General features: G+C 71.3%; 49 protein-coding genes, 1 tRNA gene and 4 pseudogenes (1 of these 54 running past the window's edge). 32 read left to right on the top strand and 22 right to left on the bottom strand.

Annotated elements, in window-relative coordinates; translation table 11 throughout:
* Positions 1–1350, bottom strand: the 5' portion of a protein-coding gene (locus ABZ862_RS19130) for a sodium:solute symporter family protein (RefSeq protein WP_360959497.1). It extends 210 nt beyond the left edge of the window; only the first 1350 of its 1560 coding nucleotides appear in the window; it begins with the start codon at positions 1348–1350; its stop codon lies off the left edge, out of view.
* Positions 1351–1591: 241 nt separating this feature from the next.
* Positions 1592–2380, bottom strand: a complete 789-nt coding sequence (locus tag ABZ862_RS19125; protein WP_360959495.1) for an SDR family oxidoreductase — start codon at positions 2378–2380, stop codon at positions 1592–1594.
* A 125-nt stretch (positions 2381–2505) separates the two neighbouring features.
* Between ABZ862_RS19125 and ABZ862_RS19120 the strand changes: the two genes are divergently transcribed.
* Positions 2506–3348 carry a hypothetical protein gene (locus ABZ862_RS19120; protein WP_360959494.1) on the top strand — a complete coding sequence of 281 codons (843 nt, stop codon included), beginning with the start codon at positions 2506–2508 and terminating at the stop codon, positions 3346–3348.
* Positions 3349–3438: 90 nt separating this feature from the next.
* Positions 3439–4785, top strand: coding sequence for an endonuclease domain-containing protein (locus tag ABZ862_RS19115; RefSeq protein WP_360959492.1), 1347 nt, complete (start codon positions 3439–3441; stop codon positions 4783–4785).
* Between the two features lie 79 nt (positions 4786–4864).
* On the opposite strand, the gene ABZ862_RS19110 is transcribed toward ABZ862_RS19115, so the two are convergent.
* Entirely contained in the window at positions 4865–6100 is a 1236-nt protein-coding gene (locus ABZ862_RS19110) for a helix-turn-helix domain-containing protein (RefSeq protein WP_360959490.1), read from the bottom strand.
* Between the two features lie 775 nt (positions 6101–6875).
* Positions 6876–7217: a hypothetical protein gene (locus tag ABZ862_RS19105; RefSeq protein WP_360959488.1), complete on the bottom strand. Its 342-nt coding sequence runs from the start codon at positions 7215–7217 to the stop codon at positions 6876–6878.
* Positions 7218–7374: 157 nt separating this feature from the next.
* Between ABZ862_RS19105 and ABZ862_RS19100 the strand changes: the two genes are divergently transcribed.
* The gene (locus ABZ862_RS19100; protein ID WP_360959486.1) at positions 7375–7614 is read left to right on the top strand and encodes a winged helix-turn-helix domain-containing protein; all 240 of its coding nucleotides are present in this window, start codon (positions 7375–7377) and stop codon (positions 7612–7614) included.
* 117 nt (positions 7615–7731) lie between these two features.
* Here the strand turns inward: ABZ862_RS19100 and ABZ862_RS19095 are convergent, their stop codons facing one another.
* Together ABZ862_RS19095 and ABZ862_RS19090 are read right to left on the bottom strand one after the other, a co-directional pair.
* Positions 7732–9585: an MFS transporter gene (locus tag ABZ862_RS19095; RefSeq protein WP_360959484.1), complete on the bottom strand. Its 1854-nt coding sequence runs from the start codon at positions 9583–9585 to the stop codon at positions 7732–7734.
* 224 nt (positions 9586–9809) lie between these two features.
* On the bottom strand, positions 9810–12530 hold the full coding sequence (locus ABZ862_RS19090; RefSeq protein WP_360959482.1) for a D-alanyl-D-alanine carboxypeptidase: 2721 nt from the start codon (positions 12528–12530) through the stop codon (positions 9810–9812).
* A 229-nt stretch (positions 12531–12759) separates the two neighbouring features.
* Here ABZ862_RS19090 and ABZ862_RS19085 point away from each other — a divergent pair, with 229 nt between their 5' ends.
* From ABZ862_RS19085 to ABZ862_RS19075, 3 genes are all read left to right on the top strand, one after another.
* On the top strand, positions 12760–13563 hold the full coding sequence (locus ABZ862_RS19085) for a GPP34 family phosphoprotein (RefSeq protein ID WP_360959480.1): 804 nt from the start codon (positions 12760–12762) through the stop codon (positions 13561–13563).
* A gap of 366 nt (positions 13564–13929) precedes the next feature.
* A complete protein-coding gene (locus ABZ862_RS19080; protein ID WP_360959478.1) occupies positions 13930–14787 on the top strand; it encodes a helix-turn-helix transcriptional regulator in 858 nt (285 codons plus the stop codon).
* Between the two features lie 232 nt (positions 14788–15019).
* Positions 15020–15208 (top strand): DUF397 domain-containing protein, encoded by a 189-nt coding sequence (locus tag ABZ862_RS19075; RefSeq protein ID WP_360959476.1) that lies wholly within the window; start codon positions 15020–15022, stop codon positions 15206–15208.
* A gap of 203 nt (positions 15209–15411) precedes the next feature.
* Here the strand turns inward: ABZ862_RS19075 and ABZ862_RS19070 are convergent, their stop codons facing one another.
* From ABZ862_RS19070 to ABZ862_RS19055, 4 genes are all read right to left on the bottom strand, one after another.
* The gene (locus ABZ862_RS19070; protein WP_360959474.1) at positions 15412–15918 is read right to left on the bottom strand and encodes a glutathione peroxidase; all 507 of its coding nucleotides are present in this window, start codon (positions 15916–15918) and stop codon (positions 15412–15414) included.
* A gap of 74 nt (positions 15919–15992) precedes the next feature.
* On the bottom strand, positions 15993–16895 hold the full coding sequence (locus ABZ862_RS19065; protein WP_360959472.1) for a slipin family protein: 903 nt from the start codon (positions 16893–16895) through the stop codon (positions 15993–15995).
* A 230-nt stretch (positions 16896–17125) separates the two neighbouring features.
* On the bottom strand, positions 17126–17545 hold the full coding sequence (locus ABZ862_RS19060) for a hypothetical protein (protein WP_360959470.1): 420 nt from the start codon (positions 17543–17545) through the stop codon (positions 17126–17128).
* Between the two features lie 30 nt (positions 17546–17575).
* Positions 17576–18052, bottom strand: a complete 477-nt coding sequence (locus ABZ862_RS19055) for an SHOCT domain-containing protein (protein WP_360959468.1) — start codon at positions 18050–18052, stop codon at positions 17576–17578.
* Between the two features lie 297 nt (positions 18053–18349).
* Between ABZ862_RS19055 and ABZ862_RS19050 the strand changes: the two genes are divergently transcribed.
* From ABZ862_RS19050 to ABZ862_RS19000, 11 genes and pseudogenes are all read left to right on the top strand, one after another.
* On the top strand, positions 18350–18985 hold the full coding sequence (locus ABZ862_RS19050; protein WP_360959449.1) for a potassium channel family protein: 636 nt from the start codon (positions 18350–18352) through the stop codon (positions 18983–18985).
* A 135-nt stretch (positions 18986–19120) separates the two neighbouring features.
* Positions 19121–19618 (top strand): HIT family protein, encoded by a 498-nt coding sequence (locus ABZ862_RS19045; protein WP_360959444.1) that lies wholly within the window; start codon positions 19121–19123, stop codon positions 19616–19618.
* Between the two features lie 59 nt (positions 19619–19677).
* Positions 19678–19863 (top strand): annotated as a pseudogene (locus ABZ862_RS19040) (helix-turn-helix transcriptional regulator); the annotation flags it as partial.
* Positions 19864–19935: 72 nt separating this feature from the next.
* Positions 19936–21003 carry a transcriptional regulator gene (locus ABZ862_RS19035; RefSeq protein WP_360959844.1) on the top strand — a complete coding sequence of 356 codons (1068 nt, stop codon included), beginning with the start codon at positions 19936–19938 and terminating at the stop codon, positions 21001–21003.
* A gap of 442 nt (positions 21004–21445) precedes the next feature.
* A complete protein-coding gene (locus ABZ862_RS19030; protein WP_360959442.1) occupies positions 21446–22084 on the top strand; it encodes a toll/interleukin-1 receptor domain-containing protein in 639 nt (212 codons plus the stop codon).
* Positions 22081–24489 carry a hypothetical protein gene (locus ABZ862_RS19025; RefSeq protein WP_360959440.1) on the top strand — a complete coding sequence of 803 codons (2409 nt, stop codon included), beginning with the start codon at positions 22081–22083 and terminating at the stop codon, positions 24487–24489. Before ABZ862_RS19030 ends, ABZ862_RS19025 begins: the two co-directional genes overlap by 4 nt.
* A 15-nt stretch (positions 24490–24504) precedes the next feature.
* The gene (locus ABZ862_RS19020) at positions 24505–25410 is read left to right on the top strand and encodes a hypothetical protein (protein WP_360959438.1); all 906 of its coding nucleotides are present in this window, start codon (positions 24505–24507) and stop codon (positions 25408–25410) included.
* Positions 25407–26843, top strand: a complete 1437-nt coding sequence (locus ABZ862_RS19015) for an OmpA family protein (protein WP_360959436.1) — start codon at positions 25407–25409, stop codon at positions 26841–26843. Before ABZ862_RS19020 ends, ABZ862_RS19015 begins: the two co-directional genes overlap by 4 nt.
* Positions 26844–26854: 11 nt before the next feature.
* Positions 26855–28411, top strand: a complete 1557-nt coding sequence (locus ABZ862_RS19010) for a hypothetical protein (RefSeq protein WP_360959434.1) — start codon at positions 26855–26857, stop codon at positions 28409–28411.
* The gene (locus ABZ862_RS19005) at positions 28408–28845 is read left to right on the top strand and encodes a hypothetical protein (RefSeq protein ID WP_360959432.1); all 438 of its coding nucleotides are present in this window, start codon (positions 28408–28410) and stop codon (positions 28843–28845) included. The genes ABZ862_RS19010 and ABZ862_RS19005 overlap by 4 nt, the downstream gene beginning before the upstream one ends.
* Before the next feature lie 80 nt (positions 28846–28925).
* Positions 28926–29774, top strand: coding sequence for a hypothetical protein (locus tag ABZ862_RS19000; protein ID WP_360959430.1), 849 nt, complete (start codon positions 28926–28928; stop codon positions 29772–29774).
* 44 nt (positions 29775–29818) lie between these two features.
* On the opposite strand, the gene ABZ862_RS18995 is transcribed toward ABZ862_RS19000, so the two are convergent.
* Both ABZ862_RS18995 and ABZ862_RS18990 read right to left on the bottom strand, forming a co-directional pair.
* Entirely contained in the window at positions 29819–31318 is a 1500-nt protein-coding gene (locus tag ABZ862_RS18995; protein WP_360959428.1) for a HAMP domain-containing sensor histidine kinase, read from the bottom strand.
* A 35-nt stretch (positions 31319–31353) separates the two neighbouring features.
* On the bottom strand, positions 31354–32025 hold the full coding sequence (locus tag ABZ862_RS18990) for a response regulator transcription factor (RefSeq protein ID WP_360959427.1): 672 nt from the start codon (positions 32023–32025) through the stop codon (positions 31354–31356).
* Between the two features lie 278 nt (positions 32026–32303).
* Here ABZ862_RS18990 and ABZ862_RS18985 point away from each other — a divergent pair, with 278 nt between their 5' ends.
* From ABZ862_RS18985 to ABZ862_RS18965, 5 genes are all read left to right on the top strand, one after another.
* Entirely contained in the window at positions 32304–33095 is a 792-nt protein-coding gene (locus ABZ862_RS18985) for a hypothetical protein (RefSeq protein ID WP_360959425.1), read from the top strand.
* 244 nt (positions 33096–33339) lie between these two features.
* A complete protein-coding gene (locus ABZ862_RS18980) occupies positions 33340–33714 on the top strand; it encodes a BlaI/MecI/CopY family transcriptional regulator (protein WP_360959823.1) in 375 nt (124 codons plus the stop codon).
* Positions 33715–33718: 4 nt separating this feature from the next.
* On the top strand, positions 33719–34765 hold the full coding sequence (locus ABZ862_RS18975; RefSeq protein WP_360959423.1) for a M56 family metallopeptidase: 1047 nt from the start codon (positions 33719–33721) through the stop codon (positions 34763–34765).
* A 434-nt stretch (positions 34766–35199) separates the two neighbouring features.
* Entirely contained in the window at positions 35200–36579 is a 1380-nt protein-coding gene (locus ABZ862_RS18970; RefSeq protein WP_360959421.1) for a glycosyltransferase, read from the top strand.
* Entirely contained in the window at positions 36576–37316 is a 741-nt protein-coding gene (locus ABZ862_RS18965; protein WP_360959419.1) for a polysaccharide deacetylase family protein, read from the top strand. Before ABZ862_RS18970 ends, ABZ862_RS18965 begins: the two co-directional genes overlap by 4 nt.
* A gap of 218 nt (positions 37317–37534) precedes the next feature.
* Here the strand turns inward: ABZ862_RS18965 and ABZ862_RS18960 are convergent, their stop codons facing one another.
* The 3 genes from ABZ862_RS18960 to ABZ862_RS18950 form a co-directional block, all read right to left on the bottom strand.
* Positions 37535–38719, bottom strand: coding sequence for an SPFH domain-containing protein (locus ABZ862_RS18960; RefSeq protein WP_360959417.1), 1185 nt, complete (start codon positions 38717–38719; stop codon positions 37535–37537).
* 11 nt (positions 38720–38730) lie between these two features.
* On the bottom strand, positions 38731–38982 hold the full coding sequence (locus tag ABZ862_RS18955; protein ID WP_360959416.1) for a hypothetical protein: 252 nt from the start codon (positions 38980–38982) through the stop codon (positions 38731–38733).
* Positions 38983–39435: 453 nt separating this feature from the next.
* The gene (locus tag ABZ862_RS18950; RefSeq protein WP_360959414.1) at positions 39436–42417 is read right to left on the bottom strand and encodes an FG-GAP-like repeat-containing protein; all 2982 of its coding nucleotides are present in this window, start codon (positions 42415–42417) and stop codon (positions 39436–39438) included.
* Between the two features lie 378 nt (positions 42418–42795).
* On the opposite strand from ABZ862_RS18950, the gene ABZ862_RS18945 reads away from it, so the two are divergent.
* Together ABZ862_RS18945 and ABZ862_RS18940 are read left to right on the top strand one after the other, a co-directional pair.
* Positions 42796–43170, top strand: a complete 375-nt coding sequence (locus ABZ862_RS18945; protein ID WP_360959412.1) for a hypothetical protein — start codon at positions 42796–42798, stop codon at positions 43168–43170.
* Positions 43171–43403: 233 nt separating this feature from the next.
* Positions 43404–45395: a PA14 domain-containing protein gene (locus ABZ862_RS18940; protein WP_360959410.1), complete on the top strand. Its 1992-nt coding sequence runs from the start codon at positions 43404–43406 to the stop codon at positions 45393–45395.
* 110 nt (positions 45396–45505) lie between these two features.
* Here the strand turns inward: ABZ862_RS18940 and ABZ862_RS18935 are convergent, their stop codons facing one another.
* Positions 45506–45967 (bottom strand): ATP-binding protein, encoded by a 462-nt coding sequence (locus ABZ862_RS18935; protein WP_360959822.1) that lies wholly within the window; start codon positions 45965–45967, stop codon positions 45506–45508.
* 209 nt (positions 45968–46176) lie between these two features.
* Here ABZ862_RS18935 and ABZ862_RS18930 point away from each other — a divergent pair, with 209 nt between their 5' ends.
* Positions 46177–47055, top strand: a complete 879-nt coding sequence (locus tag ABZ862_RS18930; RefSeq protein WP_360959408.1) for a helix-turn-helix transcriptional regulator — start codon at positions 46177–46179, stop codon at positions 47053–47055.
* Positions 47052–47264 carry a DUF397 domain-containing protein gene (locus tag ABZ862_RS18925; protein WP_360959406.1) on the top strand — a complete coding sequence of 71 codons (213 nt, stop codon included), beginning with the start codon at positions 47052–47054 and terminating at the stop codon, positions 47262–47264. Before ABZ862_RS18930 ends, ABZ862_RS18925 begins: the two co-directional genes overlap by 4 nt.
* A gap of 92 nt (positions 47265–47356) precedes the next feature.
* On the opposite strand, the pseudogene ABZ862_RS18920 reads toward ABZ862_RS18925, so the two are convergent.
* Positions 47357–47858 (bottom strand): annotated as a pseudogene (locus ABZ862_RS18920) (hypothetical protein); the annotation flags it as partial.
* A 1-nt stretch (position 47859) separates the two neighbouring features.
* Between ABZ862_RS18920 and ABZ862_RS18915 the strand changes: the two are divergent.
* The 4 genes and pseudogenes from ABZ862_RS18915 to ABZ862_RS18900 all read left to right on the top strand — a co-directional run.
* Positions 47860–48036: pseudogene (locus ABZ862_RS18915) on the top strand (type II toxin-antitoxin system RelE/ParE family toxin); the annotation flags it as partial.
* On the top strand, positions 48036–48359 hold the full coding sequence (locus ABZ862_RS18910; protein ID WP_360959404.1) for a helix-turn-helix transcriptional regulator: 324 nt from the start codon (positions 48036–48038) through the stop codon (positions 48357–48359). The pseudogene ABZ862_RS18915 and the gene ABZ862_RS18910, both read left to right, overlap by 1 nt.
* A gap of 533 nt (positions 48360–48892) precedes the next feature.
* Positions 48893–49165 carry a hypothetical protein gene (locus ABZ862_RS18905; protein WP_360959402.1) on the top strand — a complete coding sequence of 91 codons (273 nt, stop codon included), beginning with the start codon at positions 48893–48895 and terminating at the stop codon, positions 49163–49165.
* Complete coding sequence (locus tag ABZ862_RS18900; protein ID WP_360959400.1) at positions 49162–49590, top strand: type II toxin-antitoxin system VapC family toxin; 429 nt, start codon at positions 49162–49164, stop codon at positions 49588–49590. Before ABZ862_RS18905 ends, ABZ862_RS18900 begins: the two co-directional genes overlap by 4 nt.
* Before the next feature lie 92 nt (positions 49591–49682).
* Here ABZ862_RS18900 and ABZ862_RS18895 read toward each other — a convergent pair.
* Both ABZ862_RS18895 and ABZ862_RS18890 read right to left on the bottom strand, forming a co-directional pair.
* Positions 49683–49755, bottom strand: a tRNA-Arg gene (locus ABZ862_RS18895).
* A gap of 401 nt (positions 49756–50156) precedes the next feature.
* A pseudogene (locus ABZ862_RS18890) lies at positions 50157–51003 on the bottom strand (transposase); the annotation flags it as partial.
* A 429-nt stretch (positions 51004–51432) separates the two neighbouring features.
* Here ABZ862_RS18890 and ABZ862_RS18885 point away from each other — a divergent pair.
* Both ABZ862_RS18885 and ABZ862_RS18880 read left to right on the top strand, forming a co-directional pair.
* A complete protein-coding gene (locus tag ABZ862_RS18885; protein ID WP_360959398.1) occupies positions 51433–52023 on the top strand; it encodes a TetR/AcrR family transcriptional regulator in 591 nt (196 codons plus the stop codon).
* Positions 52024–52103: 80 nt separating this feature from the next.
* Positions 52104–53168 carry an aldehyde reductase gene (locus ABZ862_RS18880; RefSeq protein ID WP_360959396.1) on the top strand — a complete coding sequence of 355 codons (1065 nt, stop codon included), beginning with the start codon at positions 52104–52106 and terminating at the stop codon, positions 53166–53168.
* Between the two features lie 105 nt (positions 53169–53273).
* On the opposite strand, the gene ABZ862_RS18875 is transcribed toward ABZ862_RS18880, so the two are convergent.
* The 3 genes from ABZ862_RS18875 to ABZ862_RS18865 form a co-directional block, all read right to left on the bottom strand.
* On the bottom strand, positions 53274–54176 hold the full coding sequence (locus ABZ862_RS18875) for an alcohol dehydrogenase catalytic domain-containing protein (RefSeq protein WP_360959394.1): 903 nt from the start codon (positions 54174–54176) through the stop codon (positions 53274–53276).
* 792 nt (positions 54177–54968) lie between these two features.
* Positions 54969–56093, bottom strand: a complete 1125-nt coding sequence (locus ABZ862_RS18870) for an epoxide hydrolase family protein (RefSeq protein ID WP_360959820.1) — start codon at positions 56091–56093, stop codon at positions 54969–54971.
* A gap of 218 nt (positions 56094–56311) precedes the next feature.
* Positions 56312–56639, bottom strand: a 328-nt coding sequence (locus tag ABZ862_RS18865) for a hypothetical protein (protein WP_360959392.1), incomplete at its 5' end; no start/stop codon positions are given.

The raw sequence follows: 56639 nt of genomic DNA, 5'->3' as shown, positions 1-56639 counted from the left end.
GAAGTCCAGGTGGTAGTTGACGAGGAAGAAGGCCAGCAGGCCGCACGCCCAGCTGGTGAGCGCCGCCGTCGGACCCGAGCGGCGGAACGGGCGCAGCAGGCCCAGGATGAACGGGATCGCGATGGGCCCCATGAGCCCCGCCACCCACTTGATGACGACGGTGATGATGTCCTTGAACGTGGGGGAGTTGACCTGTGTCGCCACCGCCATCGAGAAGCCGAGGAAGGCGACGGTCGTGACGCGTCCGGCGATCAGACCGGCCCGGGTGTCCCAGGCCCGCGCCGCCCGCGACAGCACCGGCGCCACGTCACGGGTGAACACGGCGGCGATGGCGTTGGCGTCGGACGAGCACATCGCCATCGTGTGGGAGAAGAAGCCGACCACCACCAGGCCCAGCAGGCCGTGGGGGAGGAGCTGTTCGGTCATCAGGCCGTAGGCGTCGGAGCCGTCCGGCTTCTGCGCGGTGACCAGCAGCGGCGACAGCCACATGGGGATGAAGAGGATCACCGGCCAGACGAACCACAGGCCGGCGGACAGCATCGCCGAACGGGTGGCCTTCTGCGCGCTGCCCGTCGCCATGTAGCGCTGCGCCTGGTTCCACATGCCGCCGTTGTACTCGAACAGCTTGATGAACAGGTACGCGATGAAGAACACGGTGAGGTACGGGCCCGCGAAACCGTTGCCGTGGCCGTCGAGTTTCGGGGAGTCCAGCGCCTTCGACAGACCGCCCTGCTGGGAGATCTTGTGCAGCGCGATCACCAGCATGGTCAGGCCCGCGAGCAACTGGATCACGAACTGGCCCAGTTCGGTCAGCGCGTCGGCCCACAGACCGCCGATCGTGCAGTAGACCGCCGTGATGCTCCCGGTGATGAGGATGCCCTGGGTGAGGGTCACTCCCGTGAACACGCTCAACAGGGTCGCGATCGCGGCCCACTTGGCGCCCACGTCCACGATCTTCAGCAGGATGCCGGACCAGGCGAGTGCCTGCTGCGTCGGTACGTTGTAGCGGTCCTTCAGATATTCCAGGGGCGAGGCCACGTGCAGCCGTGAGCGCAGCCGGTTCAGGCGGGGCGCGAACGCCCGCGAGCCGATGGCCACGCCGATCGCGATGGGCAGCGCCCAGGTGACGTACGAGGTCACGCCGTACGTGTACGCGATGCCGGCGTACCCGGTGAACATCACCGCGCTGTAGCCCGACATGTGGTGGGAGATGCCCGACAGCCACCACGGCATCTTGCCGCCCGCGGTGAAGAAGTCGCTGACGTCGTCGACGCGCTTGTGGGACCAGACACCGATCGCCGTCATCACGCCGAAGTACGCGACCAGGACGGCCCAGTCGAGACCGTTCATGTGCCCCCTTCCAGGGTCCGCCTTGTGAACTCCACTCAGCTGGCTGGCACTTCGCAGATGAGGGACGAGGGCGCAGATGAGCGCGGCAGGACGCGAAGTGCCCGCTCATCGTGGGTTCGGTCGCGTGGACACGACAAGGAAGCGGAAGGTCAAGAGCAGGCAAATTCGTTCGCCTTGCTGACCTTGATTTATATATATGAACGTCGCCGGGTGGCTGGAACACATCCCCGCCGACGTGGGCTCACCGCATCAGCTCCCCCGCGTTGACGAGCAGCGACTGGCCCGTGATCGCCCGCGCCCGGTCCGAGCAGAGGAACACCGCCGCGTCCGCCACGTCCCCGTCCGTCGCCAGTTCCGGCAGCGCGGCCCGGTCCGTGAGGCGCCGCAGCACCTCCGCTTCCGGTACCCCCTCCGTGTGCGCGGTGAACCGCACGTACGCCTCCACCGGCGGCCCCCACATCCACCCCGGCAGCACGGTGTTGACCCGGATCCGGTGCGGCCCGAGTTCCCGCGCCAGCGAGTACATCACGCTGGTCAGCGCCCCCTTCGACGCCGCGTAGGCCGCCTGCCGCACCTGCGAGGGCGCCGCGACGGCCGACTGCGTCCCGATGAACACCACCGCCCCGCCGCCCGCCTCCCGCAGCGACGGAAGGCACGCCCGCGTCATCCGCAGCGAGCCCAGCAGGTTCACGTCGATGACCGACTGCCACGTCGTGAAGTCGGCGTCCTCCACACCGCCGAAGTACGAGTCCCAGGCCGCCACATGCACCACCGCGTCGATCCGGCCGAACCTCTCCCGGGCCACCGCGGCCAGCGCCTCGCAGCGCGCCTCGTCGGTGATGTCGGTGGCCAGATACGCCGTCCGTGTCCCGTCCGGATCGACGTCCGCCGCGGTCTTCGCCAGGTTCGCCTCCGTCCGCGCCCCGAGCACCGCGCGGCCTCCGTCCCGTACGACGGCCGCAGCCACCCGGTGCCCCAGCCCGGCCCCGACTCCCGACACGACGACGGTCTTCCCGGTGAGCAGTGACATCGCAACCCTCCGCAGGATCCGGCCCCTTGACGCGCCCCGCCTCTGGCGGTCCGCCTGACGGACCGTCAGAGTAGGTGCCCCTGAGGAGGGACGGAAGAGCGAGCGAAGGGAACGGGAGACCGCGCATGAGCGACGACGAGACCCACAGCCGCACCTACGCCGACCTGGCGGCCGTAGGCCCCTACGGGGTACGCCCCGGCCACGCCCTGATCACCATGGTCGAGCCCCATCCCGGCCACGAGTACGCCTACAACCGCTGGTACGAGGACGACCACTACTACGCGGGCGCCATGGCCATGCCCTGGATGTTCGCCGGCCGCCGCTGGGTCGCCACCCGGGACCTCCAGCTCCTGCGCCACCCCGAGAAGTCCGCCGTGGCCCGGCCCGTCACCGCCGGCTGCTACCTCTCCACGTACTGGATCACCGAGGGCCGCTACGACGACCACATGCGCTGGACCGTCGCCATCAACAAGCGCCTCAACCGCGACGCCCGCGTCCACCACGCCCGCACCCACGTCTTCACGGCGTTCCACGACCATGAGGTCACCGTCTACCGCGACGGAGCGGCCGGACCCCGCGACATCCACGCCCTCGACCACCCCTACGCCGGACTCGTCCTGGAAGTGATCGACACCGAGTCGGCGGAGCAGTGCGCCGAACTCGCGGAGTGGCTGCGCGCCCGGCACCTGCCGAGGCGCCTCACCGGGTCACCGGCCGCCCTGGTGACCGTCTTCCGGCCCACCCCGCTGCCCGGTGACCGGATGACGTACGTCAAGCAGGTCGAGGGCGTCGGAACCCGGCTGACCCTGCTGTGGTTCCTGGAGACGGATCCCCGGGACGCCTGGGGCGAGCACTTCGCGGACCTGGACACGGCGGTGGCGGCTTCGGGCCTGGGCGACGTGCAGCTCGTCGCACCGTTCATCCCCACGGTGCCCGGCACGGACCAGTACGTGGACCAGTTGCGATGAGCCCTCCGGCACCGCGTCACGCGTGCCGCGGTCTCCCACCGGAGGGACGCGGACGGTAGCCGAACTCCTAGGCACCGTTAGCCTGTCGGTATGCCAGAGCGTGTCGTACCCGGTCGCCCGGACGGCCTGATCACCCTGGGTGCCGCGGACGCGCTGTGGGTCGATCTGACGGCCGGCAGCGCTGTGCCGACGGCTTTCGGGGCGTTCACCCGCTCTCCCGCCCGCGCCCGGGCGGGATACGTCCTGCTGGGCGGCCGTGCGGTGACGACGGTGAGGGCGAGCGGCGGTCGGTGGAGTGTCTCGGTGGGCGAGGTGCGCCGGGCGGCCGCCGAGCTGAACGCGGTGGGGACGGACCCCCAGGACCTGGTCCGCATCGGTCCGTTTCACGGGGCGCCGTGGCAGGAGGCCGACGAGGAGACGGTGCTGTGCTGGCGCCGTCGTATCGCGGGGGGACTGTGGGAGCCGGGCCGCCCGCAGCGGGCAGCACGACGTGACCTCGACCGGCCGTACCACCTGGCGGGGATCGACTGGCGGCAGATGCTCGTGGAGCGGACCCGCGACGGGACGCAGCGGACGTGGTGGCTGCCGCGCGCCGTGGTCAGGCTGCTCGACGCGGCCGAACACGCCGAAGCGCAGTGGCTGCAAGCCTCGCAGACCCACCAGGCAGGCGCAGCCGTCACCGGGCCGCCCTCCCACCCCCGGCGGGCAGCCCGAGACGCCGGCGGTCGGCAGGCGACGGACCCCGAAGGCCCTGCCGCCTCACTTCGCCCGTACAACGGAGAGCTGAAAGGGCAGCTGTACTCGGTGCTCAGCAGGAAGCCCGGTACCTCCCGCGGCGTGGCCGGGTGGGCGTGCGCCGTCTGCCGCACCGCGCCCGCCGCCGTGCTCGACCACTGCCACGAACACGGCTACGTCCGCGCCCCCGTCTGCCAGTCCTGCAACACACTGGAACGCCCCGACCACCTGTACAGCAACGACATCCGCGTGGCGAACCGCTACACACGCCTCTTCCACACCGACACCGACGACTGGCTCCGTCACTGGCACCGCTGCCCCGGCTGCCGCGCACGCACCACGCTGCCCCTGCCGCACCTCGCCGCATGGACCGCCCACACAGCCTGCCGCTCACTGCGCCCGACCCACCGCGCCCCGCGCGGACGCACGCCCTGCGGTGTCCTGCGGGTGTCCTGGACGGGCAGCCAGAACACACCCCGTTCCTGCCTGCTCACCGTCACCGTCGACTGCTGCCCCTCCGGCGAGCACCGCCTCCTGGCCCAGGTCCCCTACCGCGAAGCCGTCGAGCGGTTCCGCGTCTGGTTGGCCGAGACGGCCCCCGCCGTGGCCGCCGCAGCCGGCCCTGACCGTCTGGACGGCCTTCCCACCGAGCCCCGTCCGGTCGTCGCGGACACCAGCGGCGAGGGCCTGGCACTGTTCTGAGCAGACACCGGGAGGTTCGACGCCCAACGTCACCCGGCAGCCGCCGATCCACGACACGGACATCCCGCACAGGTGTCGCCTACCGCTGCTCCTGTCCGTCCTCGGGCGGCTTCGCGGTCTGGCGGGACTGGTCGCGCCGGGCGATGAGGGCCCGTACGTCGACACGCCCCGACGGCGGGGCCTGGGGCGGCCGGATGCCGGCCTCGTCGAGTTCCCGCTCGGTGGTACGCGGATCGGCGCCGCTCAGGGCCGCGACGGCCCGCACCCCGATGCGGCCGGCCCGATAGGCATCGACGGCGCGCTCCATGATCCGGCGCGGCGGACGCACGCGTGCCGCGGTCTCGCACTCCACGACGTACTGGGGGCCCCAGCCGTAGGTCCACGCCAGCTCCCGGCCGGTCGGTCCCTGCATCCTCCTGGCCTCGGCTTCGGTCAGCAGTCCCAGCTCCTTGCACTGGATGAACATCACGGGGAGGCTCACACCGTAGTGCCGGGCCGCCATGGCGCACTCCCGGAGCCCGGGTTCGGTGACGGAGAGGCAGTCCATCCAGCGGCGCACTCCCTCCGATGGGGCCAGCAGATGCCGGGCGAAGGCGTCGCACCGCTTCTCGGCCGGTGTCCGCCTGCCGTCCAGCCGGTGTGCGGCCACACCGTCCTGGAGCAGCACATGCCCCAGCTCATGTGCCAGCGAGAAGCGCTGCCGCTCGGGCACGTCAGCCGCGTTGACGACGGAGATCGTCACGTCACGCTCGGGGTCGATCGCCGTGAACCCTGACACGCCCTGAGGGAGCGTGAGCGCGGCCGTGTCCAGGCCGATCGCCGACTCCACGAGCTCGGCAAGGTCGGGAACAGGAACGAGCCCGAGTCCGAGGCGTTCACGAAGCTCCGCCGCCAGGTCCCGGCCCTCGCGCTCGGCATCGACTATCTGCACGAGGGTTCGCTTCAGCCAGGCCGCCCGCCGACGACCGGCCTGGTGTCCGTCCGGTACGAACCGATCGAGGCGGTCGTCGAGCGCCAGGATTTCGCCGACCAGTCCCTCGGCCCGCCTCAGCTCCTCCTCACTGCCGTGCGAAGCCCGCGCCGCCACCTGCATGCGCCGCCGCACCGGATCGCCCTTGGTCAGCAGCGTAAGCGGGATGTCCATGGCCGCCGCGATCCGGTCGAGCTCGGCCAGCGTCAGAGCCGCCCGTTCCCCTGTCTCGATCCTCGCCAGTGTCGGCTGGCTCAGCTCCGCACGGACGGCCAGCTCCCGCTGACTCAGGCCCGCCCGGCCCCGCTCCCGCGCGACCCTTTCGCCGATCTCCTTCAGATGCATGCCCCACACCTCCGTCCTGAATCAACGATACCCACTTGATTCAGGAAGTGGGCGCGGCGGGTGGGATTCGTGTCGGAGGTCTGAACGGCTCACGGGGGTGGCGCTCGCAGGGAACACTCCGTGGTCCATGAAGTGACCCTGGTCAGCCGGTGTGACGGTCATGGACCTGCCCTTCGGGGGTGTCGTCGCCGTGCTGTGCGGTGCAACCCGCCCCGGTTGCCCGACCTGTCCGTGGCCGGGGAGTCGGGGCGGGAGTCCGGGAGTGTCACGAGGCGTGATGTGCCTGGCGGGCAGGTGCTGTCCACGGGACGTCCGCAGGAGCCCTTACCGCTCGCGTGGGCCGTGACTGGTCCGGCAGCGCGGGCAGCGGCACGGGGGCCACCCGGGGGACGCCTGCGGGAGCACGGCCGTGCCGGGGGCGTACGCGGTCGGCTCCGCCACGCCGACCCGGCGCCCGTCTCCGTCGAGGCGGTAGGCGCTGATGGTCAGGCGGGAAGCGCCCGGTCGGGGAGGCGTTCCGGCTTTCACCGCTCAGCCCCCGGTGCGTCGCCGCAGCGGGACGCGGGCGGCAGCGACAGCACGTCCGGTACGTGCGGGAAGTGCGGGGCGCAGTCCCGGCATGCGTACACGGTGAAGCCGGGGCCGGAGCCTTGGTGCACCACCGAGACGACGACTGGCGCATCGGTGATTGCACAGCAGCGGACGCACATGCGCACCGGCATACGCGTCCCACCCGGGACGGTCCCAGGGCGCTCGTCCTGCTCACTCGGCCCAGTCATCCGGCCACCACCTCGGCGCCCACCGCACGCGGGTCGAGGTCGATACCGAAGCCCGTCGCGAGAACCATGGCGACACGGCGCCGCCGTTGCCGGGCCCGCTCGCACCCCGGCTCGGCGAGAGGGACATACGGTCGGACCACGGCCGTCGCCTCACCGGGCAACGGTTCTTCGAGACCGTACGGCGACCGCCGCACCGGGGGCCACGGCGCCGCCGCACGGGGCGCCACCGGCACGCGCGCGAGGGTCTGCCCGGCGGGTTGCGTGCCCGTCCTGCGCCTGCCGGTACCGGGCGTGAGCACGCCCAGGACCCACCGCATGAACGCATGGATAATGCTCACTGTCATCAGCTCCTGAGAGGCTGGTGGCCATGCCCCGGGGCCCTGCCAGGTCGCCGGGGTCTTCTGCGCACAGAGTAGACCTAGCTAGCTAGGTTAGCTAGTCGGTATTGGCGAACTCGTCTCGCTCATCTTGATAGGGCCGCCTAGCGTCCAGGGCATGGAATGGGAACCGGACGTACCACGCTGGAAGCAGGTCTACGCGGTCATCGAGGGGCGGATAGAGGACGGGACCTATCCGCCCGGATCACAGCTGCCCGGCGTTCTGGCCATCCAAAGCGAGTTCGGTATCGCTCAGATGACCGCACGACGCGTGTTGACGGAGCTGCGGGCTGCGGGTCTCGCGCAGATGCATCCGGGGGTAGGCACCTTCGTCAGCGAACCCCCCAAGCCCGGGTGACGCGTCTGGACGCCCCCACGGGACAGTCGGCAGGCGAGTTCCTCCACCGCCCGAACGAGGCGAAGAGCGCCGAGGCCGGTGCAGTGATCGAGCCGGCCGACTCGGGTCCGCCGGCTCCTAACCCGCCTTCAGCTCGTCCGGGCACGGGGTGCCGCGGGGCAGTTGGTAGGGGGCCGCCAGTCGGTAGACGCCCGCCTTCGGCGCGAGGAGCATCGTCCACTTGTCGCCCTTGGCGTCCTCCGGGGTCTCCATCAGGCAGCCGTTGACGTTGTCGTACGTCTTCGGTGTGCCCTCCGCCCGGTGCTTGGACGCCTCGGTCTCCTGCGGGGCCTTGAGGCTCTTGCCGTCGGCGTCGACGATGCTCAGCCACGGCGAGTACGGGATCCGGATGAGGATGCGGCCCGCCTTGCTCACCTCGATGGTCATCTCGCCCTGTTCGGCACGGTCCACGACCGCGTCGGGCTCGGCGAGCGGCGCAGGGTCGGTGACCCGGAACAGCTGCCAGTTGGCGTCGCCCCAGACCTGCTTCAGGTACGGCATCCCGCGCTGCACCAGCTCCCGCTCGCGCTCACCCCCGGTGCCGTCCGGCTCGCCCTTCGGCAGCACCACGAAGTGCACCGCCCAGCGCTGCAACCACTCGTGGTAGTTCGCCGAGTTGAGCGTGTCGTCGTAGAAGAGGGGATTGCGTTCCATGTCGGCCTGGCGGTTCCAGCCGCGCGCCAGGTTGACGTACGGGGCGAGCGCGGACGCCTCGCGGTGCGAGCGGGCCGGGACCACCTCGACCCGGCCCTTCTCGGCGCCGGCCTTCTGCAACTCGTTGACCAGCGGTGCCAGCTCCCGCGCCCAGGACGCCGCCGGGGTGGTGTGCACGATGTCGTCGACCGCCTTCACCCCGATCCACGTCGCGAAGCCGAGGAAGGCCACCACGGTCATCCACCAGGCGCGCGAGCGCCGCGGGTGGAACGGCAGGGCGGCGATCAGCACCACGCCCGCGAACAGCATCGCCAGCCGGGTGATGTTCGAGCCGATCTGCGAGCTGACCAGCCACACCCCGACGACCCCGACGCCGTAGACCGCGGACGTCAGCCGGACCGTCTTCCAGTCCCTGGGGACGAGCGCGAAACAGAAGACGGAGTAGGAGAGCGGCAGGATCACCGAGGCGAAGCTCATCGGCTGGGTGCCGGAGAAGGGGAACAGCCAGGCCGACACGGCCACCACCACCACCGGCGCGATGCCCAGCGCCCATGCCCCCGGGCGGCGCTTCTGCAGGAACAGCGCGACGGCGATCAGACCGACGAACAGTCCCGCCACCGGGGACGCCATGGTGGCGAGCGCGGCGAGCGGCGCCGCGCACAGCGCCTTCGCCCACCGCTTGTGGCGCCAGCGGTGCGGCCAGCAGAACACGGCGGCGACCGCGCCCAGCGCGAACACCGTGCCCAGCCCGAACGTCACCCGCCCGGACGCCGCGTTGCACAGGAACGCGAACACCCCGGCCAGCGCCGCCCACAGCGGTTCCCGCACGGCGCGGCTGCGGATCAGGATCAGCGTGAGCAGCCCCGCCGAGACCGTCCCGGCGATCATCATCGTCGTCCGCACACCGAGGACGGACATCAGATACGGGGACACCACGCTGTACGACACCGGGTGCATGCCGCCGTACCAGGCGAGGTTGTACGCCGAGTCCGGGTGCCGCCCGACGAACTCCGCCCACGCGTCCTGCGCCGCCAGATCGCCGCCACTGTTGGCGAACGTGAAGAACCAGACGATGTGCAGGACGCCGGACAGCGCGGTCATGGCGAGTACGGGGTGGCGCAGGACCCGTTCCCGGAGGGGGCGGAGGGCGGCGCGGACACGGGACCGGAGGTCACCGTCCTCAGCGTCGTGAGAGTGCCCCGTGGGCAGCTTTATTCGTGAGCCGGTGCCTGGGCCCGGTCCGGTGTCGTCGGCGCGTGTCGGCTCCGCAGTGGCCACCTGAAGGCACTCCCGTGTCCCGTCTTCTGTACGTTCCCGGCCCCGTTCCGTCCCGTTCACCGACCGGTGGCCCGCCCCGGTTCGTGACGCTAGCACGCACCCCGCCCGGGAGCGTCCCTGCGGGGCGCCCTCGGCGGGGTGCGTATCCGGCGTACGGAGGCACGCCGGTCGGTGTGTCCGGTAGTGCGCCCGACGGTGCGTCGGACGGTGTGCCCGGTGGTGCGTCAGGCGACGCGGGTCAGCTTGGCGCCGAAGCCGGGCTCGGTCAGGTCCTTCTCCAACGCCACCGGCACCTGGACGCCACCGCTGCCGCCGTCCCCGACGGTCAGCGTGCCGACCTTGGTGCCCGCCTTCGCGGTGTGCGGCACGGTCTCCGCGTCGAAGGACAGCTTCACCTTCAGCCCGGCCCAGCCGACCGCCGTGACGTCCTTGGTGACGACGACCGGCGTGTGCCCGCCGAGCCGGTCGTCCACGTAGCCGACGACGTCGCCCTTCTTGAGGATCTTCGCCGACGCCAGCTTCTCCTGCGCGCCCAGCATCGCGGTCTTGCTGACGTTGTTGACCGTGTCGATGATCGGCGCCGTGTGCTGCCCGAGGATCGCGCCGACCAGCGTCACCGTCTCACCGCCGACCTCCTTGGTCGCGGCGAACAGCAGGTTGCCGCCGGCCTTGGTGGTGGTGCCGGTCTTGATGCCGATCGCGCCGTTGTAGGGGACGAGACGGTTGTAGTTCTGCCAGACCTGGCCGGACGGGTCCTTCCAGCTGGGCAGCCTGGTGATGTCGGTGAGCGCCGGGATCCGCACCAGCGCGTTGCCCAGCTTCACCTGGTCCTCGGCGGTGGAGACGGTGGTCTCGATCAGCCCGGACGGATCGGTGTACGTCGTGTTCGTCATCCCGAGTTCCTTGGCGGTGGCGTTCATCTTCTTGACGAACGCCGCCTCGGACCCCGCGTCCCAGCGCGCCAGCAGCCGGGCGATGTTGTTCGCGGACGGGATCATGATGGCGGACAGGGCGTCCTTCTCGGTGAGAGTGTCACCTTCCTTGACGGTGTTGAGCGTGGACTCGCCGTCCTTGTCGTAACCGCCCTCCTTCTCCGCCTTCGCGTCCACCTTGATGCCGGGACCGTCCGCACCCGATTTCATCGGGTGGTCCTTCAGCACGATGTACGCCGTCATCGCCTTGGCGACCGACCCGATGGCGACCGGCGTCTGCTTGCCGAAGCTGCTCATCGTGCCGATGCCGTCGACGTCCATCCAGCCCTGGCCCTCGTTCGGCCACGGCAGCGCGGCACGGGCGCCGTCGAACGTGTACGAGTCGTCGGCGGTGAGGGCGAGGGAGGGGCTGGGCAGCGGGCGTACGGCCTGCACGATCGCAAAGGCGATCACCAGCAGGATGACCAGGGGGGTCCAGATCTTGACCCGCCTCAGCAGCGTGCGCAGCGGGCTCGGCGGGGGCGGGGGAGTGTTCGTCAGCTCCGCCAGCAGGTCCAGCGGGGGCTTCGGCGGAAGCGGCTGCTGGGTGGTGCGCTCGGCGGGGGGCGGAACGGCGATCCTGCCGGGTCCGGCGGGCGCGGCGGGTCCGGCAAGTCCGGCGGGCGCGGCGGGCGCGGCGGGTCCGGTGGGGGTCCCTGCCGTGGGCCTGGCCGCGGGCTCGTCGAGGGGCTTGAGCGCGACGAACCTGCTGGTGCGCTCCGGGTCGGCGGCGGGCGGGGCGGGGGGTGCCGGGGGAGTCGCGGACCCCTTGGGCGTCGGAGGCGCCTTGGGGTCCGTGGGGCGGGGCGCCTTGAGCATGGTGGTCGGCTGGTCGACCGGCGGCTTGGGCGGGCGGGGGGCCTTGAAGACGGTGGTGGGGTGGTCCACGGCGGGAGCGGGCGCCGGGGCGGCGGCCGAGGCGGCCGGGGCGGCGGCCGAGGCGGCCGGGGCGGCGGGCCCGGGGGTGTCCTCGGGCTCCGGCTTGTCCCGGGGGTCGGGCTTGCCGTCCGGAGCCGGCTTGTCCTCCGGGTCGCCCTCGTCCTCGGCGGCGTCCGCGTCCTCGGCCTCGGCCTCGGCGGCATCCTTCGGGGCGTCCTCGGGCTCGGCTACGCCCTCGGTTTCCGCCGCCGGCTTGGCGTCCTCGGGTTTGGCGTCCTCGGGTTCGTCGGACTCGGGCGCGATGTCTTCGGGCACCGCGTCCTGGGGTTCGCCCTCGTCGCTCGCGGGTGCGTCGTCGTCCCCGGCGGCGGCCGCAGGGGCCTCGGCGGTGTCCTCGGGCTCCGTGTCCCTGGGCTTCGCGTCGTCGGGCTTCGCGTCCTCGGGGGCTGTGTCGCCGTCCTCGGAGGCCGCCGGTTCGGCGTCGTCGTCCGCCTTCGGGTCCACGGCCTCTTCTGCGGCCCCGGGCTTCTCCTCGCCCTCGCTCTCACCGCTCGCGGGCGCGTCGTCGTCCCCGCCCGCACCGGCGGCCTTCGCCCCGTTGCGCGCGGCGGCGTCCTCCGCCGTGACGACCCAGGAGTCCACGGCGGCCCGCCGGACGTCGTCGTCGCCCCCGGAGCGGTCCGCGGGCTCGTCGGAGGCGTCGTCGTCCGCCTCCCCGGCCCCGTCGGCCGCTACGGGCTCAGGAGCCTCCTCCGTGCCCTCAGCCTCCGCCGAGGCGGCCTCCGGGGCGGCCCCGGCGCTTCCGTCGGCCTCGGAGTCCTCCTCGTCGCCCGTCACGGGGTTCCGTACGCCCTGCGCGTCCCGCGCATCCCGTACGTCCCGCACATCGCGCACCGAGAACACCTTGGTCGCCGTGTCCACGCCACCACCGCGCTTCGGCGCCGAGACGGTTTCCTGGGCGACGGCCAGCCGAGGGTCACGCACCTCGTTCCTGGCCTCCGGAACCGGACTCGCGCTCCCCGACGTCGGTTCTCCCGACGACTCGCGCTGCTTCGAACTGTCGGGGGACTCGCCCGCCACCGATGCCTCCTCCATGCGTCGCCGCGCGCCCTTCGCGCGCTGGACGAACCAACCGCTTACCACCGCCCGGACGCCGCATCCACACCGTTGTCCGAAGCAAGTACCAGTGTCCTGTGCGCGGGGCCTACCTCTGCGGAAGACGAGAACGACATACCTGCCGGTTCCCTTACGAACCGGTCACGCACCCTCGACAGACCATTGTGAGAGGGGTCACCCTGTCTTTCATCCACGCGGGGAGGCATGGATGGGCAGGAGCCGCAGAACGCTTCCGGAAGAGCTTCTGTTGCTGGCACTGGACCCGGCCACGGGTACCACTGCACAGCCGCAGTCGCTCGACCTTGGTCTGGCCGGAGCACAGCTAGTGGAGCTGGCATTGGCCGGACGGATAGCCCCGGACGGGGATCGTATCGCCGTGGTGGCACCACGGCCGACTGGAGATCCGACTTTGGACTGCGCGTTGGAGTTGCTGCGAAGGCGTGGCGCTCCCGTGCGGGCGGTTCACTGGATCGGCGGACCCCGGCTGGGGTTGCGCCAGACCTATCTCGCGCACCTGGAGCGCTGCGGCATGGTCGCCGCCGTGGCGGGCCAGATGTGCGGGGTGCTGCCGACGACCCGTTACCAGGCGACGGACACCGCCATCAGCCGGGAGATCCGGTCCCGGCTGGATTCCGCGATCCGCACCGGCGTACCGCCGGACCCGCGGACCGCGGCGCTCGCCGCACTGGCGCACGCGGTCGGCCTCGGCAAGCACCTGTATCCGGGCAACGAGGGACGCTCGTCGCGTTCCCGGCTGCGGGATCTGATCAGGCACGACCCCATGGGCGGCCTCGTGGCGCACGCCGTGATGGACGTCCAGAACGGCGCGGGCGCGCAGCCGCGCCGCAACCCGGTCGGTCCCGGAGCCGGACCCGGATCCGGAGTCGGACCCGGAGTCGGGTCGGGACTCGGATCCGGAGTCGGACCCGGAGGAAGGCCCGTGCAGGAACCGGCCCGTGGCGTCCCGATGCAGCCGCGCCGGGGTTCGATGGCACGAGCCGCGGTCCACTGAGCGCCGGGCGGCGCTCGGCAGGCCACCTCCGCGCAACCCGCAATCGTGCGGTCGCGCGGAGCGAGAACAGCCGCACCCGGGTCCCCGGACCCGGTGCGGGAGCCGCTGGTCCGAGCGGGGCGACGCAGCCGTAGGGATACGGTCTCCGTCGCCCCGCTCGACTGCGTGCGCCCGAGCGGTTCATGACGCGCCGTCCGGTGGATGGCGGCTGGCGACTGGTGGCCGGCGACTGGTGGGGGACGGCTCTGAACTGATGTGTGCCCACCGCATATCCACCGTTCGGCAGCGGTAGAAAGCACCTTGGTGGCAATCTGCTCAACAGCAGATACGCAAAGTGGAAGTAAGCAGGCCGGAGGTGCGCGTCCCGTGGCGTCCAATGTCAATCCCACCGTCAGACGACGCCGGTTGGGCCAGGAGTTGCGCAGGCTCCGGGAGCTCAGGGGCATGACGGCCGAAGAGGTCGCGGAGCGGCTGCTGGTGTCGCAGTCGAAGATCAGCCGGCTGGAGAACGGCCGGCGCAGCATCAGCCAGCGCGATGTGCGCGATCTGTGCGGGGTGTACGAGGTCGAGGACCAGCGGGTGGTCGACTCGCTGATGGAGATGGCCCGGGACTCGCGCCAGCAGGGCTGGTGGCACGCGTTCGGCGACATTCCGTACAGCGTGTACATCGGCCTGGAGACCGACGCCGAGTCGCTGCGCGTGTACGAGCCCCAGATCGTCACCGGGCTGCTCCAGACCCGGGCGTACGCGGAGGCGCTGGTGCAGGGCGCGCTTCCCGAGACGTCACCGGCGGACATCGAGAAGCGCGTCCAGGTCCGGATGCGCCGTCAGGAACGCATCGCCGCCGAGCCCAACCCGCTGCGGCTGTGGCTGGTGCTGGACGAGTCGGCGCTGCGCAGGGTGGTGGGCGACCGGACGGTCATGCGGGAGCAGCTCGAGTACCTGCTCGACATGACGCGGCTGCCCCATGTGACCGTGCAGGTGCTGCCGTTCGATGCGGGCGCGCATCCCGGGCTCAACGGCCAGTACGCCATCCTCGAGTTCGCGGACGCGGCCGACTCCAGCGTGGTCTATCTGGAGGGCGTCACGAGCGACCTGTACCTGGAGAAGGCGCACGATGTGCAGAAGTACGCGGTGATGTACGAGCACTTGCGCGCCCAGTCGCTGAGCGTGGACCAGTCCCGCCAGTACATCGCGGACGTGGCCAAGGAATACGCGCGCTGAGGCGTACGCCCGGCGCAACTGGTGTGTGCGGCGCGGATCTTACACTGCTGAAACCTGCAACCGTAAGACGCCGTTGGAATATGCCATCCGTACGAGTGAACGACTGGTCCAGGAGGGGTTGTTGGCGGGTAGCTTCGATCTGGCCAACCGGTCTGTGAGGCTGGCGTGAATCGCACCGCCACCGCATCCGTGCGGTGGCCCGGTGACAGAGCAACTCGTAACAGGAGTGAACATGGCAGTTCGGCAGGGCGCCACGGCGACGTGGACGAAGTCCTCCTACTCCGCAGGAAACGGCGCGTGCGTCGAGGTCAAGTCGCCCACCGCGACCCTCGCCGTCCGTGATTCCAAGGTCCACGCGGGCCCCGTCCTGTCCTTCCCCGCCGAGGCGTGGAGCGCCTTCGTGGCGTCGGTCAAGGCGTAGCGACACCTGGTAACACCCGTGCGCGAGCCCAAGCCTGAGCCCCTGCGTGAGTCCACGCGTGAGTCCATGCCTGAGCCTCTGCGTGAGTACGCGAGTACCTACGTGTGCACACCCCCGTACGACCCCGGAGCCCTCTCGACCAGTCCGCCGTCCTAGCCGAGAGGGCACCTCCCTGTTTCCGCTCCCGGTCGTCCGGTCGTCCGTCAGCCCAGCTGCGCCTCGACGGCGGAGACGATCTCGTCCGCCTCCGGCTCGGTCTGCGGGGAGAACCGTCCTACGACGCTCCCGTCCCGGCCGATGAGGAACTTCTCGAAGTTCCAGCGGATGTCACCGCTGTGCCCCTCGGCGTCGGCGAAGCCGGTCAGACGCTCGTAGAGCGCGTGCCGCCCCGCCCCGTTGACCTCGACCTTCTCGGTGAGCGGGAAGGTCACGCCGTACGTCGCGGAGCAGAACTCGGCGATCTCCTCGGCGCTGCCGGGCTCCTGCCCGAGGAACTGGTTGCAGGGCACCCCGAGCACGGTGAACCCCTGCCCCGCGTACCGCTCGTGGAGCCGCTCGAGCCCCGTGTACTGCGGGGTGAGCCCGCACTTGGAAGCCACGTTCACGATGAGTACGGCCTTGCCGGCGTACTGGGCGAGGTCCGCGGAGCCCCCGCGGAGGGCACCGATCTCGGTGTCGAGGACGGAACCGTGGTCGTCAGCAGTCGTCATGACCCGGATGCTAGCCCCGGTGACCGGCCGGCCCGCTGCAGGGGCGCTGAAGCGGGCCGGCGGCCGTCGCCCGGCTACTCGGCGGTGTCCGTGCCGTTCTTGCCTGCCTCGCCTGCCTCGCCTGCCTCGCCCGCCTCGCCTGCCTCGCCTGCCTCAAGCGTCTCGGCGTTCCGCGCGTCGCCCTCGCTCTTCTCGTTCTTCGCGATCTCCTGGTCCATGCGCTTGGTGGCACGGTCGAAGTAGCGGAGGAGCTCGACCGGGACCGGCATGACGAGCGTCGAGTTCTTCTCGGCCGCCACCTCGACCACGGTCTGGAGGAGCCGCAGCTGGAGGGCCTCGGGGGAGTCGGACATGATCCGGGAGGCGTTGGCGAGCTGCTGCGCGGCCTGGAACTCGCCGTCGGCGGTGATGACGCGGGCCCGCCGCTCCCGCTCGGCCTCGGCCTGCCGCGACATGGACCGCTTCAGCGACTCCGGCAGCTGGACGTCCTTGATCTCGACGCGGTCGATGTGGATGCCCCACTGGGCGGCGGGGCTGTCGATCATCAGGGCGAGCCCCTCGTGCAGCCGCTCCCGGTCGGAGAGGAGGTCGTCGAGATCGCTCTTGCCGATGATCGACCGGAGCGAGGACTGGGCGACCTGGCCGACGGCGAACATGTAGTCCTGCACCTCGATGGCGGCGCGCACGGGGTCGGTCACCCGGAAGTACACGACGGCGTCGACCTTGACGGAGACGTTGTCCCTCGTGATGCCTTCCTGGGTGGGCACCGGCATGGTGATCACCTGGACGTTCACCTTCCGCATGCGGTCGGCGACGGGGATGAGGAAGGTGATGCCGGGCTGGCGGTAGCTGGGCTGGGCCTTGCCCCAGCGGAACACGACGCCACGCTCGATCTGATTGATCACCCGAATCCCACTGCGCAGCACGAGCAGGGCCAGCACGGCCACACCTACGACTGCGATGACAGCGCCTTCCATGGCACTCCACTTCCCGTTCCTGAGAATGTCCTTCGGGGCAAAGGACGCGGTGTGGGGCAGGAACGATGCGCCATGGGTGTCAGGAATGCGTCAAGAAACCGGCGGGGTCCGGGGACGACGGGGCCCGGGGACGACGGGGGCCGGGGACGACGAGGGCCGGACAGGGAGAAGCGGGACCGCGACGTATGCGGTCCCGCTTCTCCCGTTCCGGCCGGGAGGACGACGTGTACTTACGCCCTGAACGCGTCGGGCTTGACCACGCACAGCGCCCAGATGATGAAGCCGGAGAGCGCGATCATCACGACCGACCAGACCGGGTAGTACGGCAGCGACAGGAAGTTGGCGATGATGACGAGCCCGGCGATGGCCACGCCGGCGACCCGCGCCCACATCGAGGCCTGGAACAGCCCGATGCTGACGATCACGGCGACCACACCCAGGGCGAGATGGACCCAGCCCCAGCCGGTGAGGTCGAACCGGAACACGTACGTGGGTGTCGTGACGAAGATGTCGTCCTGGGCGATGGCCATGATGCCCCGGAAGACGTCGAGCACGCCGACGAGGAAGAGCATCACGGCGGAGAAGGCTGTCAGGCCGGTGGCCCATCCCTGTCCCGCGGTGTGGACCGGCCGGGTGTGTGTCGCGGTCATCTTGCGCCTCGTTTCGTGTTCTCCGGATGATCAACGTCCGGACGTGGGGACGGCGGTGGAACCCGAGCGCCCCGCCGGACCCGGTCCGTGCCCGGACAGGACCATTTCCTTCGCCCTGCGGAACTCCTCGTCCGTGATGTCGCCACGGGCGCGGATCTCCGACAGCCGGGCGAGCTCGTCGACACTGCTGGTCGGGCTGCCGGTGGACGCGGTCTCCCTGATGTAGGCGTTGAAGTCCTCCTGCTGCGCCCGCGCCTGTTCGATCTCCCGGTGCCCCATGTCCTTGCCGCGGGCGATCAGGTAGACGAACACGCCCAGGAAGGGCAGGACGATGCAGAACGCGAGCCAGCCGGCCTTGCCCCAGCCGCCCAGCCGGTCGTCACGGAAGATGTCGACGACGACCCGGAAGAGCAGCACGAACCACATGACCCACAGGAAGAACCAGAGCATGGTCAGGAAGGCGCTCGCGAGCGGGAAGTCGTACGCCAGGTAGGTCTGCGAGTTCATGTCACTCCTCCGTCTCGGGCCCACGCCCGGCAGGGGTTCCGTGCCTCTTCAGCGTGCGTGCGCGAGCACCGGGTGACCTCACCCGGAGCGGGTGAGCGTGCGGCGGCGGCCCCGGCATCCCGCCGCCCGATCACCCATGCGGGTTGATCCGCCGTCCACCCGGCGGCGGTCGGCCGCGACCCGGGAAGACGGGGAGACAACGCCTTCTACGGCGCCCCACGGCCCCCAGAGCCCCTACACCTCCTACGAGCCCTGCACCTCGTACGGAGCCCTACGAGCCCGAAAGACACGGACGCCATGAGCGATCCCACGGATGCCCGGCCGGATCCCGCGCGGCCCGACCCGGACGCGTACCCGCCGGGACAGCCGGCCCGACCGAGCCGGCGGGCGACGGTCGCCGGTGCCGCCCGCGCCGTCGGCTTCTCCGCGGGCCTCCTCGTGGCGTACTACCTGCTGCCCCTGGACGACAAGACGTCGGCCGGTGCCTGGATCCTGCTCATCGGCGGCCTGCTGGCGGTGGTGCTGGTGTTCGGGGCGGAGATCAAGGTCGTCGTGGGCTCGCCGTACCCGCGGCTGAGGGCCGTGGAGGCGCTGTCCGTCACGCTCGTCCTGTTCCTGGTGATCTTCGCCGGTGTCTACCACGAACAGGACCGCACCACCCCGGGTTCCTTCAGCGAGCCGCTGACCAGGACGGACGCCCTCTACTTCACCCTGACCACGTTCGCCACCGTCGGCTTCGGCGACATCACCGCCCGCACCGAGGCGGCCCGGGTGATCGTGATGCTGCAGATGACGGGAGGGCTGCTGCTCGTCGGAGTCGCCGCCCGGGTGCTGCTGGCGGCGGTCGACGAGGGCCTGCGCCGCAGAACCGGAAAGCCGGAGGCCCGGACCGGCCCGGAGCCGGAACCGGAACCGGAGCCGGACGACCGGTGACGGAGCCACCGGCGGGCAGGTACACCGGTCCGTGCCGGCTCGCGACTCGCGCGGTTCTCTGTTCGGCCGTACGCGTCCCGGGTATGCCTTGCCGCATTGCCCGTGCGATGCGGAAGCCGAGGAAAGCCGAACGTGATGACAGACGCACCGGATACACATGATGCGCCAGGTGCGCATGAGGCCCCGGATGCTCCAGATGCCCACGGGGACTGCCCGTTCTGCGCCATCGTCGCCGGCCGGGCCCCCGCCACGGTCGTCCGGCGCTGGCCGGACGCCCTGGCCATCGTGCCGCTGTCGGCGGTGACGGCGGGGCACACCCTGGTCATCCCCGTGACCCATGTCGCCGATGTGGGAGTCGATCCGGCGGTGTCCGCGACCACGATGCGGCGCGCGGCCGAACTGGCGGCCGAACTCGGGGACTGCAACATCATCACCTCACGCGGCGAACTGGCCACCCAATCCGTGTTCCACCTGCATCTGCACGTTCTTCCGCGGCGCCGTGAGGACGGGCTCGCCCTGCCCTGGACGATCGGACCAGGTGATATGCGGCGAGGTGCCGTGGAGGAAATCGATGGCCATGGGTTTCGTGCCGACGCATGGTGTTTCGGCCATTCTTCGTTGGATAAGAAGTGAGTATGATTGTGGGGGCGCAGAGGCCTGATCGAGGCTTCTGTTGCTGAAGGGGGGATTGCGTGACACAAGCAATTTCTTTCGGCGTGGAGTTACGCAGGCGGCGCGTCGCCGCGGGCAAGTCGCTCCAGAGTCTTGCCGGGTCGATCAACTATTCGAAATCGCATGTGAGTAAGGTCGAACGCGGGGAAAAGAATCCCAGTTCGGATTTCGCTCGTGCGTGCGATCGCGTCCTGGACGCCGGCGGCGAACTGGAGGATCTGGTTCCGAGGAACGAGCCTCCCGGAACCGCCGCACCTGGTGTGCCGACGGAGTGGTCCATGCCGTGGGTGCTGCGGATGTCGGCCGACCGCGGCAACGACTTCGTGGCCTACGACGAGAAGGCGTTCGCCGACCCGTCGGTCACTCCCGGGATGATGTCCTGGCGGCTCGCCTCCGCACCGGCGTTCGACGGCGAGGCGCGGGAGGCGTTGACGCACCTGTCGTCCCTCTTCTCCGAGTGCCGCAACCTGGGACAGTCCTTCGGCCCCGCGGTCGTCACCCAGATCCTCGTCACCTCGATGAACGCGCTGCGCGGCATGGCCCGCTCCGCCGCGCGCGACGCCGACCGGGAAGCGGTCCTGCGGCTGGCCGCCCGGTACGCCGAGTACACCGGATGGATGACCCAGGAGGCCGGCGACGACACGGCCTCGCTCTGGTGGACCGACCGTGCGGTGGCCCTGGCCAGGGACGGCGGCGACGACGAGTTCGCGGCGTACACCCTGGTGCGGCGGGCCGATGTCGCGCTGTACCGGATGGACGGGCGGGCCACCGTGGAGTACGCGCGGGTCGCCGAGGAACAGTCGCGCGGCACCCGCATACGGGGTCTCGCCGCCCAGCGCCGGGCGCAGGGGCACGCCCTGCTGGGCGAGGACGCCGCGTGCTTCCGCGCCCTGGACCGGGCGGCCGACCTGATGACCCGCGCGGCAGAGGAGGGCGGGAAGGACAGGGAGGGGATGCCGTACGCCGGGGCGGAGCCGGTCATCGGCAGCAGGCATCTGGCCGGGCTCACCGACTTCGTCACCGGATGGTGCCTGCACGACCTCGGGCGTACGAGTGAGGCGGTGGGCCGTCTCGAAGGCGGTCTCGACGCCCTGCCGGCCGGCGCCCGCAGGGCCAGGGCCCGGTACGCCGCCCGCCTCGCCCTGGCCCTCGCCGACGCCGGGGAACTCAGGTCCGCCTGCTCCATCGTGGCGGCGGTGACCTCCTCGGTGTCGGTGGTCGACTCGGCCACCATCCGCGCCGACCTCCAACGGCTGGGCCGCCGGCTCCTCCGCTGGCCCCGCGACCCCGACGCCCGGCTCGCCGCCGCCCGTATCGCCGAGGTCCTGCACAGCGCGGGGCGCTGACCGGAGCGGCTCCGGGCGGCCGGGCGGGTGCTCCCGGGGCGTCGCCCGGCCAAGCCCTCCCCTCCGTCGGCCAGACCTTCCCGTCCGTAGGTCGGGCGGCGTCGGTTCGTCCGCCGAAGTCGGCACCCGTCCCCGTCCGTCCGTCCGTCGGCTTCGGCTGCCGCCTGGCCGGTTCCGGCCGGTTTCAGGCGGTTCCATCGTGCACCGGTCCGGGCGGTGACCGCGGTTTCCCGGTGGCGGCCGCAGCGGGGAAACGCCCCGCTGTCTGCCGTCCTGCTCCCCACCACCCCTGAAAGGGTGTTCCGTTTCCCTGGCAAAAGGGTCAGGGAAACGCGTTGACCTGCACTTCTCGTACTGAAAATCTCGCCAATACGGATACGTTCCCGGACCTCCCGGAAACGGTCCGCAAGCGCTCTGCGCACAACCCGTGAGGAGTCACCCTGTGACCGGAATCTTCATCAACTACAGGACGGGTGACGGGGGACAGGCTCCCGAACTCATTGACGAAAGGCTCGTGAAGGTGTTCGGCAAGGACAGGGTGTTCCGGGACCGCCGGAGCATGTCCGGCGGAACGGATTTCCCCGAGTTCCTGTACCGGGAACTGGTGTCCAGCACGGTTGTTCTCACCCTGATCGGTCCCCACTGGCTCGACATCCGCGACCAGAGGACCGGGGCTCGCCGGATCGACATGCCGCAGGACTACGTCCACAACGAGATCGCGACCGCGATCATGCTGAACAAGGTCGTCATCCCGGTGCTGCTCGACACGGGCCTCCCCCCGGCGGAGCAGCTCCCGCCGGCCATCGTCGGGCTCAACACCCGGCAGGCCCTGCATCTGCGCCTGGGGTACAGCCACCACGACCTCGACATCCTCGTCGGCGAACTCCGCAAGCACGTGCCCGAGAAGCGGAGCGAGAAGAAGACCGGGAAGAACCGCGGCGAGGACGGCGGTGTCGTCATCGGCTCCGGGAACAGCCGCTTCGACCGCTGCGCCGTCGGCTACGAGAACACGACGTACATCGAGCGCGCCGACCCCGCCGACCTCCGTGAGCCCGGCACGGACGTGGAGCGGCCGTCATGAGCGACCAGCCGGGGGAGGCCCCTGCGGCGGCCGCCTCCGAGGAACCGCCGCCGTCCGCCCCCACCGCGCCGGAGGCCCCCGCGTCCGGAGACGGACAGGGAGCCGCCACGCCGGGTGACGGCGCGCCGGTCACCGGCCCGCAGCCCGGACACGTACCGCCGCAGGAGCGGCACGGCGGACAGCCTGCGGCCGACGGCGCCCCCGCCCCCGGGGCCGGAACCCCCCGGACCGCCGCCCCGGGGAGCGCCCCCGCCCCCGAGCCGCAGGTCTCCTTCGAGGAGCAGAGCGCCGCCCGGGAGCGGTACAACCTCCTCAGGACGAGCCGCGGTGCCGTCAACCTCGGTGCCGGCGGACACAGCTACTACGTCGAGAACATGCACAGCGGCGACGGCGGCCCGCAGAAGTCCGAGGTCCAGGCCGTCCCCCTCCCCGAGGACGCCCCCACGGCGACCTACGCGCCGGTGTCCGGGCAGGACGAGATGGAGCGCGCTCTCGCCGAGCACCGCGTGATCGTGCTGAGCGGGGAGGAGGGCACCGGACGGCGCGCCACGGCGACGGCCCTCCTCACCCGGTGCAGCAGGCCCCACTACGCGGTCAGCGCCCTCTACCGCGAGGACGCGGACGTGCTCCAGGGCGTGTGCGAGCAGGCCGGGCGGCTGTTCGAGAGCGGTCACGGCTACCTGGTCGAGGCGGACGCCCGGCCCGTCACCGCGCGCACACTGGACCGGCTGGGGCGGCTGGCGGTCCAGTACGACGTCAACGTGGTGGTCACCGCCCGGCGGTCCGCTCTCGCCGATGTGACGGGTGACATCCATGTCGTCGAACACCCGGGGCCCGACCCCATGCAGGTGCTCGAAGCCCATCTCAGGGAGCAGGCCACCCGTCACCGGCTGTACTGCCGCCGGACCGAGGACGACGGCGGGCTGCCGTGCGACGCGGGCAGTGCGCGGCGGTTCATCGCCCGGGTGACCGGCAACGAACAGTTGCGGACCACCCTGGGGCTGGTCCGGTCGGTGACCGGAGTGGTCCAGCTGGCCCGCGCCCTCGCGGCGAACGTCCACGCCACGGACGAGGCCCTCTCGGACGTCATCGGCCGCTGGCGCGACTGGCTGCATCTGCTCGCCCGGGAGATGCTCGGCCTCGACGACGACGGGCGGGACGAGGACCGGACACCCGACCCGCACCACAAGGCGTTCCGGATCGCGTACGCGCTCTTCAACGGACACCCCCTGTCCGACGTCGTCGAGGCGGGCGAGCTGCTCAGCCGGATCTTCCTGCCGCACTTCGGGATCGCGGAGGACGAGCTCGTCCAGCACATGGCCGAGCAGAACATCGACCGGCTCGTACCGCAGGAGATGCGGGCCTCCGAGGCGACCGCGGCCGACGCCCGCAACACCGCCCGGCGCGCCCTGCTGGTGCACGAGGAACTGCTGCACAGCATGCTGGAGAGCACCTGGGACGCGTACAGCCGGCTGCGGGTGCCGTTCCTGGAATGGCTCGACCTCCTGGTCGGCGGGCGCGGTCCCGGACGGGAGCGGGTCAGGGTCCGGGTCGCCCAGCTCGTCGGCCTCCTGATGGAGCACGACTTCGACTTCATCTACCGGGAGTGCGTCGGTCCCTGGGCCAGATCCGACTCCGGGGTGCGGAGGCAGTGCGCCGCCCTGGCCCTCGAAATGGCCGCGGCCCAGGGCGGTACGGCGACGGCGGACCGGGTCGCCGCCCGGGTGCAGGACTGGGCCCGCAGCCCCGGCGCCGCCCTCCAGGACAGCGCGGCCCGCTCCTACGGCACGTCGCTCGGCCTGCGTGACGTACCGGCCACCCTCGCCGAGCTGGGCCGGCTCGGCCGGAAGCCCGAACTGGTGACGTCCAGCTCCATCGCCTTCTCCACGGCGTGGCTGTTCCTGGCCGGCCGGGTCGAGGAGGTGATGGCCGAACTCGGCCACTGGGCGAGCGCCCAGGACGAGTACCTTCCGCGGCACGCCGTCCGTACCCTCCTCGCGCTCGGCCGGTGCACGATCAGCGCGGACCGGACCGGCCGTCCCGCCCTCGCCGAACTCGCCCTGGACAACGACAAGAACGCCGAACTGCTCGTCACGTTCCTGAACCGTGCCCTGAGCACCACGGAGACGTCCACCCGCGCCTGGAACCTCCTGGCCCGCTGGCTGCCGGACGCGGACACCGAGGGCAACGAGGACCTCGCCGCGCTCTACGAGTCGCTCGCCCCGCGGATCTTCAAGGGCCGGCTGCTGAGGAACCGGACCCGGTTCCACGTGACCTGGGTCTGGCTGCCCCGCCACAAGAACTCCCGGACGCTGCGCCGCGTCCTGCGCGCACTCGACACCGACCCCGGCCCCGACCCCGGCGACCGCCCCGGCCCCGACAACCGTCCCGAATCCGACAGTTGATGAAAGGAAGCCCCGATGACGAACACCCGTAAGAAGGGACTGCTGGCCCGGTGGCGGGAGTGGTGGCGCGACCGCCGTGAGCGCCGCGCCCGGCTCCGGCCCGACGTCCCGGAACCGGCGGCCGAGTGGGTGTCGCCCGCGCTGGACACCGTGGAGTCCCCCCAGCCCGACGCGGACGCCGACGTGGCGCCCGGCGGCGAGGCGTTGCGGCTCGCGGCGCAGGGCGACATCTTCGAGTTCCAGGTGCTGCCCCACTTCCGCTGGCACAGCGGGAACATGACGGTCGAGCGGCTGCGCGAGCGGGCGGGCACGCTGACGGCGGCGGCCCGCGACGAACTCCTCAAGCGGGCCTGGGCGCTGGCCCGTACCTGCGACCCCAACGACCCGGTCAAGGCGGAGGAGTTGATCAACTCCGAGCTCTCCGACGGCTGGTGTTACTCGAACGACGGCGAGCTCGTCAAGTGCCGGCCCACGGTCCGGGTCCGTATCGACCCCGTCCTGCGCGACCGGATACGGCCCGCCCGGCTGGAGGAGCAGGGGCTCAGGGACGAACTGCGGCTGGGGCGGCTGAAGGCCGCGCACGCCAGGCTCCTGACCGAGGAATGGCTCCAGGTCATCGCGGACCTCGAACGCTCCGGCGAACTCACGCCGGTACAGCGCCAGTTCCTCGTCCCGATCGCCGCCTCGCTGGCCGACGGCGACTTCGCCGCCGCTTGCGACACGCTCCGCTCCGCGCGCCGTACGGGCGCCGTCGCGCTCGCCAACGTACTGAACCAGGCCACCAAGAACCACGAGCAGATCGGCCTCTTCGAGTTCGCCAACGCCTACGACAAGGCGCTGAACAGCTTCTCCCAGCAGATGGGACTCACCCCCTTCTCCTGGATCCTGGACGGACCGCCCCCGCCGGAGGACGACCGATGACAACGACACCTCCGCCCGGAACCGGCCCCGCCGCCCGGCCCACCCGGTCCGCCCCGTTCACGCGGGCCGCCTGGGTCGTCCGCTCCGCCTGGACCCACCGGTCCGACCGGGCCGTCCCGTCCGCCGAGACCGTCCGGTCCGATCAAGCCGCCCACTCCGTCCCGTCCGTCCCGTCCACTCCGCGGGTGTCCCGCCGGGTGCACCCGGTCCGGGCCGTCGGCACCGTGCTTCTCCTCCCCGCCCTCGTGGCCGGGCTGCTCACGGGCTGCGCCCCGGGCCCCGGCTCGCAGGCGCAGTGCGGCTGGATGCGGAAAGGGGCCGACAGCGCCTCGCCCGCGACGGAGGGCCAGACGGTGGTCCTCGTCGACGTCTCGTCCTCCGTACGCGGTTCCACCCCTGCGTCCGGCGGGGTCGACGACTCCGACGCCGTCGGACAGCGCCTCGGCACGTGGCTCGACGGCGTCGGGACGGTGTCCGTCGCCGCGTTCGGCGGGGACGCGCACGACCTGCGGTGGACCGCCCGGAACTGGGCCACCCGGCCGCCGCACGGCAACGAGGACAACTGGAAGCGCCGTACCGCGTCCGTACCCGGATGCGTGGCGACGGCGGTGGCCGGGGCCCAGGCGTCGGTGCCCGGCCGCGGCGGCAGCGACGTGCTGGGCGCTGTACGGGAGGCGAGCACCGTGCTCGCCGGCACCGAGGGCACCCGCAGACTGGTCGTGCTCACCGACGGCCTGCCCACGACGGGCTGCGCCGACCTGCGCGGGGCCGGGTTCGAGGAGAAGGCGGAGACCGACGCGATCGTCCAGCGCTGCCGCGACGAGAAGGAAGTGACGTCCCGGACCCTGCTGTCCGTGGAGACCGTGTTCGTGGGTCTCGGACGGACGGCACAGGATGCGCCGCAGGCCTCACCCGCGCAGTCGGAGTGGCTCGCCGGACTGTGGCAGGGACTGTGCGCCGCCGCCCACCCGGAACCGGCCCACGGTCCCGACTGCGCGCTGATCACCGTCGCGGCGACCCGGCAGTCCGGCGGCAAGGCGTCCCCGCGGCGACCGCACGACCCGGCCGTCGAGTTCCCGGAGCGCACCTACAGGCAGGCCGGTGCCAGAGCCCTGTTCGACCCGGACTCCGCCGTCCTGCGCCCCGCGGCACTTCCCCGGCTGACCAGGATCGCCGTCGATCTGCGAGGTCTGGACGGGGCCCGCGTCCGGGTCCTCGGCTACGTGGATCCACGTGGCGGCTCGGCCAACAACCGGAAGCTGTCGCAGGCGCGCGCGGACGCAGTCAAGAGCGAACTGGAACGGCTCGGCGTGCGGCGCGTGACGGCCGTCGGCAAGGGCGTGCCCGACGGGTGCCCCGGAGCCGCGGGCGACCTCGGTAAGGAACAGAAGCTGCAGTGCGACCGCCGGGTCGACATCGTGGTCGTCCGGTGAGGGAGAAGACGATGAGCACCACCGAGGTCGAGATCGAGACGAGTACCACCAAGGCCAGGAAGAACCGCGCGCCGCGCGTGCCCGACGGCGTGGTGCTGAGCGCGGCGCGGGACTGCCCGGGCGGGCGCGGACCGGACGGCGAGGCGGCGGAGACACCGCCGCCGGTCCGCCTCGTCGACCGCACCGACAGCCGCGAACGCGCCGTCCTCATGCGGGCGTTCAGCAACGCCAACACCCGTCTGACGGACGACCAGCCGGCCCTCGGCAAGGCCTGCGCGACGGTCGTCAGGTCCGCACAGCGCGTGGAACGCGGCATCGCGGCCGTCGACCGGTTCCGGCGCACCGAGGGCGTACTGCCCACCGCGCCCGACGGAGCACCGCCGGCCGCGCCGACCGCGCTGCGGAGGACCGCGCGCCCGGAGCCGGACTCCCGGACGCAGGACCGGACCACGGCAACGGCACACAACCCGCTGCGGGACACCCTCCTGTGGCGCCGGCTGGTCTGGCCCGTGACCGCCGCCGCGGCGGTCTTCGACGCGGCGTTCGTGGGCTCCGTGATCCAGCAGCTCCTGGAGGCGGAGAAGGACGAGGTGCAGTACTGGCTGGCGTACCTGCCCGGCCTCGCCACCGCGGTCTGCCTCCAGGCCGCGGGAGCCTTCCTCGCCGAGCGCACGGCCGCCGTACGGAAGGCCCGGGCTGCCGCTGCCACCGGCGACGGTGATGCCGACGGCACTGCTGCTGCGGCCGACCGCCGGGAAGCCCGGCGCCGGTGGCGTCCGCTGGTGGCCCCCTGGCTGTTCACCCTCGCCGTCCTCGGGCTGATAGCCGGACTGGGCGTCGTACGGGTGATGATGGCGGTGGAGTCCTCGGGCGACGCCTATCTGACGCGCTACCAGCCCGTCATCGTGCTGCTCCTGTTGCTGCTCAGCGTCGCCGCCGTGGCGGCGAAACTGCTGGCGTACGACCCGGAGGCGGCCGGGGCCGCCGCGGAGGACCGGCGCACGAAAAAAGCGGCGAAGGCGCGGAAGAAGCACAGGAAGGCCGCCGACGAACTGTCCGACGAGGCGAGGAAGGCACTCGTGGCCCATGTCGCGGCCTGGGACGCACTGAAGGCGGCCCTCGACGCGACGGAACAGGGCGCCCGCAGGCACGTGGAGGACGCGTCCACCGACCTCATGGAGGAACGCGCGCGCACGGGAACGGCGGGCACCTTCGACCTCCCGCTGCGCACGGTCACCTGGCCCCCGGAACGCACGGCCAAGACCCCGTGCGCCCACCGCCGGCTGCTCGCGCCGGTGCCACCCGAGGGAGGACCGGAGATCAGACTGGACCTGCTGACCGAGACGTGGGAGACCCTCACCGCCCACCACCCGGCCGGCCTCGACCGCCGCCTCCGTAAGGCCCTCGCCGACCTCGACCGCCCGCGGAACCCCCGGCCCGGGCAGCCCCGCGAGGCCGTGCCCGCACCGGAACCGCACCCGGAACCCCCACTCGACCCGGACCCGGACCCGGCGTCGGCGTCGGACCCGGACCCGTGGCAGTGGCCGGACGAGGAAGCCGCCGGATGAGCACCGTGCCCGCCCCGCAGGCCCCCGACGAGACGAGGATGAAGCACCTCGAACTCCTCCAGATCACCATCGGCCGGCTCGGCGCGAACTCCTTCCTGATCAAGGGATGGGCCATGACCGTCAGCGGAAGCCTGATCACCGTCGCGACGGGAGGCGCCGGATGGACCGTGGCGGTGATCGCCCTCATGATGACCTCGGGCCTCTGGCTGCTGGACGCCTACTACCTGGAACAGGAACGCCTGTTCCGCTCCCTCTACAACCGGTCCCTGACCTCCGACACCCCGCCGGTCCCGCCGTTCAGCATGGACGTGGAACGCTTCGCCCAACCCGTCCCCTGGCGCAGGGTCGCCCTGTCCCGCACGATGACCCTGTTCTACGGCACGTTCGCCCTGGTCGACCTGGCCGCGACAGCACTCCTCCTGACCGTCTCCTGACCGTCCCCTGGCCGGCCTGTCCGGGGTCGCCGCACGGCAGTCAGGATGCGTTCAGGGAGTCCGTGGCACGGTCGGGCCCCATGACACACGGAACATCACAGAGCACCTCACAGAGCCCCGCGCCGACAGCGCCCGGCGCCGGGGCGCCCTCGGGCCGCCGGCCGCGCCGGAACAAGGTGCCCGAGGTCACCCTCTACTTCTGGATCATCAAGGTGCTGTGCACGACCGTCGGGGAGACCGCGGCCGACCTGCTCAATGAGAAGGCCGGCCTCGGTCTGACCGGCGTGTCGCTGCTGATGAGCGCCCTCCTGGCCGTCGTCCTGGTCGTGCAGTTCCGCACCGGCGCCTACCGCGCGGGCGTCTACTGGACGGCCGTCGCCCTGATCAGCGTCGTGGGCACGCTGATCAGCGACAACCTCACCGACAACATGGGTGTCCCGCTGGAGACCAGCACCACCGTGTTCGCGGTCGTCCTCGCCGTCGTCTTCACGGTCTGGTACCGGCGTGAACGGACCCTGTCCATCCACCACATCGACACCACCGGCCGTGAGGCCTTCTACTGGCTCGCCGTCCTGTTCACCTTCGCCCTCGGCACCGCCGCCGGCGACCTGGTCTCCGAGCGCATGGACCTCGGCTACTGGCTCTCCGCGGTCCTGTTCGCCCTGGCCATCGCCGCCGTGGCCCTCGCCCACCGCACGCTCGGGCTGGACGCGGTGGGGAGCTTCTGGATCGCCTACATCCTCACCCGCCCGCTCGGCGCGTCCATCGGCGACTACCTCTCCCAGCCCACCGGGGACGGCGGCGTGGGCCTGGGCACCGTCGTCACCAGCGCGCTGTTCCTCACCGTCATCCTCGGCCTGGTGGTGTACCTGGCGGTGACCCGGAAGGACGTGGCGCCGGCCCAGGAGGCCGTACGGCACGCCGACTGACCGGACGCACGGCAGGCGTCCACAAGACCCGTTCCGGGGGCCGGTCACCCGGCGGGCAGGTCGGCCAGGAAACGCGCCCCGCCGGTGTACGAGGGATCGTGGGACACCTCGCCCCCGGTGGAACGGGCCAGCCGCCGCGCGAGCGGGAGTCCGAGACCCGCGCCGTCGTGTCCGTCCTCGGGGTCGGCCCTGCGGCCGGGCCGGAAGAGGTCCCCGGTGAACGACTCGGGCACGCCCGGACCGTCGTCGGTGACGCTGATCCGTATGCCGCCCGGCACCGGCCGCGCGGACACGGTGATCGTCGAGCGGGCGTAACGGCCCGCGTTGGCCAGCAGCGGGCTGACGATGCGTTCGAGGAGCGCGGGCACGACGCCCGCCTCCAGCTCCGGGTCCGTCACCTCGACGACGGCCTTGACCTGCTCGGGGGCCACGAGGGCGCCGACCAGCCGGCTCAGGGCCGGTGCGACGGCGGTGGCCCCGGGGGCGGTGGTGCCGGGGGTGGTGGTGCCGGGGGTGGTGCGGCCGGGGGCGGTACCGCTGCCGATGCCCGTGCTGCCGGAGGTCGCCTCGCCGGACGCCGCGGAGAGGTCCCGCACGCTCTCACGGGCGTCGCTCAGCAGGGTGTCGCAGATGGTGCGCATCGACCGGGCGGCCTCGTCGATCACCTCGTGGGTGGCGCGGGTCTCGGCGGCCGTACGGGGTCGGGCCCGCCACCAGTCCAGCTCGATGACGATCCGGGTGAGCGGTGTGCGCAGTTCGTGGGACAGCTCCCCGGTCAGCTGCCGCTCGTAGCGCAGCAGCGTCCGGATACGGTCCAGCAGTGCGTCCAGCGAGGTGCCGAGGCGGGCGAGTTCGGCGGGTTGGCCCGCCGTGCCGAAGCGTTCGTCGGAGCCGACGGCGCTCCACTGGGTGGCCTGGTCGGTCATGTCCCGCACCGGGCGCAGCGCCCGCCCGACGGCCAGCCGGGTCAGCCCGTACGTGCACGCGAGCATGACGGCGTCCAGGATCAGGGAGCCCAGCAGCAGCGTGTCCGCCGAACTCCGGTACGGGGCGAGGTTCACGGCCGTGACGACCGTGGCGGAGCCGGTGCGACCGGTCACGGGCCGGGAACACATCCGGACGAGGCGGGGGCTCCGGGCGGTCGCGCAGACCGTCCCTCCCCGCGCGGCCAGCCGGCCGGCGGTCCGGGTCAGGGCGCCGTCGGCCGTGGCGGACGGAGGCTTCTCCAGCAGACGCGGTCCGGCGTAGATCCACACGTTCGCGTCGAGGAGGCCGTCGCCGGCGGTCTCCACGACCCGTACCCGCGGGCCACGGGTGTCGACGGTCGTGGCGACGGCTGCCGCACGGTTGCGCAGCTCGTCGTCCGCCTGGTGCCGCAGATGCCGCTCCACCGCCACGTTGAACACCACGGTCAGCACGGTCATCAGCAGAGCGGCGGTGGTGAGGGCCACGAGGGAGAGCCGGCCGCGCAGCGTGCGCGGCGTCAGCCGACGCGGCAGTCCGTTCAGCAGCGGTCCCTTCAGCAGCAGTCTGTTCAGCGGCATTCTGTTCGGCGGCAGTCTGTTCGGCAGCGGTCCGTTCATGAGAGCCGGTGTCCGATCCCGCGTGCCGTGCGCAGGCTCAGGGCGCTGCCCGCCTCGCGCAGCTTGCGGCGCAGCCTGCTCAGGTACTGGTCGAGTGTGTTGTCACTGACGTGTGCCCCGTCCGGCCAGGCGGCCCTGACCAGGTCACGACGGCTCACGACGGCGCCGCCCGCGGCCACGAGGGTGGCCAGCAACCGGAACTCGGTCGGCGACAGCTCCACGGGGACGCCGCCCACGCTCACACTGTGCCGGGTGGCGTCCAGGACCAGGTCGCCGACCGTGGCCACGGCCCCCGGCGCGGCCGCTGAGCGTCTGATCGCGGCCCGCAGCCTGGCCACGAGTTCGGCGAGATGGAACGGCTTGGGCAGGTAGTCGTCGCCTCCCGCGGAGAACCCGGACAGCCGGTCGGTGAGACCATGACGGGCCGTCAGGAAGATGACGGGAGCGCCGAATCCGTTCCCGCGCATCGCCTGGCACACGTCCCGGCCGTCCGCGTCGGGCAGCCCGACGTCCAGGACGACCGCGCCGATGCCGTCGGCCGCCGCCAGCCGCAGGGCGGTGGCCCCGTCGGCGGCGGGGACAGGCTCGAAACCCTCCTCGGCCAGCCCGCGGCGCAGTACGTCCCGCAGCGCGTGGTCGTCCTCCACGACCAGGATCTTGTGACGCATGGTCCTCCAGCGGATCTTCGGCCGTACGGCTGACTACAGTGGTGTAGACGTCAACGGGACTCTAGTGCCTCCGGCCGGGGTGTCCGCTCCCCGCTGTCCTCCCGGGCGGCGGGAGCGGCTCGTATCATCTGCTCAACCGCCTTGACCAGGGCTTTCGTCGAGGTGTTCAGGTTGCTTTCAGGTTGACCGTGCCGTTGTGCAACTCATGCACCGGAAGCCCCAAAACAATGGCAAAGGCATCTGTGGCACCTGGGGTCCGCCGTGTCATCGTGCGCTCCATGACCACCGAGCGTCTCCTCGACGACCCCTCCTTCGCCCCCGTGCGCACCCTGGCGAACAAGGTGCCGGAAGCGACCGTCTGCTTCTGGATCATCAAGGTGCTCACCACCGGCATGGGCGAGACCGCGTCGGACCTCCTCGCCCGGGTCCTCGGCCCCGTACCGGCGGTCGGCCTCGGCGGTCTCGCGCTCGTGGCCTCCCTGGCCGTCCAGTTCGCCGTACGCCGGTACATCGCCTGGGTGTACTGGACCGCCGTCGTCATGGTCAGCGTGTTCGGCACCATGGCCGCCGACGTCCTGCACGTCGGCCTGGGCGTGCCCTACGCCGTCTCCGCGCCGTTCTTCCTCGTCGCGCTGACCGCGGTCTTCGCGCTCTGGTACGCCGTCGAGCGGACCCTGTCCGTCCACGGCATCCGCACCCGCCGCCGCGAGGCCTTCTACTGGGCGGCCGTCCTCGCCACCTTCGCCCTCGGCACCGCCGCCGGTGACCTCACCGCGACCACCGGCTTCGGCTACCTCGGCTCGGTGGCCCTCTTCGCCGCCGCGATCTGCGTACCCGCGATCGCCCACCGCCTGGGCGTGCTGGGCGCGGTGCTCGCGTTCTGGACGGCCTACGTGATCACCCGGCCCCTCGGTGCCTCCCTCGCCGACTGGATGGCGCTCGGCCACGCCCGCGGCGGCCTCGGCCTCGGGCTGGGGCCGGTCACCCTCGCCTGGACGGTCGCGATCGCGGGCTTCGTCGGCCGGCCGGGCGTCTCCCGCCGGGACGCGGCCGACGCCGCGACGGTCTGACACGACGGGTCACGCATGACCGGTGCGCACCACAGGTCCTGCGACATGTCCTGCTACACGTCCCGCGCAGTCCTACGACACGTAGGAGACCGCCGGGTAGCCTGTGCGCAAGGACGGCGGGAGAAGCGGCGAGAGCGGCGGGAAGGCGGACGGCCGGGTGGCGGACCGAGAGGACCATGAAGCCAGGGAAGTCCAGGAGGCCCAGGAGACCCAGGAGGCATCCGGCAGGCGGGCGCGCGGTGCACTGGAGAGCGACGTGCTCGCCGCCCTCTGGGCCGCCCCGGGCCCGCTGACCGCGAAGGACGTCCGGGAACGGCTGCCGGGCGACCTCGCCTACACGACCGTCCTGACCATCCTGTCCCGGCTGCACGACAAGGGCATGCTGGTACGGCACCGCGAGGGCCGCGGCTACGCCTACGAGCCGACCCGCGACGAGGCGTCGCACACCGCCCAGCGCATGCACTCCCTGCTGGAGGGCGGTTCCGACCGCGAGGCGGTGCTCACGCGTTTCGTCTCGGAGCTGTCCGCGCAGGACGAGCACCTCCTGCACCAGCTGCTGTCCGGGCACGGTGACGGCGACGCACCCGCCGAGAGCGAGCGCTCCCGCAGGAAGCGGTGACCCGGTGCTGGTCAGCGTCTACATCCCGTTCCTCGTCAGCGCCGCGCTCGCGGTGCTCGCACGCCCCGTGGCCCGCCGGCTGCCCCCGCGCCCGGCGGCCTGGGCACTGGCCTGTGCCGCGCTGGTGGCGGCGGCCGGATGGGCGGGGTCACTCGCCCTGCTGGCCTTCACCGGCGTGGCGCAGATCCCGGAGATCGCGGCGGAGGGTCGCTGGTCCGTGGCCGCGCTGCGCGCCGAGGACCCCGTCTACCTCCTCGTCGCGGCCGTCAGCGCCCTGGTGCTGGCCGCGGGTGCCGTCTCGCTGGGCACGGCCGCCGTCCGGCAGGGGCGGCACCTGGTCCGGGCCCGGCGGGAGTGCGCCGGGCTGCCCGGCGGGACGGAACTGGCCGTGGTCGACGACGACGTCCCGCTGGCCTTCGCGCTCCCCGGGAAGCCCGGGCGGATCGTGGTCTCCCGGGGGATGCTGCGCTGCCTGGACGACGACGGCCGCCAGGCCCTGCTTGCCCATGAACGGGCGCACCTGCGGGGACGGCACCACGTCTTCCAGACCCTGTGGCGGCTGACGGCCGCCCTGAACCCCTTGCTGCGGCCGGTCGCCGTCGCGGGCGGCTACGCCCTGGAGCGCTGGGCCGACGAGGAGGCCGCCGAGTGGGTCGGTGACCGCAAGGCCGTCGCCCACGCCGTCGGGCGCGCCGCCCTGGCGTCCGCCGGTGCCACCCGTCCCGCCGCGCTGGCCGTGACCGGCGGAGCGGTTCCCCAGCGCGTACGGGCCCTGCTGGCCCCGCCTCCGGGCCGCCGCAGCCTGCCCCTGCTGGCGGGTGGACTGCTGCTGGCCGTCTGCTGCGTGAGCCTGGTCAACGCCGCGTCCGACAGCGACCGGATGCTGGACACCGCGCAGTGGGCGCTGTGCGCGGCCCGCCCCGCGCCCGGGGCCGGTGCCGAGGCGGGGGCCGGTGCCGCCGCGCCGGCGCCGCCCGGCGGTCGCGGGCACCGGCCGGATGTCTGCTGCGCCGACCACGACCGTCCGCGACACGGGAAGCGACGCTCCTGACCGGTGCGGAACATGGCTTCCTGGTGTTCATCACGGGTCAGGCCGGCGTAGGACCTCCCGTCTTCTACGTCTTGTAGTAATTTTACCGACGCCCGCGGCGAGGAGTCCCCGCAGGTCGGCGCGCCGTTCGCGCCCCCTGCCCCGATGTGGCCGTCTCTTGAGTTCTACAACATGTAGTAGCTTCAGGTGTCGGCACCACCGCGGTCGAGTCGTGGCCCTGGTGTGCGCACAGGCGCACCCCTGGCCTGCCCGCGGTGCCGCCTGGCCCGGGGCGTGGCCCCGCCACACCCCGTAATCCGTCAGGAGGCTGAACGACCATGCCCCACGATGACGACCTGATGCCGGTGCCGGCACCCGGTCCCCTGCCGGCTCCCCCGTCGGTTTCCGCACGGGTTCCCGTGTCGCTTCCCGTGCCGGCGGCTTCGCCGTCCGCCGTGCCGCCGCCGCGGGGCGCGGACCGCGCCGTACGGATCGCGATCGTCTCCGCCGGTGTCGGCGCCGGACACGACGGGGCGGCCGCGGGGCTGGCGAGAAGACTGGCCGAGCAGGGATACCGGGTGGACCGGCACGACTTCCTCGATCTGCTGCCCGCTGGCGCGGGCCGGCTGCTGTGCGGTGCCTACCACCGCCTGCTGACCTGGCTGCCCGACGGCTACCAGCGCCTCTACGCGGCCACCGATGAGGCGTCACGCCCCGGCGTGGTCTGGCGGACGCTGTTCCGCGCCGCCGAGCGGCGCACGCTGCGGGCGCTCGCGCCGGACACGTGCGCGGTCGTCTCGACGTACCCCGGGGCGAGCCAGGTCCTCGGCGCGCTGCGCGGGCGCGGCCTGCTGACGGTTCCGGCCGTCACCTATCTGACCGACTTCTCCGTGCACGCCCTGTGGGTGGCTCCGGGGATCGACGCGCACCTGGCCGTGCACGCGGTGCCGGCGGCCCAGGCCCATGTACGGGGCGCGGCCGCCGTCAGTGTCGCGGGCCCCGTCACCGATCCGCGCTTCACGCCCGCCGCCGCCCGGCAACGGGCCGCCGCCCGCGACCGGTTCGCCCTGCCCGGGGAGACACCCCTGGCCCTCCTGGTGGCCGGCTCGTGGGGAGTCGGTCCGGTGCGGCGGGCCGCCGCCGAGATACGGGAGAGCGGGGCCGCGGTGCCCGTGGTGGTGTGCGGACGCAACGAGGCGCTCGCTCAGCGGCTGCGCCGGGACGGCGTCGGGCACGTCTTCGGCTGGGTGGACGACATGCCCGGCCTGATGCACGCCTGCGACGTCCTGGTCCAGAACGCGGGCGGACTGACCTCGCTGGAGGCGTTCGCCGCGGGCCTGCCGGTGGCCAGTTACCGCTGCATCCCCGGTCACGGCCGTACCAACGCCGCCGCCCTGGAGGAGGCGGGCCTGGCGTTCTGGATCCGCGACCCGGGGGACCTCGGCCCCGCGCTGGCCGGGCTCCTCCACGGCCCGCGCGGCCGCGCCCAGCGCACGGCGGGACTCACCCTGCACCGCACCGCCCCCGGACCGATACCCGCCATCACCGCCGCCCGAGCCCGAGTCCGCGCCACAGCCGGAACCGGGACCGGGACCGGCCAAGGGCCCGCACCCCAAGTCCGGCCCGTACCCGAAGCCCTGCCCACGTCGGTGCCGCCCGTGCCGCCCGTGCCGACGGCAACACGGTTCCGCGGCAGGCGGCGGCTCGCCCTGACGGCCGCGACCGTGACGGCCACCGTCTCGCTCGGCATCGCCGCCCCGCTCGCCCACGCCTACTCCGAGACGCCCGCCCGCTTCACGGCCGTCACCCACTACCTGGACGGAGACGGACGATGACCCCGGCCCGCCGCCTCGCCCGCACCACCGCGCTCGCCTCGGCCGTGGCCCTGCCCGCGCTCGCCGCCGTGCACGCCGCACCCGTGATCTCCACGCTCGGCCCGCTGCGCAACACGGTCATGCCCCGCCTCGCGGGCCGGGGCCGCCCGGACCACGTGGCCCTCACCTTCGACGACGGCCCCGACCACCTCTCCACCCCGCACTTCCTCGGCCTCCTCGACGCACGCGGGGTGCGCGCCACCTTCTTCCTGCTCGGCTCGATGCTGGTCCGCTCACCCGGCCTGGCGAAGGAGATGGCCGCGGCCGGGCACGAGATCGCCGTCCACGGCTGGCACCACCGCCCCCTCCTGCTGCGCGGCCCCCGGGCCACCTACGACGACCTCGCCCGGGCCCGCGACGCCGTGGCCGACGCCACCGGCAGCCCTCCCACGCTCTTCCGGCCGCCGTACGGGGTCATGACCACCGCCGCCCATCTCGCCTGCCGCCGCCTGGAACTGACCCCGGTGCTGTGGACCTGCTGGGGCGAGGACTGGCGGCGGCGGGCCACCGTCCGGTCCGTCCAGGACACCGTCCTGCGCGACCTGCGCGGCGGCGGCACCGTCCTGCTGCACGACTCCGACTGCACGTCCGCCACCGGCTCCTGGCGCACCACCCTCGGCGCGCTGCCCCGCATCCTCGACACCTGCGAGGCACACGGCTGGCGGACCGGCCCCCTGCGCGAGCACCGGCGACCGTAGATGACCGTGGTCGGCGCGTCGTTCCGCACACGGCGGAAAGCGAGCGGGGACCCGGCGAGCGGCCGAAAGGCCCTCCCGTCCGCCGGACGAAAGGGCCTCCGACCAGGTCGACCAGGCCGATCAGCTGACCAGGTGTTGCTCACCGGGCACGCGCGCGACAGTACCGCCGTCGAAGGCGTCCGGGTTCATCCGGCCACGCGCGATCCGCCGGGCACGCCTCAGTCGACGTGCACCGGACCGTCGCCCGGCTTCTCCTCCTTGCCGCTGGGCAGCTGGGGCAGGCCGTTGCTCTCGCTCGCGGCGGGGCGGTGGCCGTCGGAGTCGTGGCCGCTCAGGTTCTGCCGGACCGAGTCGAGGATCGTCAGACCCTGGGACACCAGGCCGGCGGCGATCTCGCCGAGGCCGTCCGCGCCGTTGAGGACGTTGACGTTGGCGCCGGCGAGGCCGCCGGCGGCTTCCTTGACGATCTGCGGGAGCTGGTCGATCAGCATCCGGTCGAGCGCGACCCGGTCGTACGAGGCAGCCGCCTCCGCCTGTATCTTCATCCGCTGCGCCTCGGCGGCCGCGAGGATCCTGACGCGCTCGGCCTCGGCCTCGGCGGGCTTCACGATCTCGGCGACCAACTGCTGCTGGCGCAGCTTGGCCTGGCGCAGGGCCAGCTCCGTCTGGGCGTCGAGCACCTCCTGCTGGGCGTGCGCCTGCGCCAGCGGTCCGGCCTGCGCGGCCTGCGCCTGCGCGCGGTCCACCTCGGCCGAGTACTCGGCCTTGACGACGGCGGTCTGCCGGGCGTACTCGGCCTGGTTGCGGGCCGCCGCCTGTTCCGCCTCGGCCGCGGCCTGGGTGGCCTGTGCCTGGGCGATCTGGGCCTGCCGCTGGATGGCCGCCTTGTGCGGCGCGGACATCGCGTCGATGTAGCCGGTGTCGCCGTCGTCGATCGACTGGATCTGCAGCGAGTCGACGATCAGGCCGATCTTCGCCATCTCGGTCTTGGAGGTGTCCAGGACCTCCGCGGCGAGCTTCTGCCGCTCGGTGACGATCTCCTCGACCGTCATCGAGCCGATGATGGCCCGCAGGTGCCCGGCGAAGATCCGGCCGGTGAGCACCGACATCTGCTCCTGGTCGGAGAGGAACCGCTGGCCCGCGTTGATGACGCTCTCGTGGTCGTTGCCGACCTTGAAGGCGATGACCGCGCGGACGTGCAACGCGATGCCCTGCCGGGTCACACAGGTCTCGGTGACCTCGGACTCGCACATGGACAGGGTGAGGAACCGGACCTTCCGGAAGATCGGCAGCACGAACTTGCCGTGCCCCGTGACCACTCGGAACGGCGCGCCCCCCAGTCCCCGCCTGCCTCCCGAGATCAACATCGCCTCGTCGGGAGCGGGTACGCGGTATCCGAACATGCATGTACTCCTCAGCCGGCGCCGGTGGTGTCCCCACCGAGCGCGTCCAATGGATCCACCCACTCGATGACGCCGACCTCGCGACATCCCCGTGATTCGATCACGAGCACGGTCGCGCCCACGGGCAGGGGATCGTCCGACCAGGCGAGGAAGGTCTCGGAGCCGCCTCTGACCCGCACCAGTACTTCACCCGGGCCTGTGGAACCACGAGTTCCGATCAGTACTTTCCCGGTGCGGCCGATCACGGCCTCGTCCTGCGGCATCACCGGCCGTCCTCCTCGTCCTGGCCCCATGAACCCGACGATAGGCCCAGTCCGGCCGAGACCCAACGGGCCGGAGGGCCCGGCCTGCGCCACCGGTGCGGAAGCGGAATCGGAATCTGATGCGAGGGCGGTGCATGGCCGCACCCGGTGACCGGCTCGGTCGCCTGACGTCGCTCCATGTGGCTTCGCCGATGGCGAGCAGGGTTTCGCGGCCGCTGTCGGTCTCGCCGTGGACCGGCTGGCATCCGGGCGGCAGGACGTACTCGGCCGGGGTCGTCCTGCCGGGGCCGTCCCGACGTGGGCGCCAGGCCCAGCGGCCGGCGAGCGACCGGCCCGTCTGATCCGTACGTGCGTGAACCCGAGGGGCCTGCCGTGCTCCATGAGCGGCAGACCCCTCCGGCAAGACCCGTGAACCGTCTCCGGGAACCTGTACGGCGACCGGTGCCGGTCACGTCAGTACAGGGCCTTGTAGCCCTGAGTGCCGGTGGCGATCCTCACCCGCGACGCGAACGACCCGTTGCCGTAGCCGCTCTGACGGTAGAGGTTGCCCGCGGTGTCCCGCGCGACGATGTCCGCCCTGCCGTCGCCGGTGATGTCACCCACGCCGACGACCGCGTTGTACGAGCCGCCCCAGCCGGTGAACAGCCGGACCCGGGACGCGAAGGTGCCCTTTCCGGTGCCGTAGTAGCGGTAGAGGTTGTCGGACCTGTCCTGGGCGATCAGGTCGCCGATGCCGTCGCCGTTGAGATCGCCGGCACCGACGACCTTCTTGTACGTCTTCCAGTCGGTGTACAGCCTCACGCGCGCGGACAGCTTTCCGGTGCTGGTGCTCTTGTACAGGTAGACCGCGCCGGTCGAGGCGTTGCGGGCGATCAGGTCGGGCCGTCCGTCGCCACTGATGTCACCGGGCGAGGTCAGCACGTTGTACTGGGTCCAGCCGCCGGCCCCGACCGTCGTGTACGGCGTGCTCGGCTTGAGCGCCGCGCCGCAGCCCGGCTTGTACAGGCGCAGGGCGCCGCTGCTCAGCCGCACCAGCACGTCGTTGCACCGGTCTCCGTTCAGGTCTCCGAACGGGATCGCGGTGATCGAGGCCGGCCAGCCCGAGCCCGTCGTCTTCGTCGAGAACGCCCCGCCGTCACCGCGGTGGAAGGCGAGCACGCCCGCGGAGGTGAGCGTGACGAGGTCACCGATGCCGTCGGACCCGACCTGGTCGCGCCGCACGGCGGCACCACCGGTCAGCTTCAGCGAGCCGGACGCCGTCGCCGACGCGCCCTGCCCGTCTGCGGGGGCCACCGTCAGAGTCCAGGTGTACGTGCCGTTCGGCACGTACGCGCCCGTCGACGTCCTGCCGTTCCAGGACGCCTGGACGGCGTCCTGGGCGGGACCGCTGGAGAGGGTGCGCACTGCCTTGCCGGTCGCCTTGTTCCTGAACACCAGGGTCCATGACGCCGCCGGCTTCGACAGCCACCACTTGCCGTCCCACGGGGCGGAGCTCAGCCCGCTGACCGAGGCGTCCGTCTCCGCCCCGAGGACCGCGATGTCCGTGGCCGTCGTACCGCTCCGCACGATGTGGACGTCCTGGGAGGCGGGGTCCGCATAACCGACCAGACCGGTGTACGGGTCGACGTCCCATTTCCCGCTCTTCGCGGCCAGCGGCCGGCTCACCGCGGACCCGCTGCTGACATCCGTGAGGGTCAGTGCCCCGGCCCCGGAGTCACGCGTGACCAGGAAACCGTCCCCGAGGCGGTGCTCTCCTGCGGCCGGAGCGGTGATGAGCGTCTTCTTGCGGGTGTCGTACACGAAGGCCTTCGACACGCTCCCCTGGGCAAGAGCGCACGAGCCGGACCAGTACACCCAGCGCCCCACCGCCTGGAGTTCCCCGGGGGTGCAGGTGCTGCCCGCCTGGAACGACGTGATCGCCTTGCCCGACGACACCTCCGTGGCCGTCACGCCACCGCCCGCGGACGACGTCCACAGCGTCTCCCCCCACAGGGCGGCGGGACCCGCGACGGCCGCGCCGGTGCGGGTGAGCACGGTCTTCCCCGTGTCCAGGTCCGTGACCGTCAGGCCGTATCCCGCGGACGTGTGTGCCCGCAGGCTCGCGTACCGCCCCTCGACGTCCACGAGTCCCTCGTCTTCCTGGAGGCCGGAGGCGAACAGGGTGCCGGGGAGGGACCGGCCCCGGTCCAGGACGCGGAGTTCCCCGTCCACGGTCCGGTAGACGGCCCGCCCGTCACCCGTACCCCGGAGGTCGGGGCAGCTTCCGTAGTCCCCGCCCATGACCCCGCACCTGCCGGTCGTCCCCCGGTCCGTGCGCGGGCCGGCCGTCAGGGCTCCCTCCGTGACCAGCGAACGGCCGTACAAGTGCGTCGCTCCGTCGCCGGACTCGAAGGTGGTCAGCTCACCGCCGCTCAGATCGAGCGACTCGATCCCCATCGGCACGGCCGGCAGGTCCACGACACGGTGTGTCCGGGGCAGACCGTCGGACCCCGCCTCGATCCTGGCGATGCCGTAGTCCACGGAGGACGTCCCGCCGGCGAGGAGCAGGCCGCCGTCGGGGGTGACGAGGGCTTCGGGGTCCGCCCGCTCGGCCAGGGGCAGTTCCGCGGAGCCGTCGAAGGGCAGCGCGGAGACATGCCAGACGGAGGAGTCGTCGCGCCGCGCGACGACCAGTGCGTCACCGACGACGCCGAGGACCTTGTGCGCGGAGTCGCGGGGGAACAGCACCTCGTGCGCGGGCGCGTCGTAGACGTCCTCGGTGTAGACCCGCACCCGGGCCGTGGTGTACCAGCTCGCCAGGTAATCGGGGCCCACCACGGAGTCCGTGTTCGCCACGTACGAGGGCAGGAGCGTGGCGGCGCCGGTCCCGGGATCCACCACCGCGTACCGGAGGACGCGGTCCGGGCCGTAGAAGCCGACGAGGATGCGGGACGCGGTCCCCGTGGGGGAGAAGGGGAAGACCGTTCCGTCCGGGAATCCGGTGACGGGCACCTGCACCGTGCCGCCGTTCCCGGCGTGCAGCAGGAACAACTGGTTCCGCTCGCCGCCCGCCGCAGCGCCGGCGCCGGTCAGGACGGTGTGTCCGTACGTCTGGAGGTAGCTCTGGTCCGCCGGGACGGTCACGGTCTCCGTCGTACCGGTTCCCATGTCCCGGAGCACGACCTGCCCGCCGCTGCCCTGGGAGGTGCGGAGGGCGACGACGTCCGAACCGGTGCCGTAGACCCCCGGCGTGCGCGGCCCGAGTCCCTCGCCTCCTGCCACCGGCTTCCGGCTGCCGTCGTAGCCGGTCCACCAGAGGCCGGAGCCCTCGGCGGCGGAACGGTACTCGAGGAAGCCGGAGGCCCCCGCACTCTGCAGATACGCCGTGCGCGGAGTCGTGCGCACGGCGGCCGGAACGACCAACTCCGTCGCGCCCTCCGCGTGTGCGGTCCCCACCAGCGGCACAGCGGACACGGAAAGCGCCAACCCGGTGACGGCGGCAAGGGAGCCCCGCACGAAAGCATGACGAGCCACTTGGTACCCCCTCCGCGGAGGGCCCCATCCCCCCGAACAAGTGCGCGGATTCTAGCAGTTGGGACACAGGCGGCTCATGGATCACAGCGCGCGGACGGCGGGCCGGGCCCGTACGTTCGCCGTCGTGCGGCCGAGGGCGTGGTTCCGGGCCGACCTGGGCTCCCAGGGGATCTGCCCTGCCGGGCAGGGGCCGGATGCCGGAAGGCCCTCTCCGGGCTTCGGGCTTCGGGCTCCGAGCCCCGCGGCATCCGTTGACAGCGTCGTGAGTCGGACGGCGCGACCAGCGGGCAGGATGGCCTCATGACAAAACCGTCCGTACGGTCGACCCGTCGTGCCTCCTCCGGCTCAGTGCTGTCGCTGTGGTCGCAGGACTCCGTGTTGTCGATCGGCTCGGTGGGATCGGTGCTGTCCGTGGGGTCCATCGGCTCGGCCCTGTCGGTCGGCTCGATCGGAAGTGCCCTGTCGGTCGGCTCGATCGGTTCGTCTCTGTCGCTGATCTCGACCGGGTCGTGGCTGAGTACAGGATCGTTGTTCTCCGCGCAGTCGCGGTGGTCGGTGCTGTCCTGGCGTTCCTCCCACGGTTTCCTGGCCGCGGGAGCGGTGGGGGCGGCGACCGCGGGCGCCCTGCTGGCGGCCCGGACGCTGTACAGGGACTCGCGGATGATGTCGGCGTGACCGGCGTGACCGGCGTGACCGGCGTGACCGGCGTGCTGGGCGGTCTCGGCGACGATGCGCGGCAGCACCCGGCGCGTCGACCACGGGACGTGGTGTGACATCAGCCCGGGACCCCGCGAGGGCTGAAGGCTGACAGGAAACGCACAGACGTGCGATCATCGCGCCGGTGCTCCCCCCATGGCCCGGCACCGACCCCCACGCTCCCCACGACCGAGAGCGATTCACCGATACCCATGCACCGGCGTTTCCACGCTGCCTGCGCCACGGCCGCCGCAATCGCCGCGGCCACCGCGGGACTTGCCTTACCGACCACTGCCCACGCCGCCACCACGTGCGCGGACGGGGTGTGGAAGGCCACCTACTACCCGAACACCTCTTTCAGCGGCACACCCAAGCTGACCACCTGTGACACCTCGATCAGCGAGGACTACGGCACCGGTGACCCGGCCGGGGTCACCCTGCCCGGCGACAACTTCACCGTCCGCTGGCAGACCGTCCGCAACTTCGGCTCCGGCGGGCCCTTCGGCTTCACCACCGCCGTCCGCGACGGCATCCGCGTCTACGTCGACGGCGTCCGCAAGGTCAACATCTGGACGAACGTCACCACGACTCAGACCAAGACCGTCAACCTCACCATCCCCGGCGGCAGCCACACCATCCGGGTCGACTTCGTCGCCTGGACCGGCTACGCCAACGTCAAGTTCGCCTACGCTCCACGGACTTCGGCGACCGTCGACACGGTCAAGCCGCTCGCCCCCACCGGCGTCTCGGCGGCCTACGACCCCACCACCCTCAAGGCCACCGTCCGCTGGGCGAAGAGCCCCGAGATGGACCTCGCCGGCTACCGCGTCTACCGGCGCCTCACCGGTGCCACCGCCTGGACCCGGACAGCCGCGCCCACCACGACGTCCTTCACCGACAACCCGCCCGCCACCGGCGCCGGTTACCAGTACGTCGTACGCGCCGTGGACAAGGCCGGCAACGAATCCGGCGCCTCACCCGTCCAGTCCGTCACCACCACCGACAGGACACCACCGCCCGTACCCACCGGGCTCACCGCAGCGGACGGCCCGTCGGGCATCGCCGTGGCCTGGCAGCCGGTCACGGGCGCCACGCGCTACTACGTCTACCGGGCGAGCCAGATCATGGACGACCCCTCGACCCCGGTCTACACCAAGGTCGCCACGGTCACCGCCGCCTCCTGGAACGACACCACCGCCCGGGAACAGCTCCACCACCTGTACCGCGTCTCGGCCGTGGACGCGGCAGGCAACGTGTCCGCCCGGTCGGCGGCCGACGGCGTCACCCGGGGCAACCACCCGCCGCTCCCACCGACCGGCCTCACGGCCTCGTCCGTGTCCGGCACCGGCATCGTGCTGAAGTGGAGCGCCTCGCCGAGCGAGGACGTCCACCGCTACAAGGTCTACCGAGACGGCCTCCTGGTGGAGGACAACGTGCGGACGGCCACGTACACCGACCCGTACGTGCTCCACGACACGAAGTACGACTACACGGTCACCGCGGTGGACGACCAGGTGAACGAGTCGGCGAAGTCCGTCACGGTCTCCGCCACAGCCCCGCGTGAAGGGCTCGCACCGGCTCCCGTCACGGGACTGAGCGCCACCCCGGAGGAGGACGGCGTCGCGATCAGGTGGCAGCCGAGCGGGAGCGAGGACGTCTGGAGCTACCAGGTCTACAAGGGCGAGTACGAGGCGGGCACCTGGACCTACCACCTGCTCCGGGAAGAGTGGTACAGCCCTGGTGACACCACCTCCTACTTCGACGAGACCCCCGCGGACGGCCAGACCGTGCGCTACGCCGTGGTCGCCGTCGACGAGTCGGGCAACTCACGGTTCGACACGGGTGAGCCCTTCTCCTTCGTCACCGTGACCGAACGCGACCTGGCCACCCCCACGATCCCGACGCCGCCCGGCACACCGTTGCAGCTCACCGCGAGGTCGATCAGCGAGGAATGGGCGGAGCTGACCTGGAGCTGCCGCGCCGAGGACTGCGCGGGCGCGACGGGATTTCACGTCTACCGCTGGGACGGGCACTTCTCGTCCTACGTGCGGCTGACGAGTGCTCCGCTGAGCGCGGACACCCGCTTCTACCAGGACACGGGTGCCCCTCGGGACATCGCGCATCACTACTGGGTCACCGCGGTCATGCCGGACGGCACCGAATCGGCCCCCGCCGCGGCCACGGACGCGGACAGCAACAGCTGAACCGTGCACCGGCCTGAAACGCCGAAGGGCCGGCTCAGGGAGAAAACCCGTCCCTGAGCCGGCCCTTCCGTCTGCACGCCCCGGCAGGATCCGAACCTGCGACACCCGCTTCAGGAGTTTCCTCTGGCTGTGGCGGCGGACGACGGGCAGGAGGACGTGACTGCGGTCGGCCGGCATCCCGGCGGCAGCACGTATTCCGCCCAGACCGTCTTGCCGGGGCCGTCCGGGCGCGGGCGCCAGGCCCAGCGGTCGGCGAGGTTCTCCACCAGCAGCAGGCCGCGGCCGGTGTCGCGGAGGTCCGCCGACGGCGCCGTCACGGCCGGTACGCCCTCGGCGCGGGTGTCGGTGACCTCGATCCGTACGGTCGCGGCCGTGGCGTCGAGGGCCAGCGCGAGGTGGAAGTCCCGGCCGGGGACCAGGCCGTGCCGGACGGCGTTGGCGGTCAGCTCACCGACGATCAGCGCCAGCGTGTGGTGCGCCTCGCAGTCGTATGGGATGCCCCACGCGTCGAGCCGCTGCCCGGCGAGATGCCGGGCGAGCCGCGCGCCGCGCGGGGTGGAGCTGAAGCGCATCCCGAAGCGACCGGTGGAGTCGGTGGGGAGAGTGATCTCACTGTTCACACCCCAACGGTCACGGACGTGGCTTAACGTGAACAAGTAGTGACACACCGTCGCGTACCGGTTGTACGCGGTGGCGCGGGAGGTGTACGGGGTGCGCCGCGTGACGGGTTCGGAGCGGGCGCGTTGAGCCGGGGAACCGGGCCGGGAAGGCGGTGGAGTTGATGGAATCGGTGGAGTCGGCGGAGCCGGAGGAGCAGGCCGAGGGCGTACGGGAGGACGCCGGGCCGAGGCCGGAGGACGAGCCGGGATCGGGCGTGGTGGCGGCGTTCGGACGGCAGTTGAAGCTGCTGCGCCTCCGGGCCGGCCTGGACCGGACGGAGTTCGGGAGACTCACGGGCTACGCGGCCCAGTCGATCGCATCGTTCGAGCAGGGACGGCGGATCCCCTCGCCGAGCTTCATCGACCGCGCGGACGAGGTGCTGGACGCGGGGGGCGTGCTGAAGGCGCTGAAGGAGGAGGTGGGGCGGGCCCGGTATCCGGCGTTCTTCCGGGACGCGGCGCGGTTGGAAGCGGGCGCCGTCGGCCTCTGCGTGTACGCGGCGCTTGCTGCGCCGGGCCTGTTGCAGACAGAGGAGTATGCGAGGGCTGTTTTCCGCATGCAGCGTCCGGTACTTGATGACGATGTCATTGAACATCGTCTGGCGGCCCGGATGGTGCGGCAGGAGATCTTCACCCGTCGGCAGTCCCCGCTGCTGAGCTTCATCATCGAGGAAGTGGTACTGCGAAAGCCGATTGGCGGATTCGCGGTACTCCGAGGCCAGTTGGAGCAGATCCTGCTCGTAGGGCAGAACCGCAACGTGGAGATCCAGGTGATGCCGACCGGGCGAGAAGACCATGCAGGGCTGGGCGGGCCCTTCAACCTGATCGATACTGCCGAAGGGCGGCGCATCGCGTACACCGAGGTGCAGGACGACAGCCGCCTCTACACCGGCGCCGGCAAGATCCGTGAGCTCGAAGCTCGATATGGCATTCTCCGGTCACAGGCACTCACCCCGTGTGAGTCGTTGACCTTCATCGAGGAACTGCTGGGAGAGACATGAGTGTTCAGCACACTGAGTCGATTGTGCCAGTATCGGCCTGGTTCACGAGCAGCTACAGCAGTGGCGGGGGCGGCGAATGCGTTGAGGTCGCAACCGCCATCGACGGCATACGAATCCGGGACTCGAAGGTCCGATCCGGCCCCGTCGTGACGGTCACCCCCGAGGCGTGGGTGGGACTTGTCCGGTTGGCCACCGACCGATCCGTCTGAGCCGTGCATTCGCACCCCCGTGGGGCCAGCCGCACAGGCGGCCGGCCCCACGTCTGGGGGCGCCCGTCACCCACACGTCACTCGGACACCGCCTACGCTGCTACGGTCGGTGCGGGGAACACCACCGAGCCGTCCTTCCTGCGGGCGATCTCTATCGCCACGTCCGTCGCGCGGTCGTTGACCATGACACCGTCGCCAAGCTGGTGAATGATGATCCGCCGCTTCAACGCAACAGCGAGGGAGACCAGTTCGAGGTGGGCACGGAACGTGCCGCCATGGTCGTCCACGCCGGGGAACGACTTGGTCAGCGTGCCGATCTCGACGGGCTTGCCGTCGGGCGGCTTGTCGAGTGCGCTCTGCCACCGGGCAAGGCGGCGGTCGGCCTTGCCCGGCGCCGTGTTGATGGCATGCACGGCCGAATCCAGTCTCAGCGAGACACCGAGCGTGCCCTGGTTGAGCAGAATCGCCGTGGCCTTGTTCGATGGCCTGCTGGCGCTTGCTGTCGGCATGCGCGCTCACTCCCACCGCCACGACCATGAGGACGAGCGGCGCGGCCACGGTGAGCGCCACGCTGCCGTCGGCCGCGACGCCCGCTGCTGTGCGCATCCCGTACCGGCTCGCTCCCGGGCGGCGGATCGTTCTGCTGACGGTGTTCCGCAAGACGAGGATGTGTGAGGCGGCGGAAGTCGAGCGAGCGCAGCAGGCCCAGAAGGTCTGCGAGTCCAAGCACGGCCGGGCCGAGCATACCTACGATCGGCGCAAGGAGAACTGATGAATCACAGCACATGGAGAACGCGCCGGGCCCGGCAGCTTGCGGGTGAGACGGTGGAGTACGACCAGGAGTATGTCGACGCACGGCTGGCCGGCGATCTCGGGCAGGCGGTCTACGACCGCCGGATCGAGCTCGGCCTGTCCCAGGCCGAACTGGCCGAGCGCGCGGGGATGACGCAGCCCCAAGTGTCCCGGATGGAGGCTAGCGACACCGTGCCCACGCTCCCGCTGCTGTGCCGCCTGGCCAAAGCCCTGGACGGAACCCTGAACCTGGCCATCGACGAGGGCGACTCCCACGTCACCTTCACCCCGCACGCCGCCTGAAACCGATCCCCGCTCTGCCTGTCGAGGACGTCGTCGACCTTAGTCAGTGTGTGTTGTAGATGCCCCACGGATGAGGTCGACTAGGCGAGCATGTCGGGTCAGCACTGTGCCGCCCGCAGAAGGGCCCTCCCGTCCGCTGGACGGAAGGGCCCCTAACCTGTTGTTCCTCTATGCCCCCGGCAGGATTCGAACCTGCGACACCCGCTTTAGGAGTTTTCCCTGGGCGCCGCTGTGACCTGCGGAAACGTAGCCTCCAGTGCGCCTGGGCTGGGAAATCACCCCTCCACGGTTTTTGCGAGTTCTCAGCCATTCCCGGCCTCATGTGTGCCGTATCCGTTCCGGCCAGTCACTTGGTTGGGGGCGGTACTCGCTGAGGAGGGTGACCAGGCGCACGCCGAAGAGCTGCGGCTGTCGCTCTGCGGCCAGGCATGACGCATGCCTCGCTCTCCTCCCAAGGCTGTGAGCGGGCAGGCGGAAACCCGTAACCTTGGATCAGCAGCACACAGGGCCTGATGCACGCGGAGGGGATGCCGATGACCACAGCTCCGAGCGGTGTGCCTCACCCGCCGCCCCCGTCGTCGCACCCGCTGCGGACCATCCGTGACATCCGGGAGTCCCTGCCTGAGGACCAGCGTCGGCACTTCGACGCGGAGCTTGCCGACACGGAGATTGAGGCCCTGCCCGAGATGTTGCACCGCTGGGTGACGCTGAGTAACGACGGCTTCGAGGAGTTCCTGCTCGCCCGACCTTTTGAGGGGCTGGAGTTCGGCGCCCGCTCCTACGACGAGCAGACGGACGCCGAGTGATCTACCTGTTCGACACCAATGTCGTCGCCGAGCTCGCTACCCGGGCGAAGCCCGACCCGCGCGTCCTGGCCTGGTTCCGGTCCACGGCCCGACCCAACCGCTTCCTGAGCGTGATCACCGTGGCCGAGATTGAGGTCGGCGTTGCCGCCGCCCCGGATCCCGTAAGGCAAGCTCGCTACGCACAAGCCCTCGCTGCGGTACGGCATGAATTCCGTGACCGCATCGCACCGATCGGCGAACCGGAAGCGGCCGCCTACCTCACCATCCACAAGACACTTAAAGCCGCCGGCACCAGCATCGACCCACCGGACGCCCTGATCGCCGCCACCGCCTTGGCCAACGGCTGGACGGTGGCCACACGCAACATCAAGCACATGGCCCGAACCGGGGCTCTGGTGGTCAATCCGTGGGAGCAGCAACTGTAGGTGGTCGCGGCGTCGGTGCCATATGTGTGCTGCAACCGCAGGGGGCCCTCCCGTCCGCTGGACGGAAGGGCCTCTGACCTGGTGTTTTGCTGTGCCCCCGGCAGGATTCGAACCTGCGACACCCGCTTTAGGAGAGCGGTGCTCTATCCCCTGAGCTACGAAGGCGGGGATCTGTCGGAAAACGTGTCTGAAATTCGCCCGAAGCTGGACGAATGTCGTTCTGCTGGATCCCGACAGGTCTGCGGCAGCGCGGCCTGCGAGGGCTGCACCACCGCCGCCAGTGTAGCGGGTGGCCTGGTGGTGGCAGGTGACTGTTGGACGGTGAGGCCGACTGCCCTGGTCGGGCAGGAGGTCGGGCAGGTGGGGCTCGGCCGCAACAGGGTCTTGGTCGGAGTGTTGAGGCCGAGCCCCGGCTGTGTGTCAGGCGGCGTGGCGTCCGGTGATGTGCGCGACGCAGCGGGCGACGGAGTTGCTCACCCAGGCGTAGCCGATGTAGATGAGGAGGGCCGCTATTGCGCCGTATGCGGGGACGCGCTTGTGTGGAAATGACTGGTCGAACGGGTGTGTCAATTTAACGGCTGATTTTGGTTGTTGAGGTGTCGGCTGTTGCTGGGGTTCAGACGTCCTTCGGAGGCGATCTGGAAGGCGTTCAGGGGCGCCTTCCGGCGTTTGGTCCACCGCTTGCGGCTCTTCCCCGTGGGGTCCGGGCTCATCAGTGCCGTGCAGACGCACTTGAGGGCGGCTGCCTCGTTGGGGAAGTGCCCGCGGGCCCGGACAGCCTTGGGTATCCGCGTGTTGACGGACTCGATCGCGTTCGTGCTGCCGATGGCCTTGCGGATCTCGACGTCGAAGGAGAGGAAGGGCACGAACCCGGCCCAGGCGTCCGGCCACGGCTTCGCGATCGCCGGGTACTTCTTGCCCCGCGCTTCCTGGAACTCCGGAAACCGTTCCGTGGACGCGTCCTCACCGGGGGCGGTGCCGGACGGTCTCCACGGCCTCGGGCAGGCCCCTGAGTCCGTCGCGGACCGGCATCAGCACGTCGTCCAGGCCGCGGTTCTTCAGCCCGGTGAACACGTGCAGCCAGTACTTGGCTCCCCCGCCGCCGTCGCCGGCCCAGATGCCGGGGATGTCGCGGGTGCCGTCCACGGTCACGGCCGTCACCCCGCAGATCGGACGGTTCGCGACCTGTCCGTCCCTGATCCTGACGTTGACGGCGTCCACGAACAGGACCGGGCAGACGCGGTCGAGCGGCCGGTTCCGTCATTGGGCCATGCCGTCCATCACCTTGTCGGTGATGGTGGAGGCGGTCTGCTCGGACACCTGTGCCCCGTACGCCTCGGCGGGATGAGCCGATGTCTCACCGCGGGTGAGGCCCTTCGCCGAGAGCGACAGCGCCATCTCGTCGACGCCGGTGGTGTTGCGGGGCACCCTCACCTCCACCGGCCGACGTCGGTGCTCCTCCCCGGCGGACGTCACCTTCATCAAGACGCGCAAGTCGAGGTCCGCGCGTACGAAGAACGTGGCTGCGTCGATGAAAGCGGAAGCCGACAGGTGTACCTGCCCGCAGCACGAACACTCTCCGTAACTGACGCACCTGCTTGGCGGGAGTGCGCAGGGTCGTGCGCACGCCGTGTCCGGTTCCACGGCTGGACCACGTAGTGCGTGGTCGGTCTTCCGCCGATCCTCCGGGCCTCCCGGGCGACGTCGGGACCGCTGTGCCGACGCGCTTCGCGGCGGACTTGCCGGTCGCTTATCGAAAACGTATAGTCGAAAACACGTTTTCGATACTGGCTGTCCGGACGGGCGGCCGGGGACCGGCGACTTGGACGGCGGGAGTCACTGATGAGCAAGCAGGCACCGGCCTCCAACCGGCGCAAGCGGCTGACGGAGGAGCGCGAGCGCGAGATCCTCGATGTCACCTTCGACCTGGTCGCCGAGGTCGGCTACGAGCAGGCGACCGTGGACGAGGTGGCCAGACGGACGAAAGCGAGCACGGCCACGCTGTACCGGCGGTGGGAGAACAAGCCCAGGCTCGTGATCACGGCGATGACGGCACGCAAGTATCCGACCCTGCCGCCCATCGACACGGGCGGCCTGCGCGACGACCTGGTGGCGCTGGCCCGCATGATGCCGACGCCGCACCCGCAGGGTGCCCCGACCCTGGGGATCTGGCAGGCGGTCGTGTCCGACCCGGCCCTCGCCCAGGCCCTGCGGGACGTCCTGTTCGCCCCCTACCTCGCCGCGCTGCGCACGATCCTGGCCCGGCACGTCGAGCGGGGAACGATCCGTGCCGCCAACCCGGCCCTGGCGCACGTCGAGATGTTCCTGATGGGCAGCGTTTTCGTGGAGAAGCTCTTCACCGGCACCGAGGCCGACGCCGACCAGCTCATCGCGGTCATGGACGCCCTGTTGCTGCCGGCGCTGACCAGTTAGTCGCAGTCGGCCCCCTCCTCGTCCGGACGGCGTCCGGCGGACCCGCCAGTACGCGTATCAAAAGACAAAGGAGCTTGGCCATGAGCAGCACGTCGACCGATACGTCGACCGATACCGTCCTGGTCACCGGAGGCTCCGGGTTCCTGGGCGGCCGTGTGATCGCCCAGGCGCTCGGTGAGGGATACCAGGTCCGCACCACGCTGCGGTCTCTCAGCCGAGAGGTGCAGGTCCGCAGGGACTTGGCGGCCATGGGCGTGGACGCGGGGGAGCGGCTCACGTTCGTGGTGGCGGACCTCACCGCGGACGCGGGATGGGCCGAGGCGGTGGCGGGCTGCCGCTACGTCCTGCACACCGCCTCCCCCTTCCCGGGCGGCGAGCCCGACCACGAGGACGACCTGATCGTTCCGGCCCGGGAAGGCACGCTGCGCGTGCTGCGCGCGGCCCGCGACGCAGGCGTCGAACGCGTGGTGGTCACCTCCTCGTTCGCCGCCGTCGGCTACGGCAGGGCCGCCACCGAACAGCCCTTCACCGAGGACGACTGGACCGACCCGGACAGCGACATCCCCGCCTACATCAGGTCCAAGGTGCTGGCCGAGCGGGCCGCCTGGGACTTCGTAGCGCGCGAGGGCAACGGCCTTCAGCTCACCACCGTCGCCCCGGTCGGCATCTTCGGCCCCGTCGTCGGAGGCGACCACTCCTCCTCGATCAGCATGATCACCGGCCTGTTCAGCGGCGCCATGCCGGGTACACCCCGCCTGTACTTCGCCGTCGTCGACGTCCGAGACGCCGCCGACCTGCACCTGAAGGCCATGACCGACCCCAGGGCCGCGGGCGAACGCTTCATCGCCGCCGCCGGCGACGCCGTCTCCCTGCACCGGATCGCGCTCGCCATCCGCGACCGGCTCGGCGATGCCGCCGGTGCCGTCCCGGCCATCGAACTCCCGGACGAGACGGTACGCCGGGCCGCCGAGGCCAACCCGGCGTTGAGGGGCCTGCTGCCCAACCTGGGTAAGGTCCGCCATGTCAGCAACAACAAGGCTCGTACCGTGCTCGGCTGGAGCCCCCGCAGCAGTGAGGACGCTGTCGCGGCCACCGCGGAGAGCCTCCTGGGACTCGGCCTTCTGCCCGCCGCGCATCCGGGATAGGCGCAAGCGCGCATGCGCGTTCCTGCCTGGTTCAGTACGTCAATGCGGTCGGCGTCCAGGGGACCGATCCGGGGCGCCGGGCGCCGTTCGCCCGCTAATCGCAAGTCATAGGGTCAGTACGACGCGTTCGTGCACCTGACCGCTCTCCAGCAGGCGGTGCGCCTCGCCGGCGTCCTGCATGCGCATGGTTGTGTATTCACGCAGCCGGAGCCGCCCCTGCGCCAGCATGGGCATGGTGTCCTCCAGCGCGTGTGGAGCCCGCTCCGGAGCAGGATGTGACAGCGTGACACCGAAGTCCGCCGCGGCGGGGTCGGACAAGGTGATGACCCGGTCGGCGGCTCCGGTCAACGCGATCGCGTCTGCCAGCACTCCCTTGCCGGACGCGTCGAACGCGTAGTCGACGGCCCCGACACTCCTGACCGCGTCGACCAGTTCGGCGCCGTAGCGTACGGGCGTGGCCCCCAGGGACGTGACCAGTGCGTCGTCCCGCGCGCCCACGGCACTCACCACCTTGATGCCCTGCGCGACAGCCAACTGCGTGGCGATCAGGCCGACGGCTCCGCCACCACCGAGCACCAACAGTGTGTCGCCCGTCTTCACCGCCAACTGCCGCAGAACCCCCGCTGCGGCCTCCGCCGAAGCCGGCAGGGAGGCCGCAGCCGCCCACGGAACGGACGGTGGCTTCTCGACCCACATCGAGGCAACCGCGTATTCGGCGTATCCACCAAGGTCGAAAAGCAGCGCTGCCACTTCGTCGCCGACCTGTGTTCCGTCCACTCCGGGCCCGACCGCGTCGACCGTGCCGGCCACCTCGAAGCCGAGTACGGCGTTTCGCTGGAGCGAAAAGGCCTTGAGACGGCCCGACCGCAGAGCGAGGTCGGTCGGGCCGATGCCCGCGGCTTTCACCTTCACCCTGATCTGCCCCTCGCCCGGCCGGGGAAGCGGGACATCAGTCCACCGCAACACATCAGGACCGCCGAAGTCGGTCAGCGTGATCGCTTTTGGCATGTTTCCTCCGTTGGGGAGCTCACGACCCTGTCCAGGGAAGGTCAGAGAGAGGACAGCAACATCGGCGGCCTCTCGGCAGAGAGATGTACATCCATGCCGTCCGACCCTGTTGCACCACTCGGCCAGACACCAATGGGCAGGCATGAGTTCATACCCATAGCACGGTGTAGGGGGCTCAAAGGGTTCAGCTCGGTGTGGTCCGCGCCGAGGAGGCCGAGGAGGGGGTACGCCGCGGCCATCGCGTGCGCTCGCGGGGGTGTCCCCGTACTGATGCCAGGCAGCCCGCCGACGCGCACTCCGCGCCCGACGTCGCGGAGCAGGCCCTTGGCTTGACCGTGTCGGGGATCTTGGGGCTCGCGCGGTCAACTGCCCGGGGGCCGCCAGGATTTCAGCCGAGGTAACCCGAACTGGTCGAGGTAGCTCTGGAAGGCAGTCGGTCGGCGGGGTGGGGGCTGTACACCCATGTCGGCGACGACTTCATGAACACTGCTCTGAGCAGGGCACTTGCGTTGGCATCTGCGCAAGGTGATGGCGGACCGCGGGATGTTCTCCACCACCGACCTCATCCCGCCGCTGGGCCGAACGCGGGATCGCGCTCTCAACAAGCCAGGTCTACCGGCTCGTTGTACGAGCGCGAGGCCCTCACCGTCGTCGTCACGGAGACCCGTCCTCTCGCAACCAGGCCGTGCCTGCTCCAGCCCGGCCCGGGGGGCGGGGGTCCAGGAGATCATCACGCACTGTGCCGGGCGTGGAACCGCCCGGCATCCCCCCTTGGAGTGCCGGGCGGGGGAGTCAGCGCACGAGACGGGCGTAGGCCCGCAGTTCCTCCGTGAAGATCTGGGGCTGCTCGAACGCGGCGAAGTGGCCGCCTGCGGGGATGTCGTTGTTGAAGTAGACGAGGTCCTTGTACGCCTTCTGCGCCCATACCTTCGGTGTGCGGACCAGTTCCGCGGGGAAGACGCTGAGGCCGACCGGCAGGTCGAGCACGGTCAGGCCGTGGCTGTTACGGGTGGCCTCCCAGTACAGCCGCGCCGAGGAAGTGGCCGTGTTCGTCAGCCAGTACAGGGTGATGTCGTCGAGCATGCGGTCGTAGCCGAGGACGCGTTCCGGGCGGTGGTCGCTGTCCGTCCAGTCCGTGAACTTCTCGAAGATCCACGCGGCCTGCCCCGTGGGTGAGTCGGCGAGGCCGTAGCCGATGGTCTGGGGGCGGGTGGCCTGTTCCCGGAAGTAGCCGGAGCCCTGCGTCTCGAAGACCTGCTGCTGGGCGATCGCGGCCTGTTCCTCCGGGGTGCTGTCGCCGAGGGCGGTGTTGCTCAGCAGGAACTCGGGCAGGTTGAGGTGCACGCCGAGCAGACCGGCCGGCCGCTGCTTGGCCATCTGCGTGGTGACGGCCGCTCCCCAGTCTCCGCCCTGGGCGATGTAGCGGCGGTAGCCCAGTCGCCGCATCAGCTCGATCCACGCGGAGGCGATGCGCCCGGGATCCCATCCGGTCCGCGTCGGCCGGTCGGAGAATCCGTACCCGGGCATCGAGGGGATGACGACGTGGAACGCGTCGCGGGGGCTGCCGCCGTACCGGGTGGGGTCGGTGAGGGGGCCGATCGTGTCGAGGAACTCGACGAAGGAGCCGGGCCAGCCGTGGTTGAGGATCACCGGCAGAGCATCGGGGTGCTTGGACCGGACGTGCAGGAAGTGGATCCCCATACCGTCGATCAGCGTGCGGTACTGGCCGGCCGCGTTCAGCCGCTTCTCCAGGTCACGCCAGTCGTACCGGGTGCGCCAGTGCTGGACGAGGGTGCGCAGCCGGCCGAGCTGGGCGCCCTGGGAGCCGTCCTCGACGGTCTCCGCCTCCGGCAGCCGGGCCGCGGCCAGCCGACGCCGCAGATCGTCGAGCGCGCTCTGCGGCACGCGGAGATGCATCGGGGTGATGTCCGGTCCGGCCGGCGGCAGTGTGAGATCTGCGACGGTTGCGGCCTGGGCCGTAGGGGCGCCGACGGTCAGGCCCGCCGACAACGCCGAGGCCGCTCCGGCGACGGCGGCCGAGCGCAGGAAGCCACGACGGGTGTTCGCCCGCGGCGCCTCCCCGGCGAGGGGAGGTTCGGCGGAACGCGAGTCTCTGAACAAGGATCCTCCGTAAGTCACTGGATGATGAGGGGACCGGGAACCGCCGTCATGGCGGCGTCGGCGCCGCTGCCGGCCAAAGGCGCCACGCGGTGAGGGTGGCGTGCAGTGGGGCTCGGCCGGAGGTTCAGAAGGTCCACGTGGAAACACGGTGCCGCGCTCCCGGATGGTTCACCGAGCCACGCACGGGCAGTCGGCTTGCCCATTCGCCCGGCTTCGACAGTTGGTGGGCACACGTTCGGGTCTGATTGAGCGTCTTTGCTGCTGAGCGAGTTGAGACTGGTCCAGACCGGTTGATAGTGCGGGCACGCGCATTCGCGGGGTTCGGCATCGGTGATCTCGGGA

Origin of the sequence: Streptomyces sp. NPDC047000 (assembly GCF_040644295.1) — a bacterium.
GTDB lineage: Bacteria > Actinomycetota > Actinomycetes > Streptomycetales > Streptomycetaceae > Streptomyces.
This window is presented reverse-complemented; position numbering and strand designations above follow the sequence as displayed.

Excerpts from the sequence above, each read along its gene's own strand:
- ABZ862_RS19125 (WP_360959495.1), bottom strand. The coding sequence starts at position 2,380 with ATGTCACTGCTCACCGGGAAGACCGTCGTCGTGTCGGGAGTCGGGGCC.
- ABZ862_RS19120 (WP_360959494.1), top strand. The coding sequence starts at position 2,506 with ATGAGCGACGACGAGACCCACAGCCGCACCTACGCCGACCTGGCGGCC.
- ABZ862_RS19115 (WP_360959492.1), top strand. The coding sequence starts at position 3,439 with ATGCCAGAGCGTGTCGTACCCGGTCGCCCGGACGGCCTGATCACCCTG.
- ABZ862_RS19110 (WP_360959490.1), bottom strand. The coding sequence starts at position 6,100 with ATGCATCTGAAGGAGATCGGCGAAAGGGTCGCGCGGGAGCGGGGCCGG.
- ABZ862_RS19100 (WP_360959486.1), top strand. The coding sequence starts at position 7,375 with ATGGAATGGGAACCGGACGTACCACGCTGGAAGCAGGTCTACGCGGTC.
- ABZ862_RS19090 (WP_360959482.1), bottom strand. The coding sequence starts at position 12,530 with ATGGAGGAGGCATCGGTGGCGGGCGAGTCCCCCGACAGTTCGAAGCAG.
- ABZ862_RS19085 (WP_360959480.1), top strand. The coding sequence starts at position 12,760 with ATGGGCAGGAGCCGCAGAACGCTTCCGGAAGAGCTTCTGTTGCTGGCA.
- ABZ862_RS19075 (WP_360959476.1), top strand. The coding sequence starts at position 15,020 with ATGGCAGTTCGGCAGGGCGCCACGGCGACGTGGACGAAGTCCTCCTAC.
- ABZ862_RS19070 (WP_360959474.1), bottom strand. The coding sequence starts at position 15,918 with ATGACGACTGCTGACGACCACGGTTCCGTCCTCGACACCGAGATCGGT.
- ABZ862_RS19065 (WP_360959472.1), bottom strand. The coding sequence starts at position 16,895 with ATGGAAGGCGCTGTCATCGCAGTCGTAGGTGTGGCCGTGCTGGCCCTG.
- ABZ862_RS19060 (WP_360959470.1), bottom strand. The coding sequence starts at position 17,545 with ATGACCGCGACACACACCCGGCCGGTCCACACCGCGGGACAGGGATGG.
- ABZ862_RS19055 (WP_360959468.1), bottom strand. The coding sequence starts at position 18,052 with ATGAACTCGCAGACCTACCTGGCGTACGACTTCCCGCTCGCGAGCGCC.
- ABZ862_RS19050 (WP_360959449.1), top strand. The coding sequence starts at position 18,350 with ATGAGCGATCCCACGGATGCCCGGCCGGATCCCGCGCGGCCCGACCCG.
- ABZ862_RS19045 (WP_360959444.1), top strand. The coding sequence starts at position 19,121 with ATGACAGACGCACCGGATACACATGATGCGCCAGGTGCGCATGAGGCC.
- ABZ862_RS19035 (WP_360959844.1), top strand. The coding sequence starts at position 19,936 with ATGCCGTGGGTGCTGCGGATGTCGGCCGACCGCGGCAACGACTTCGTG.
- ABZ862_RS19025 (WP_360959440.1), top strand. The coding sequence starts at position 22,081 with ATGAGCGACCAGCCGGGGGAGGCCCCTGCGGCGGCCGCCTCCGAGGAA.
- ABZ862_RS19020 (WP_360959438.1), top strand. The coding sequence starts at position 24,505 with ATGACGAACACCCGTAAGAAGGGACTGCTGGCCCGGTGGCGGGAGTGG.
- ABZ862_RS19015 (WP_360959436.1), top strand. The coding sequence starts at position 25,407 with ATGACAACGACACCTCCGCCCGGAACCGGCCCCGCCGCCCGGCCCACC.
- ABZ862_RS19010 (WP_360959434.1), top strand. The coding sequence starts at position 26,855 with ATGAGCACCACCGAGGTCGAGATCGAGACGAGTACCACCAAGGCCAGG.
- ABZ862_RS19005 (WP_360959432.1), top strand. The coding sequence starts at position 28,408 with ATGAGCACCGTGCCCGCCCCGCAGGCCCCCGACGAGACGAGGATGAAG.
- ABZ862_RS19000 (WP_360959430.1), top strand. The coding sequence starts at position 28,926 with ATGACACACGGAACATCACAGAGCACCTCACAGAGCCCCGCGCCGACA.
- ABZ862_RS18995 (WP_360959428.1), bottom strand. The coding sequence starts at position 31,318 with ATGCCGCTGAACAGACTGCTGCTGAAGGGACCGCTGCTGAACGGACTG.
- ABZ862_RS18990 (WP_360959427.1), bottom strand. The coding sequence starts at position 32,025 with ATGCGTCACAAGATCCTGGTCGTGGAGGACGACCACGCGCTGCGGGAC.
- ABZ862_RS18985 (WP_360959425.1), top strand. The coding sequence starts at position 32,304 with ATGACCACCGAGCGTCTCCTCGACGACCCCTCCTTCGCCCCCGTGCGC.
- ABZ862_RS18965 (WP_360959419.1), top strand. The coding sequence starts at position 36,576 with ATGACCCCGGCCCGCCGCCTCGCCCGCACCACCGCGCTCGCCTCGGCC.
- ABZ862_RS18960 (WP_360959417.1), bottom strand. The coding sequence starts at position 38,719 with ATGTTCGGATACCGCGTACCCGCTCCCGACGAGGCGATGTTGATCTCG.
- ABZ862_RS18955 (WP_360959416.1), bottom strand. The coding sequence starts at position 38,982 with ATGCCGCAGGACGAGGCCGTGATCGGCCGCACCGGGAAAGTACTGATC.
- ABZ862_RS18945 (WP_360959412.1), top strand. The coding sequence starts at position 42,796 with ATGACAAAACCGTCCGTACGGTCGACCCGTCGTGCCTCCTCCGGCTCA.
- ABZ862_RS18940 (WP_360959410.1), top strand. The coding sequence starts at position 43,404 with ATGCACCGGCGTTTCCACGCTGCCTGCGCCACGGCCGCCGCAATCGCC.
- ABZ862_RS18935 (WP_360959822.1), bottom strand. The coding sequence starts at position 45,967 with ATGCGCTTCAGCTCCACCCCGCGCGGCGCGCGGCTCGCCCGGCATCTC.
- ABZ862_RS18930 (WP_360959408.1), top strand. The coding sequence starts at position 46,177 with ATGGAATCGGTGGAGTCGGCGGAGCCGGAGGAGCAGGCCGAGGGCGTA.
- ABZ862_RS18925 (WP_360959406.1), top strand. The coding sequence starts at position 47,052 with ATGAGTGTTCAGCACACTGAGTCGATTGTGCCAGTATCGGCCTGGTTC.
- ABZ862_RS18910 (WP_360959404.1), top strand. The coding sequence starts at position 48,036 with ATGAATCACAGCACATGGAGAACGCGCCGGGCCCGGCAGCTTGCGGGT.
- ABZ862_RS18905 (WP_360959402.1), top strand. The coding sequence starts at position 48,893 with ATGACCACAGCTCCGAGCGGTGTGCCTCACCCGCCGCCCCCGTCGTCG.
- ABZ862_RS18885 (WP_360959398.1), top strand. The coding sequence starts at position 51,433 with ATGAGCAAGCAGGCACCGGCCTCCAACCGGCGCAAGCGGCTGACGGAG.
- ABZ862_RS18880 (WP_360959396.1), top strand. The coding sequence starts at position 52,104 with ATGAGCAGCACGTCGACCGATACGTCGACCGATACCGTCCTGGTCACC.
- ABZ862_RS18875 (WP_360959394.1), bottom strand. The coding sequence starts at position 54,176 with ATGCCAAAAGCGATCACGCTGACCGACTTCGGCGGTCCTGATGTGTTG.
- ABZ862_RS18870 (WP_360959820.1), bottom strand. The coding sequence starts at position 56,093 with ATGCATCTCCGCGTGCCGCAGAGCGCGCTCGACGATCTGCGGCGTCGG.